General features: G+C 71.9%; 51 protein-coding genes (2 of these 51 only partly in view). 23 read left to right on the forward strand and 28 right to left on the reverse strand.

The window, feature by feature from the left end; translation table 11 throughout:
- The 3 genes in view from ACQEUU_RS09945 to ACQEUU_RS09955 are tightly spaced (at most 5 nt apart) and all read left to right on the forward strand, a layout consistent with a single transcriptional unit that may run on beyond the window.
- A protein-coding gene (locus ACQEUU_RS09945) for a branched-chain amino acid ABC transporter permease (protein WP_433063280.1) crosses the window boundary here: on the forward strand, positions 1 to 305 show its 3' end. The gene continues 577 nt to the left of window position 1, outside the view; the window shows 305 of its 882 coding nt (coding positions 578-882); its start codon lies off the left edge, out of view; the stop codon is at positions 303 to 305.
- Positions 302 to 1330 carry a branched-chain amino acid ABC transporter permease gene (locus ACQEUU_RS09950; protein WP_433063284.1) on the forward strand — a complete coding sequence of 343 codons (1029 nt, stop codon included), beginning with the start codon at positions 302 to 304 and terminating at the stop codon, positions 1328 to 1330. Before ACQEUU_RS09945 ends, ACQEUU_RS09950 begins: the two co-directional genes overlap by 4 nt.
- A 5-nt stretch (positions 1331 to 1335) precedes the next feature.
- The gene (locus ACQEUU_RS09955) at positions 1336 to 2622 is read left to right on the forward strand and encodes an ABC transporter substrate-binding protein (RefSeq protein WP_433063287.1); all 1287 of its coding nucleotides are present in this window, start codon (positions 1336 to 1338) and stop codon (positions 2620 to 2622) included.
- Positions 2623 to 2668: 46 nt separating this feature from the next.
- Here ACQEUU_RS09955 and ACQEUU_RS09960 read toward each other — a convergent pair whose 3' ends face one another.
- Positions 2669 to 3565: an NAD-dependent epimerase/dehydratase family protein gene (locus tag ACQEUU_RS09960; protein ID WP_433063289.1), complete on the reverse strand. Its 897-nt coding sequence runs from the start codon at positions 3563 to 3565 to the stop codon at positions 2669 to 2671.
- Positions 3566 to 3587: 22 nt separating this feature from the next.
- Positions 3588 to 4151, reverse strand: coding sequence for an ArsR/SmtB family transcription factor (locus ACQEUU_RS09965; RefSeq protein ID WP_433063292.1), 564 nt, complete (start codon positions 4149 to 4151; stop codon positions 3588 to 3590).
- Between the two features lie 123 nt (positions 4152 to 4274).
- Here ACQEUU_RS09965 and ACQEUU_RS09970 point away from each other — a divergent pair, with 123 nt between their 5' ends.
- The gene (locus tag ACQEUU_RS09970; RefSeq protein WP_433063294.1) at positions 4275 to 6806 is read left to right on the forward strand and encodes a M28 family peptidase; all 2532 of its coding nucleotides are present in this window, start codon (positions 4275 to 4277) and stop codon (positions 6804 to 6806) included.
- A gap of 51 nt (positions 6807 to 6857) precedes the next feature.
- Here ACQEUU_RS09970 and ACQEUU_RS09975 read toward each other — a convergent pair whose 3' ends face one another.
- Both ACQEUU_RS09975 and ACQEUU_RS09980 read right to left on the reverse strand, forming a co-directional pair.
- Positions 6858 to 8360 (reverse strand): M28 family metallopeptidase, encoded by a 1503-nt coding sequence (locus ACQEUU_RS09975; RefSeq protein WP_433063297.1) that lies wholly within the window; start codon positions 8358 to 8360, stop codon positions 6858 to 6860.
- A gap of 217 nt (positions 8361 to 8577) precedes the next feature.
- Complete coding sequence (locus ACQEUU_RS09980) at positions 8578 to 10056, reverse strand: PhoX family protein (RefSeq protein ID WP_433063299.1); 1479 nt, start codon at positions 10054 to 10056, stop codon at positions 8578 to 8580.
- Between the two features lie 127 nt (positions 10057 to 10183).
- Between ACQEUU_RS09980 and ACQEUU_RS09985 the strand changes: the two genes are divergently transcribed.
- The gene (locus ACQEUU_RS09985; RefSeq protein ID WP_433063301.1) at positions 10184 to 11860 is read left to right on the forward strand and encodes a DUF4434 domain-containing protein; all 1677 of its coding nucleotides are present in this window, start codon (positions 10184 to 10186) and stop codon (positions 11858 to 11860) included.
- A 79-nt stretch (positions 11861 to 11939) separates the two neighbouring features.
- Positions 11940 to 13289 (forward strand): trypsin-like serine peptidase, encoded by a 1350-nt coding sequence (locus ACQEUU_RS09990; protein ID WP_433063303.1) that lies wholly within the window; start codon positions 11940 to 11942, stop codon positions 13287 to 13289.
- Here ACQEUU_RS09990 and ACQEUU_RS09995 read toward each other — a convergent pair.
- From ACQEUU_RS09995 to ACQEUU_RS10010, 4 genes are read right to left on the reverse strand one after another with little or no spacing between them, the layout of a single operon-like run.
- Positions 13281 to 14660 carry a glycoside hydrolase family 5 protein gene (locus tag ACQEUU_RS09995; protein ID WP_433063305.1) on the reverse strand — a complete coding sequence of 460 codons (1380 nt, stop codon included), beginning with the start codon at positions 14658 to 14660 and terminating at the stop codon, positions 13281 to 13283. The genes ACQEUU_RS09990 and ACQEUU_RS09995 overlap by 9 nt on opposite strands.
- A 2-nt stretch (positions 14661 to 14662) precedes the next feature.
- Positions 14663 to 15481, reverse strand: coding sequence for a carbohydrate ABC transporter permease (locus ACQEUU_RS10000; RefSeq protein ID WP_433063308.1), 819 nt, complete (start codon positions 15479 to 15481; stop codon positions 14663 to 14665).
- Positions 15478 to 16446, reverse strand: a complete 969-nt coding sequence (locus ACQEUU_RS10005; protein WP_433063311.1) for a carbohydrate ABC transporter permease — start codon at positions 16444 to 16446, stop codon at positions 15478 to 15480. The genes ACQEUU_RS10000 and ACQEUU_RS10005 overlap by 4 nt, the downstream gene beginning before the upstream one ends.
- A complete protein-coding gene (locus tag ACQEUU_RS10010) occupies positions 16443 to 17726 on the reverse strand; it encodes an extracellular solute-binding protein (RefSeq protein ID WP_433063314.1) in 1284 nt (427 codons plus the stop codon). The genes ACQEUU_RS10005 and ACQEUU_RS10010 overlap by 4 nt, the downstream gene beginning before the upstream one ends.
- Positions 17727 to 17887: 161 nt before the next feature.
- Between ACQEUU_RS10010 and ACQEUU_RS10015 the strand changes: the two genes are divergently transcribed.
- Positions 17888 to 18901 (forward strand): LacI family DNA-binding transcriptional regulator, encoded by a 1014-nt coding sequence (locus tag ACQEUU_RS10015; protein ID WP_433063317.1) that lies wholly within the window; start codon positions 17888 to 17890, stop codon positions 18899 to 18901.
- 56 nt (positions 18902 to 18957) lie between these two features.
- On the forward strand, positions 18958 to 19425 hold the full coding sequence (locus ACQEUU_RS10020) for a DUF6789 family protein (RefSeq protein WP_433063320.1): 468 nt from the start codon (positions 18958 to 18960) through the stop codon (positions 19423 to 19425).
- Here the strand turns inward: ACQEUU_RS10020 and ACQEUU_RS10025 are convergent.
- Entirely contained in the window at positions 19395 to 20147 is a 753-nt protein-coding gene (locus tag ACQEUU_RS10025; protein WP_433063323.1) for an aminotransferase class IV, read from the reverse strand. The two genes, ACQEUU_RS10020 and ACQEUU_RS10025, sit on opposite strands and share 31 nt — an antisense overlap.
- 154 nt (positions 20148 to 20301) lie before the next feature.
- Here ACQEUU_RS10025 and ACQEUU_RS10030 point away from each other — a divergent pair, with 154 nt between their 5' ends.
- Together ACQEUU_RS10030 and ACQEUU_RS10035 are read left to right on the forward strand one after the other, a co-directional pair.
- The gene (locus ACQEUU_RS10030) at positions 20302 to 20679 is read left to right on the forward strand and encodes a nucleotide pyrophosphohydrolase (protein ID WP_433063326.1); all 378 of its coding nucleotides are present in this window, start codon (positions 20302 to 20304) and stop codon (positions 20677 to 20679) included.
- Positions 20680 to 20717: 38 nt separating this feature from the next.
- Complete coding sequence (locus ACQEUU_RS10035) at positions 20718 to 23900, forward strand: BTAD domain-containing putative transcriptional regulator (protein WP_433063329.1); 3183 nt, start codon at positions 20718 to 20720, stop codon at positions 23898 to 23900.
- A 3-nt stretch (positions 23901 to 23903) separates the two neighbouring features.
- Here ACQEUU_RS10035 and ACQEUU_RS10040 read toward each other — a convergent pair whose 3' ends face one another.
- The gene (locus ACQEUU_RS10040; protein ID WP_433063332.1) at positions 23904 to 24332 is read right to left on the reverse strand and encodes an SRPBCC family protein; all 429 of its coding nucleotides are present in this window, start codon (positions 24330 to 24332) and stop codon (positions 23904 to 23906) included.
- 90 nt (positions 24333 to 24422) lie between these two features.
- On the opposite strand from ACQEUU_RS10040, the gene ACQEUU_RS10045 reads away from it, so the two are divergent.
- Together ACQEUU_RS10045 and ACQEUU_RS10050 are read left to right on the forward strand one after the other, a co-directional pair.
- Positions 24423 to 25112: a helix-turn-helix domain-containing protein gene (locus ACQEUU_RS10045; RefSeq protein ID WP_433063335.1), complete on the forward strand. Its 690-nt coding sequence runs from the start codon at positions 24423 to 24425 to the stop codon at positions 25110 to 25112.
- Between the two features lie 90 nt (positions 25113 to 25202).
- Complete coding sequence (locus tag ACQEUU_RS10050) at positions 25203 to 26021, forward strand: alpha/beta hydrolase (RefSeq protein WP_433063338.1); 819 nt, start codon at positions 25203 to 25205, stop codon at positions 26019 to 26021.
- Positions 26022 to 26052: 31 nt separating this feature from the next.
- On the opposite strand, the gene ACQEUU_RS10055 is transcribed toward ACQEUU_RS10050, so the two are convergent.
- Positions 26053 to 26580 carry a hypothetical protein gene (locus tag ACQEUU_RS10055; RefSeq protein WP_433063340.1) on the reverse strand — a complete coding sequence of 176 codons (528 nt, stop codon included), beginning with the start codon at positions 26578 to 26580 and terminating at the stop codon, positions 26053 to 26055.
- A gap of 173 nt (positions 26581 to 26753) precedes the next feature.
- Between ACQEUU_RS10055 and ACQEUU_RS10060 the strand changes: the two genes are divergently transcribed.
- A complete protein-coding gene (locus tag ACQEUU_RS10060; RefSeq protein ID WP_433063343.1) occupies positions 26754 to 27512 on the forward strand; it encodes a DUF899 family protein in 759 nt (252 codons plus the stop codon).
- A 27-nt stretch (positions 27513 to 27539) separates the two neighbouring features.
- Here ACQEUU_RS10060 and recQ read toward each other — a convergent pair whose 3' ends face one another.
- On the reverse strand, positions 27540 to 29345 hold the full coding sequence (gene recQ, locus ACQEUU_RS10065) for a DNA helicase RecQ (protein ID WP_433063346.1): 1806 nt from the start codon (positions 29343 to 29345) through the stop codon (positions 27540 to 27542).
- A 79-nt stretch (positions 29346 to 29424) separates the two neighbouring features.
- Between recQ and ACQEUU_RS10070 the strand changes: the two genes are divergently transcribed.
- Together ACQEUU_RS10070 and ACQEUU_RS10075 are read left to right on the forward strand one after the other, a co-directional pair.
- Complete coding sequence (locus ACQEUU_RS10070) at positions 29425 to 30186, forward strand: SDR family NAD(P)-dependent oxidoreductase (RefSeq protein WP_433063349.1); 762 nt, start codon at positions 29425 to 29427, stop codon at positions 30184 to 30186.
- Between the two features lie 113 nt (positions 30187 to 30299).
- Positions 30300 to 30503, forward strand: coding sequence for a DUF3040 domain-containing protein (locus tag ACQEUU_RS10075; RefSeq protein WP_270157996.1), 204 nt, complete (start codon positions 30300 to 30302; stop codon positions 30501 to 30503).
- On the opposite strand, the gene ACQEUU_RS10080 is transcribed toward ACQEUU_RS10075, so the two are convergent.
- The 3 genes from ACQEUU_RS10080 to ACQEUU_RS10090 form a co-directional block, all read right to left on the reverse strand.
- A complete protein-coding gene (locus ACQEUU_RS10080) occupies positions 30474 to 30731 on the reverse strand; it encodes a DUF6343 family protein (protein ID WP_270157995.1) in 258 nt (85 codons plus the stop codon). The two genes, ACQEUU_RS10075 and ACQEUU_RS10080, sit on opposite strands and share 30 nt — an antisense overlap.
- 26 nt (positions 30732 to 30757) lie before the next feature.
- Positions 30758 to 31462, reverse strand: a complete 705-nt coding sequence (locus ACQEUU_RS10085) for a maleylpyruvate isomerase family mycothiol-dependent enzyme (protein ID WP_433063353.1) — start codon at positions 31460 to 31462, stop codon at positions 30758 to 30760.
- 100 nt (positions 31463 to 31562) lie between these two features.
- Entirely contained in the window at positions 31563 to 32297 is a 735-nt protein-coding gene (locus ACQEUU_RS10090) for a hypothetical protein (protein WP_433063356.1), read from the reverse strand.
- Positions 32298 to 32480: 183 nt separating this feature from the next.
- Between ACQEUU_RS10090 and ACQEUU_RS10095 the strand changes: the two genes are divergently transcribed.
- Positions 32481 to 33380 carry a sugar kinase gene (locus tag ACQEUU_RS10095; RefSeq protein WP_270157992.1) on the forward strand — a complete coding sequence of 300 codons (900 nt, stop codon included), beginning with the start codon at positions 32481 to 32483 and terminating at the stop codon, positions 33378 to 33380.
- A 49-nt stretch (positions 33381 to 33429) separates the two neighbouring features.
- Here the strand turns inward: ACQEUU_RS10095 and ACQEUU_RS10100 are convergent, their stop codons facing one another.
- Positions 33430 to 34995, reverse strand: coding sequence for a VCBS repeat domain-containing M23 family metallopeptidase (locus tag ACQEUU_RS10100; protein WP_433063359.1), 1566 nt, complete (start codon positions 34993 to 34995; stop codon positions 33430 to 33432).
- Positions 34996 to 35261: 266 nt separating this feature from the next.
- Here ACQEUU_RS10100 and ACQEUU_RS10105 point away from each other — a divergent pair, with 266 nt between their 5' ends.
- A complete protein-coding gene (locus ACQEUU_RS10105; protein WP_433071796.1) occupies positions 35262 to 35786 on the forward strand; it encodes a carboxymuconolactone decarboxylase family protein in 525 nt (174 codons plus the stop codon).
- Positions 35787 to 35820: 34 nt separating this feature from the next.
- On the opposite strand, the gene ACQEUU_RS10110 is transcribed toward ACQEUU_RS10105, so the two are convergent.
- Positions 35821 to 37038, reverse strand: coding sequence for a hypothetical protein (locus tag ACQEUU_RS10110; RefSeq protein ID WP_433063362.1), 1218 nt, complete (start codon positions 37036 to 37038; stop codon positions 35821 to 35823).
- Between the two features lie 128 nt (positions 37039 to 37166).
- On the opposite strand from ACQEUU_RS10110, the gene ACQEUU_RS10115 reads away from it, so the two are divergent.
- Positions 37167 to 37655 (forward strand): FBP domain-containing protein, encoded by a 489-nt coding sequence (locus ACQEUU_RS10115; RefSeq protein WP_433063364.1) that lies wholly within the window; start codon positions 37167 to 37169, stop codon positions 37653 to 37655.
- 27 nt (positions 37656 to 37682) lie between these two features.
- Here the strand turns inward: ACQEUU_RS10115 and ACQEUU_RS10120 are convergent, their stop codons facing one another.
- From ACQEUU_RS10120 to ACQEUU_RS10150, 7 genes are all read right to left on the reverse strand, one after another.
- A complete protein-coding gene (locus ACQEUU_RS10120) occupies positions 37683 to 38930 on the reverse strand; it encodes a phospholipase D-like domain-containing protein (RefSeq protein WP_433063367.1) in 1248 nt (415 codons plus the stop codon).
- A gap of 75 nt (positions 38931 to 39005) precedes the next feature.
- The gene (locus ACQEUU_RS10125; protein WP_433063370.1) at positions 39006 to 40001 is read right to left on the reverse strand and encodes a LacI family DNA-binding transcriptional regulator; all 996 of its coding nucleotides are present in this window, start codon (positions 39999 to 40001) and stop codon (positions 39006 to 39008) included.
- A 32-nt stretch (positions 40002 to 40033) separates the two neighbouring features.
- Complete coding sequence (locus tag ACQEUU_RS10130; RefSeq protein ID WP_433063373.1) at positions 40034 to 41404, reverse strand: GH1 family beta-glucosidase; 1371 nt, start codon at positions 41402 to 41404, stop codon at positions 40034 to 40036.
- Positions 41401 to 42204: a carbohydrate ABC transporter permease gene (locus ACQEUU_RS10135; protein ID WP_433063376.1), complete on the reverse strand. Its 804-nt coding sequence runs from the start codon at positions 42202 to 42204 to the stop codon at positions 41401 to 41403. The genes ACQEUU_RS10130 and ACQEUU_RS10135 overlap by 4 nt, the downstream gene beginning before the upstream one ends.
- Complete coding sequence (locus ACQEUU_RS10140) at positions 42201 to 43157, reverse strand: carbohydrate ABC transporter permease (RefSeq protein WP_433063378.1); 957 nt, start codon at positions 43155 to 43157, stop codon at positions 42201 to 42203. Before ACQEUU_RS10140 ends, ACQEUU_RS10135 begins: the two co-directional genes overlap by 4 nt.
- Positions 43154 to 44422 carry an ABC transporter substrate-binding protein gene (locus ACQEUU_RS10145; RefSeq protein WP_433071798.1) on the reverse strand — a complete coding sequence of 423 codons (1269 nt, stop codon included), beginning with the start codon at positions 44420 to 44422 and terminating at the stop codon, positions 43154 to 43156. The genes ACQEUU_RS10140 and ACQEUU_RS10145 overlap by 4 nt, the downstream gene beginning before the upstream one ends.
- A gap of 131 nt (positions 44423 to 44553) precedes the next feature.
- A complete protein-coding gene (locus ACQEUU_RS10150) occupies positions 44554 to 44724 on the reverse strand; it encodes a hypothetical protein (protein WP_433063381.1) in 171 nt (56 codons plus the stop codon).
- Between ACQEUU_RS10150 and ACQEUU_RS10155 the strand changes: the two genes are divergently transcribed.
- Positions 44717 to 45010, forward strand: a complete 294-nt coding sequence (locus tag ACQEUU_RS10155) for a DUF4267 domain-containing protein (protein WP_433063384.1) — start codon at positions 44717 to 44719, stop codon at positions 45008 to 45010. The genes ACQEUU_RS10150 and ACQEUU_RS10155 overlap by 8 nt on opposite strands.
- Positions 45011 to 45014: 4 nt before the next feature.
- Here ACQEUU_RS10155 and ACQEUU_RS10160 read toward each other — a convergent pair whose 3' ends face one another.
- Together ACQEUU_RS10160 and ACQEUU_RS10165 are read right to left on the reverse strand one after the other, a co-directional pair.
- The gene (locus tag ACQEUU_RS10160) at positions 45015 to 45902 is read right to left on the reverse strand and encodes a serine/threonine-protein kinase (protein ID WP_433063387.1); all 888 of its coding nucleotides are present in this window, start codon (positions 45900 to 45902) and stop codon (positions 45015 to 45017) included.
- Positions 45903 to 45942: 40 nt separating this feature from the next.
- Positions 45943 to 47697, reverse strand: a complete 1755-nt coding sequence (locus ACQEUU_RS10165; protein WP_433063390.1) for an N-6 DNA methylase — start codon at positions 47695 to 47697, stop codon at positions 45943 to 45945.
- A gap of 75 nt (positions 47698 to 47772) precedes the next feature.
- Between ACQEUU_RS10165 and ACQEUU_RS10170 the strand changes: the two genes are divergently transcribed.
- Both ACQEUU_RS10170 and ACQEUU_RS10175 read left to right on the forward strand, forming a co-directional pair.
- Positions 47773 to 48543 (forward strand): PP2C family protein-serine/threonine phosphatase, encoded by a 771-nt coding sequence (locus ACQEUU_RS10170; RefSeq protein WP_433063393.1) that lies wholly within the window; start codon positions 47773 to 47775, stop codon positions 48541 to 48543.
- Between the two features lie 160 nt (positions 48544 to 48703).
- Positions 48704 to 49492: a CHAP domain-containing protein gene (locus ACQEUU_RS10175; protein ID WP_433071800.1), complete on the forward strand. Its 789-nt coding sequence runs from the start codon at positions 48704 to 48706 to the stop codon at positions 49490 to 49492.
- Positions 49493 to 49502: 10 nt separating this feature from the next.
- On the opposite strand, the gene ACQEUU_RS10180 is transcribed toward ACQEUU_RS10175, so the two are convergent.
- Positions 49503 to 50546, reverse strand: coding sequence for a glucose 1-dehydrogenase (locus tag ACQEUU_RS10180; RefSeq protein ID WP_433063396.1), 1044 nt, complete (start codon positions 50544 to 50546; stop codon positions 49503 to 49505).
- Between the two features lie 87 nt (positions 50547 to 50633).
- Between ACQEUU_RS10180 and icmF the strand changes: the two genes are divergently transcribed.
- Positions 50634 to 53831 carry a fused isobutyryl-CoA mutase/GTPase IcmF gene (gene icmF, locus ACQEUU_RS10185; protein WP_433063399.1) on the forward strand — a complete coding sequence of 1066 codons (3198 nt, stop codon included), beginning with the start codon at positions 50634 to 50636 and terminating at the stop codon, positions 53829 to 53831.
- A gap of 13 nt (positions 53832 to 53844) precedes the next feature.
- Here icmF and ACQEUU_RS10190 read toward each other — a convergent pair whose 3' ends face one another.
- Entirely contained in the window at positions 53845 to 54630 is a 786-nt protein-coding gene (locus tag ACQEUU_RS10190) for an SAM-dependent methyltransferase (RefSeq protein ID WP_433063402.1), read from the reverse strand.
- A gap of 103 nt (positions 54631 to 54733) precedes the next feature.
- Between ACQEUU_RS10190 and ACQEUU_RS10195 the strand changes: the two genes are divergently transcribed.
- Positions 54734 to 55133, forward strand: the 5' portion of a protein-coding gene (locus tag ACQEUU_RS10195; RefSeq protein ID WP_433063405.1) for a helical backbone metal receptor. It continues 368 nt past the right edge of the window; only the first 400 of its 768 coding nucleotides appear in the window; its start codon is at positions 54734 to 54736; its stop codon lies beyond the right edge, outside the window.

Consider the following 55133-nt stretch of genomic DNA (forward strand, 5'->3'; position numbering starts at 1 on the left):
GGCTGGCCTCCACCGTCGGCGCGGTGTCCGGCGTGCTGGTCGCGCCGCTGCTGTTCCTGGAGCCCAACATGATGGGCGGCGTCCTGATCTACGCCTTCGCCGCCGCCACGCTGGGCGGCTTCGACAGCCCGGCGGGCGCCGTCGCCGGCGGGCTGATCGTGGGCGTGGCCGAGACCCTGGCCGGCGCCTACGTCGGGGTCATCGGGTCCGACCTCAAGGTCGGCGTGCCGCTGGTGATCATCCTGGGCGTGCTGCTGCTGCGGCCCCAGGGCCTGTTCGGGCGAGCGGTGGTGGAGCGGGCATGAGTGAGTCGACACAGGTCACCGGCAGGGCGGCCGAAGCGCCTCCACGGGGGCAGGCACGGCCGCGCGGCCGGGCGCCGCGCAGGCAGTGGATCGTGGCAGGCGCGCTGCTGGCCGCCGCGGTCTACGCGCCGTTCCAGCTCGTGCCGTTCCACGTCTTCCAGCTCACCATGGTGCTGGTCTACGCGGTCGCGCTGCTCGGGCTGAACCTGCTGGTCGGGCACGCGGGCCAGATCTCGCTCGGGCACGGGGCGTTCTTCGCGGTCGGCGCGTACGCGTCCGCGATCATGATGTTCCACGGGGACGTGCCGTACCTGGTGACGCTGCCCGTGGCCGCCGCCGTGGCGTTCGCGCTGGGGCTGGTGCTGGGCGTGCCCGCGATGCGGCTGCGCGGCCTCTACCTGGCGCTCGTCACCCTGGCCATCGCTATCTTCCTGGTGCCGCTGCTCAAGCGGTTCGAGGAGATCACCGGCGGCTCCATGGGGCTGTCGCTGGCCAAGCCCGCGCCGCCCGCGTGGAGCGGCCTGGCCGAGGACCAGTGGCTGTACTTCCTCGCCCTGGCCGTCGCCGTCGCGGCGTTCCTGCTGGCCGCCGGGCTGTTGCGGTCCCGGGTCGGGCGGGCGCTGCACGCCGTGCGGGACAACGAGATCGCGGCCGAGGTCATGGGGGTGCGGCTGTCGTTCTACAAGACGCTCGCCTTCGCCTGGAGCGCGATGTTCGCCGGGGCGGCGGGCTGCGTCTACACGTGGGTGATCGGCTTCGTCTCGCCGGACTCGTTCCCCGTCACGCTGTCGATCACGCTGCTGGCGGGCATCGTCGTCGGCGGGCTCGGCTCGCTGCCGGGACCGGTGCTCGGCGCGCTGTTCGTGATGTTCGTGCCCGGCCTCGCCCAGGACGTCAACGACGCCGCACCCGGCGTGATCTTCGGCCTCCTGATCATCGCGGTGATGTACGTGGCCCCCACCGGCCTGGCCGGCCTGGCGGGGCGCGCGGCCAACTCTCTCAAGAAGACCCTCCGGAAGGGGTAACAGCAATGCGTTTGACTGCGATCGGCCGTACGGCGGTGACGGCCACCCTGGTGATCGCCGCGGCGGCCTGCGGAGGCCGGGGGGAGAGCGGCGGCGGGCAGGCGACGACCGGCGCCGCCCAGGGACAGTGCCAGGGACAGCAGACCACCGGCAGCACGGACACCACGCTCAAGCTCGGCGGCATCTACCCGCTGTCGGGGCCGGCGTCCGCGTACGGTGACATCCCCAAGGGCATCAAGGCGTACTTCGACTACGTGAACGCGGAGAAGGGCGGCGTCGCCGGGCGCAAGGTGGAGTTCGTCGTGCGCGACGACGGCTACCAGCCGCCGAAGGCCGTCGAGGAGGCGCGCAGGCTGGTCGAGCAGGAGCAGGTGTTCGCGCTGTTCCAGACGCTCGGCACCCCGTCCACGACCGCCACCTGGGACTACACCAACCAGCGCAAGGTGCCGCAGGTGTTCGTCGCCACCGGCGCCTCCCAGTGGGGCACCGACACCGAGCACCCGTGGACCATCGGCTGGCAGCCGAACTACGTCTCCGAGGCCCGCGTCTACGCCCAGTACCTCAAGACCGAGAAGCCCGACGCCAAGGTCGCCGTCCTCTACCAGAACGACGACTTCGGCGAGGACCTGTTCGGCGGCTTCAAGCGCGCCATCGAGGGCTCGAAGGTCACCGTCGTGGCGGAGCAGAGCTACGAGGTCACCGACCCGAGCGTGGAACCGCAGATGCGCAACCTCGCCGAGTCCGGCGCCGACGTGTTCCTGAACATCACCACCCCGAGGTTCGGCTCCCAGGCCCTGGCCGCCGACGCCAAGAACACCAAATGGAACCCGCTGCACATCGTCAACAACGTCGCCGCCTCCGTCACCGTGCTGAAGCCCGTCGGCTTCGAGAACGTGCAGGGCGTCGTGTCCTCCTCGTACTACAAGGACCCGAACGACCCGAGGTGGGCCGACGACGCGGAGATGAAGCTCTACAAGGAGAAGATGGCGCAGTACGCGCCCGGCGCGGACCCGAACATCCCGTACCTCACCTTCGGCTGGGCCGTGGCCAGCAGCTTCCACAAGGCGATGGAGGCCGCGCCCTGCAAGACCCGCGAGGGCCTGATGGAGTCGGTGCGCAACCTGCGCGACGTCCAGGTGGACATGCTCCTGCCCGGCGTGACCCTGCAGACCTCGGCCGACGACGCCTTCCCGATCGAGTCGATGCAGCTCATGGAGTTCAAGGGTGAGCGCTGGGAGCTGTTCGGCGAGGTGATCGACACCCGCAAGGAGTTCGGTCCGCTGACCAACTGACGACCGCGGGGGGCCGTCAGCGCGGCGGCCCCCTCGGCGCCGCCGCTCAGGCGCCGGACCTGCCCTTCAGCGCCCGCCCGTCCGCGTCGAGGTGGTCGCGCCAGGACCGCGACGGCCGCCAGCCGAGCAGCCGCACCGCCTTGGCGGAGGAGACGCCGGACGCGTCGGGCCTGGACAGCGGCCTGATCGGGATCGCCTCCCCGTAGACCGTCGTGATCAGGTCGGCCAGCTCGCGGCCGGCCGCGTTGTCCGGCGAGGCGACGCAGAACACCTCGTGACCCGTCAGCCCGGACTCGACGGCCAGCACGACCGCGTCGGCCAGGTCGTCCACGTCGACGTAGCTCCACAGCCCCGGGTCCGGCCGGTAGGGGTCACGCAGCACCGGGCCCAGGTTGCGCTCGTAGGTGCCCTCGTGCTGCACCCAGGTCGGCCGCAGCGAGACGCACCGGATGTCCGACCGGCGCACCGCCGCGTCCATGAGCTGCTCGCCGAAGTGCTTCGAGAGCGCGTACGGGTCCTGCGGCGCGATCGGATGGGCCTCGTCGATCGGCGCGTACGCCGGCAGGCACGGCCGGTCGGCGAAGAAGAACCCCGGCACGGTCGCGCTGGAGATGTTGACGAACCGCGGCACCCCGAGCGCCACCGCCGCCTCGATCAGGTTGAACGTGGCCATCAGGTTGTGCCGGAACACCACGTGCGGCGGGTCGTGGGCGGGGTCGGGGATCGCCGCGGCGTGCACCACGGCCTCCGCCCCGCGCGCCACCGCGAACGCCTGGCCCGCGTCGGTGAGATCGGCCCGCAGGTAGCCGGGCTCCCCGGGGCCGGGCCGCTCCCAGACGGGGCGGGTGAGGTCGACGGCCGTCACCTCGTGTCCCGCGGCCAGCAGGGCGCGCACCGCCGCGCGGCCGACCTTGCCGTGGGCACCCGTCACGACGACCCGCATGGCACCCTCTCCTCATGATCGCTCACCCGTCGGTCTCGGGGTAGCCGAAGAAACGCGTGTGGACGACGCGGGCTTCGGGGCCCGCCTCCTCGGCCGGCTTGTCGTACTTGTTGAGGAGCGCGATGTACTCCTCGAAGAACTCGGCCAGCTCCTCCAGTGTCACCCGGATCGTGCCGCGCGAGTAGGGGAAGGCGTCGCCCCATCCGCCGGGCTGGACGGCGGCCTGGGCGCGGCGGAACTCGTGCATGCCGTCGGAGATCGCGCGGGCGTTCATCTCGTCGAGGATCGCCCGGGTCTCCTCGTCCTGCTCGCTGCGGAGCGGGAAGCGCAGGTCGGCGGGGACGAAGCGCCACCAGCGCTCGCGGCCCCTGGCCTTGCCGGGCAGCTCCTCGACGAAGCCGTGCCTGGCCAGCTCGCGCAGGTGGTAGCTGGTGGCGCCGGTGTTGAGGTCGAGCGCGCGGGCCAGCTCGGCGGAGGTCGCGGGGCCGCGCGTGCTGAGCTGGTTGAGGATGCGCTGGCGCCGGGGATGGGCGAGCGCGCGCAGCGCCTCAAGGTCGTCGAGCTTGCGCGTGCCGTGCTCAGCCATGTCGGCCAACGTAGCCGCGACGTGAGATCTGTGCAACTCCGCCCGCCTCCACCTGGGGTTCAGATGGTGATTGTGCACAGACGAGCTTGCACAATCACCTGTGCACAATCCATTATGCATCCTATGACCTCCTTCGCCCGCAGGCGGCCGGCCGCCGCCGTCGCGCTCGTCGCCGTCACGCTGCTCGCGGCCGCCGCCTGGTTCGCCGAGCTGCCACCCGCTCCCGCCGGGCGCGACGCGCCGCCCGGCTCCTTCAGCGCCGACCGCGCCTGGCCCACGCTCGAACGCATCGCCGACAGGCCCACGCCGATAGGCTCCGCCGCCGGCGACGCCGTCCGCGACCACCTCGTGGCCGAGCTGACCCGGCTCGGGTTACGGCCCGAGGTGCGGACGGAGGCCGGCACGTACGGGTTCGGCGGCGGCGACGTGGTGGCCGGGATCGCCGAGAACGTGATCGCCGTCATCCCCGGCCGGGACCCCACCGGCCGCGTCGTGCTGGCCGCCCACTACGACTCCACGCCCACCACGCCGGGCGCCAGCGACGACAAGGCGTCCGTGGCCGCCGTCCTGGAGATCACCCGCGCCCTGCTCACCGGCCCGCGGCTCCGCAACGACCTCGTCATCCTGCTCAGCGACGGCGAGGAACCGGGGCTCATCGGGGCCGCGGCGTTCGCCCGCCACCCGCTGGCCCGGGACGGCGGCGTCATGATCAACATGGAGGGGCCGGGGAACGCCGCCCCGTCGTCCGTCTACAACGTGACCCCCGGCGGCGGCGCCCTCGTCGGGGCGTTCGCGCGGGCCATGCCGCACCCGGTGGGGGAGTCCGCGCTCGTGGCCGCCTACCGGGAGACCGGCTTCCACTCCGACCTGACCGTGCTGGAGGAGAACGGGTGGATCGGGATCGACCTGGGGCTCTCCGGCGGGCGCGCGTACTACCACCACCCCAGGGACACCCCCGCCGCGCTCGACCGGGGCGCGCTGCAGATGCACGGCGACAACGCGCTCGCCATGGTCCGCGAGGTCGGCGGCGCGGACCTGCGGGAGCTGCGCGGGCCGCGTGACGAGGTGTTCTTCTCGCTCCTCGGGATGGTGGCCCGGTACCCGGCGGGGCTCGCGACGCCGTTGGCGGCCCTGGCGGCCCTCGCCGTCCTGGCGGTCGCCGCGTACGCCAGACTGTCCGCCCGCCCGCTCCCTGTGTCACCACCGTCCCCCGTGGACCGCCGGGGCCGCTCGGGTGGCCAGGGGGAGCCGGGTGGGGTGCCTGTGACGGTGCCCCGGCTGTTCGCAGGAGTGGTCGCCGTGCTGGGAGTGCTGGTCGTCATGGGGGGACTGGGCACGGGGCTGTGGCCGGCGCTCGTGGCTCTGGACCCGGGGTACGGGGACCTGGTCAGCGATGTCTACCAGCCGTGGCCGTACCGGCTGGCGCTGGCCGTGTCGGCCGTGGCCGTGACGTGGGCCGGGCACGTCGCGCTGCGGCGGTGGCTGAACGCGGTGGTGCTGGCCGTGGGGACGCTGTTCTGGCTGGCGGTGCTGGGTGTGGCGGGGGCGCTGCTGATGCCCGGGGCGTCGCACTACGGGTCGCTCACCGCGCTCGCCGGAGCCGCGGGACTGGCCGGCGCGCTGGCGTCGCGGCGGCGTCCGGTGCTCGGGGCGGCCGTCCTGGCGTGCGGCGCGGCGCCGGCGGTCCTGCTGTTCAGCGTCGGGGCGCGGTCGATGAGCAACGCGACCGGGCTGGCCCTGGCCACCCCCGCCGGCCTCTTCTACGCCTTCGCCGCCCTCGCGCTGCTCCCGCTCCTGGCCGCCATCACCCCGACGGCCGCTCATGTGCGCGGCGGGACCACGGGTGGTGCGGTGGCTGCTTCTGAGCGGGGCGAGGCCGCGGACGGTGCGGCTGGTCCCGTGCGGGGCGAAGGGACCGGTCCGGTGCGAGGGCCGGCGCCGGTGGCGGTCGCGCAGGGCCGGCGGAGGGTGGCCGTTTGGGCCGGGCCCGCTGTGGCGGCGGTGCTCGCGCTGGTGTTGGCGGGCGTGGGGCTGGTGGTGAACCGGTTCGGGCCGGAGCAGCCCCGGCTGGCGCATCTGGCCTACGTGCTCGACGCGGACGCCCGGCAGGGCAGCTGGGTGAGCATGACCGAGCCGCCGCACCCGTGGGCGGCCGAGCGGGCGCCGCACGTGCCCGCCTCGTGGGACCTGCCGCTCCCGTACCGGCAGACTCCCGCCCGTGTCGGGCCCGCGCCCGCCGTCGCGCTGCCCGCGCCCGAACTGACCGTCCTGGAGGAGCGGCGGGACGGCGACGGGACCGTCCTGCGGGTACGGATGCGGTCCCAGCGAGCCGCCTACCAGCTGAACCTGCACGTGGGCGGCCTGGTCACCGGCGGGGAGTTCGCGGTGCCGGGCCAGGCGCCGGTGCCGCTGCCCCGGATCGAGAGGGAGGACGGGCCGTGGCCGTTCGAGGTGCAGTTCTTCGCCCCGCCGGCGCGAGGGGTGGAGTTCACGCTCCGGGTCGAGGGCGCGGCGCGGCCCCGGCTGGCGGTCGCCGACATCACGCTCGGCCTCGACGGCGTCCCCGCGCACCGGGCCCGGCCCGCCGGGGTGGACCTGACCCCGTCAGGCGGCGGCCTGCCCACCGACTCGGTCACCGTGGTCCGGGTCCTCTGACCGCGGAACGGCCCGCACCGGTAGGTGCGGGCCGTTCCTCTGTCGGGTGGGTCAGCCGCGGGCGTCGGCGGACGAGACGGCGGCACGGGAGGCCGCCGCGTCCGGGCGGTCCGGGATGGAGCGCAGGTTGAACGCGTACCGGGCGGTGGAGTCGGCGATCGCGTCGGAGTTCAGGTCCAGCGCGAACGCGTTGATGTTGGCGAGGCTGTCGCAGGCCGCGTGGTAGCACGGGTCGTAGGCCTGGCCGGCCGTGCCGCCCCACAGGGCCGCCTCGTCAGCGGTCTTGATGCCCTCGGCGCCGGTGAAGATGCCGCCCGACGGGATGCCGACGGCGATGAACGGCCCGTAGTCGGAGCGGCCGTCGAAGTCGGTGCCGCGGGTGGGCTGGCGGCGGTCCTCGAAGAAGTCCTCCAGCTGCGCCTCGATCTGGGCCGATCCGGGCGGGCCGGCGGGCGCGCCGGCGGCGTCGGAGTCGTCGCCGTCATAGAGGAACAGGCCGTAGTTGGGCGAGGCGACCATGTCGAAGTTCAGGTAGACCTTGATCCGGTCGCGCTCGGCCTGGCTCAGGCTCTCCACGTACTGGTCGGACCCGAGCAGGCCGATCTCCTCGGCGGCCCAGAAGGCGAAGCGGACCTTGTTCTTGACCGGGAAGTGCTGCATCTGCAGGGCGGTCTCCAGGATGGCGGCGCTGCCCGAGGCGTTGTCGTTGATGCCCGCGCCCTCGGGGACGCCGTCCAGGTGGGCGCCGACCATGACGACGTTGCGCGGGTCGCCCCAGCGGCTCTCGGCGATCACGTTGTCGTTGGTGCCGAGCGTGAGCGTCGCGTCGACGGCCAGGCGCACCGGCGTGGTCGTGGTGGACAGCGCCTGGCCGACCGCGAAGTCGGCGTAGATCATCGGGATCCCGGCCCGCCACTCGCCGATGTCCAGCGGGTTGGCCTCGGTCCGGCCGGGCTGGCCCTCGTTGAAGACGATGATCGCGGACGCGCCGGCGAACCCGGCGTTGCGGACCTTGGTGGCGAACGGGCAGGTGCCGCGCTGGATGAGCGCGATGTTGCCCGGGGTGAAGCCGGCGAAGTCCGACATCTCGCAGCCGCTGGTCGAGGTCGGCGTGGGCGTCGGCGGCAGGGTCAGGTCGACGCCCTGCACCGGCGCGGTCACGTCACCGGCGGGTGACGGCTGGAAGGTGAAGAAGTCCTCGTTGGGGGTGAAGTCGCCGAGAACCGGCGGGCTGTTCTCGGTCCAGCTCTGGACGAAGTTGATCGGCTGCAGCGTGACCCGGTAGCCGGCCTTGCGGAGCTTGCCCGCGACGTAGTCACGGGAGGCGTTGTAGCCGGAGGTGCCGGCGGCCCGGTTGCCCCCGTTGGCGTCGGCGATGGCCTGGAAAGCCTTGAGGTGCTTCTGCACGTTGGCGCCCTTGACCTGCTTCACCAGCACTTTGGCGAAGACGTCGTCCAGGCCCCCGGCCGCCTGGGCCGGGGTGGTGAGGGAGAGCGGGAGGGCGAGTGCCGTGACCAGTGTGAGGACACGGATGACGCCTTGACGAAAGGTCATGTCGCACTTCCATGTGACGGCTTGGGCAGTCGTGCGCCCGTAGGCGCGGGACCGTCCCGGAGAACGGCTGGAAAGGAGATCCGCACGGCACGTGATGCCCCCGAAGCGTGCTTAACGGAACGTATGCCGGGAGCCTCCCCCTGAGAAGACCCAGTCAGCCCATGGCATGTGCCAGATTTGGGACAATCTCGCAGTTGACGACTTCACCGGGAAGCGTCTATAGCGGTCCCTTCCGCCACGGCCCTCTGATCGCGTACGTGCGTCCCGGCGGCTCGGTCGAGCTGGTCGAGCCGAGCTGGTTGACGAAGAGCACCGAACCGTCAGGGCTGAAGCACGCCCCGGCGAACTCGCTGTCGTCGGCGATGTTGACGGCGAACTCGAACGGCCGCCCGCGGCGCGGGTCCAGCCCGATCAGCCGGTTGACGTTGGCCAGGCCGGGAGCCAGCGGGTGCGGGTCTGCGTCGGCGCCGGAGGCGTCGTCCTCGCACAGCACGATGCCGCCGCGCGGGGTGAAGGTGAGGTTGTCCGGCGAGTCCAGCTCCTTGCGGCCGGGCGACTCGTACACCAGGACGAGCGTCCCGCCGTCGCGGCGGCCGGGGAGGTACCGCCAGACCTGGCCGTACCCCTCCACGTAGCCGTCGGCGCCGGGGCCGTCGCCGTTCTTGGCGTCGCCGCCGCTGGTGGAGTTGAAGAACACCGAGCCGTCGCCCCACCAGCAGCCCTCCAGCCGGTTGAACTTGGCGGCGCCCTTGGCCAGGCCTTGACGCGCGCAGGTGGGGGCACCGCCCTCCAGGTCCGGGTCGGGGTCGTCGATCCGGACCCATTCCACCGGCAGCCGGGCGCCCATCCGCTGGCCCTCGCGGCAGTCGTAGCCGTCCGCGCCCCGGATCTTGAGCATCTCCAGCACGCCGCCCCGGCTCAGGTCGCGCGGGTCGCGGGGGCGGAACCGGTAGAACCCGTTGGGCCTGCCGGACTCGTCCTCGGTCTCGTACACGTAACCGGTGCGCGGGTCGACGGCGACGGCCTCGTGGGAGAAGCGGCCCATCGCGGTCAGCGGCATGGAGGCGGCCGGTCTGCCGGGGGAGGGGCCGCGCAGCGGCACCTCGAAGATGTAGCCGTGCTTGCGCCGCCACCCGTCGGCGGGCCCGGCGATGGTCTCCTCGCAGGTCAGCCAGCCGCGGTCGCCCAGCATGCGGCCGCCTGCGCAGTTGACGATGGTGCCGTTGAGGCTGACGAAGTGGCTCACCACCTGGCCGCCGCGCAGGTCCACCTCCAGCGTGGTGGTGCCGCCGACGCCCAGCTCGTCGTACCGGGCCGAGCCGGGCACGTGCACGCGGCCCTGCGGGGTGCCGGGGCCGGTGCGCACCTCGTGGTTGCGGATCAGGCGGACGGTGTGCGGGCGGGTGCCGGGGAAGGCGGCCATCCCGTCGTGCGCGATGGGCGTGGGCACGCCGTCGGACATCGGGGTGCCGGTCCTGCCGAGCACCACGTAGGAGAAGCCGGCGGGCAGGGCGAGCAGTTCCTCGCCGGTGTTCCTGGTGCGGGTGCGGCGGAGCGGGCCGTAGCCCTCCGCGCCGGTGGCGGCCTCGCGGCCCGTCCGCGCCCAGGCGGCGTGGGTGGCCAGGGTCTCGACGGCGACACCGGTGGCCAGGGCGCCGCCGGTGGCGAGGAAGGAACGTCGATCGAGCGCGGTCATGGACGGCTCACCTCGCTGACAGCTCGGGTTCACAAAGCGTAGACGGGAGAATCGGGGGCAAGTAGGCCCAACCTGATCGGGCTCCACGACGTAGCGTGTGAGTCGTACCCGGCGCGAAGGGGCGGGCGTGCTGCAACGGGTCCTGCGCGTGGCGGTCGCCGTCACGGTGGTGGTGCTGGCCGTGCTGCCCGACAGCGTGGTCGGCACGCTCACCCGGGCGTCCGGCGTCGCCGCGGAGGAGTGCGCGCCGCGCGACACCCGGGTCATGGCCCGCTACCCGATCACCGGCTACTGGATGATCCCGCGCTCCGACGCCTGCGTGACCCGGCGGATGGTCGAGGCCATCCACGGGGTGGGCGCCGACACGCTGATCACGTTCGGCGCGCGGCTGCTGCCCGCCGCCGTCGACGCGGCCGGCCGGGTGACCGGCGAGGCCGCCGGGGCCTTCGCCGGCTGCGTCGAGGACGGCAGGACCTGCTACCAGGCCGCCCGCGACACCGGCCGGGAGATCAGGCGGGTCTACACGTACACGGCGAGCGAGCACTTCGGGGCCGGCGTGCTGCGCTGCCCCGGCCTGGACCGGCGGGTGGAGAACGGCGGGCGCGTCTACCACCGGCTGATGCTCGGCGACTCGTGCGACGACTCCTCCTACGACCTGCTGCTGGTCGCCGCGGACGGCGACGGCGTGGGTCACATGATGGCCGAGGCCGCCGCGCAGGGCATGCGGGTCTTCCCCGGCCTGCCGGTGCCGCCGAAGGACGAGGCCAAGCCGTGGCTGCCCGGCCTGGACCACCTGCCGGCGCTCAACGCCTTCACCGCGCGGGTGGTCGCCGACTACCGGCAGCGGTACGGGTCCTCGCCCGCGCTCGGCGGCCTCTACCAGTCGTTCGAGCTGGCCATGCGCGACCGGGCCGACGACGACCCGATCATCGACCTGTACGCGGCGCAGCACGAGGTGGTCGCCCGCGCCTGGCCCGGGATGACCATCATGGTGAGCCCGTTCTGGGACGCGCGCCGGGGCCGGGGCTTCCCGCCGGAACGGGCGGAGCGGGGCTTCGACCAGATCGCGGCCACCCGCGCGGGGGCGCCGATGGTCATCGCCGTCCAGGACGGGCGCGGGGTGGGCAAGGTCCCGGTGTACGGGGCCGACGAGGTGGACGCGCCGGTGGACGCGCGCCTCGAACCGGTCACCGGCAAGGTCACCAACAGGCAGGCCTACTACGGCTCCACCCGCGACTACATCGAGGCCGCGGCCCGGCGGGTGGTGCCCGGGGTGGAGCTGTGGGTGAACGTCGAGGTGTTCGAACCCGCCCAGGCGGCGGGCGAGTGCGGCCGGGCCGACCCGTTCCCGCTGCGCGGCCGCACCACCAAGGCCCGGGTGGACGAGCAGGTCGCGGCGGCGGGACCGCACAAGATCATCGCGTACGGCTGGGACCCGTTCCTGACCTGCCGTGACGCCCCGGCCGCGCCGTCGCTGGCGGACGAGCTGGTGGCCGGGTGGCAGGAGCCGATCGTGGTGCGCGCGGCCCCGGCCGTCCGCGACGGGGTGGCGGGAGTCACCGTCGAGGGCCACCACCTGCGGGGCGGCGCGGTCCGCTTCACCTACCACCGGGCCGGGGTGGGGCCGGTGACGGTGGAGGCGCCCCAGGAACTGCCCGGCCCCCGCCGGGGCTCCCTGGAGTCGGTGTGGGCGCCGTTCGCGCCGGAGAACCCGGACCCGGCGCGGCCCTGGGTGACGATCACCGTCGTCAACGCGGCCGGCCACGCCTCCACCTCGGGCTACGCCATGCGCGCCGCTCTGTAGAGCCGGATGGGCGTCGCTCACCGGACGTGCCGCTCTCGTGACTTACTGTGCTTCCTGGGATTCGATCTGAGGGAGACCGATGTCACGCCGAAGCACCCTGCTCGCCCTGGTGACGGTGACCACCGCGCTGGTCGCGCCGCCCGCCGGGGCCGCCGCCGCGCCGCCGCCCGTGCCCGGGGCGGAGGTCTCCCCGGAGATGGACCCGCAGCGGGCGATCGACTACTGGACGGCCAGGAAGCAGTCCAAGGCCGACGCCACCGACCTGCCGGAGAACGTGGTCATCCCGCGCTCGGCCGGAGCGTGGACGAGCGTGCCGAACGGCCGGCGGCTGACGCCCGGCGCCGACGTCAACGGCTACGGCCCGGTGCGCCGGCCCTACCGGCAGGCGCAGAGCAGCCGGGCCACCGGCCGGCTGTTCTTCCTGGACGCCGCCGGGCACCGCAGATCGTGCAGCGGCGCGGTGGTCCGCTCGGCGCGCGGGCTGCTCGTGGTGACGGCCGCGCACTGCGTGTACGGGGTCGCCGCGCGGGGCGCCCAGGCCAGGTGGTCGCAGCACCTGGCGTTCGTGCCCGCGTACGACGGCAGGGCCAAGACCGCGGACGAGCGGGCCCCGTACGGCGTGTGGGGGGCGCGGCGCGTCTGGAAGCCGCGGCCATTCACCGGCGTGACCCCCTACGACTGGGACTCCGTCTACGACCTGGCGCTGGTCGAGGTCGGCAGGCGGGGCGGCGCGACGCTGCAGGAACAGGCCGGCGCGCTGACCCCGGTGCGCAACGAGGGCGGCCGGCACACCGTCTCCAGCATCGGCTACCCCAGCGACGCCCCGTACGACGGCAGCCGCCAGCTCTGGTGCCTGGCCCGCACCCGGTCGTGGCCCGGCCACGCGCTGGGCGGGACGGTCGGCGGGCGGCTGCGGACCGACAACTGCCACCTCTACGGCGGCAACAGCGGCGGCCCGTGGCTCGACGGGGACGGGCTGCTGCTGGGGGTGCTGACCTCGGGGGCGAGTGACGAGGACGGCTTCGGCTACGCGGTGGCGAACCCGCTCGGCCGGGAGAGCTTCGGCGCCGTGATCCGGCGGGCCGACCCGCAGGGCGTGTACGACGCGCTGTCGGTCGAGGGCTCCGGCGCCGGCGGCCGGGTCACCGCCACCGTGACCATGCGCGGGCTGATGGCGGCGGCCCGGGTGCCGGTCACGTTCACGCTCCCGCCCGGCGCGCGGGCGGGCGCCGCGCCCGGCTGCCGGGCCGCAGGACAGCGGGTGACGTGCACGCCGGCGATGGTCCGTCCGGGCCGGCCGGTACGGGTGAGCGTCCCGGTCCGGGCCCGGGCCGGGGCCACGGACACGGTGACCGTGTCCGTGACCTCGACCTTCCTCGACCCGGACCAGCGCGACAACACGGACTCCTTCCGGCTCGCGTCAGACTGACGCGGTCCCGTCCAGGTTCGCGGCCAGCAGCTCCAGCAGGGGTTCGCGGCGGCGGCAGTTCTCCAGCGCGAACGAATCGGCCAGCGCGATGAGCTCGCTGTCGTCGAGGCCCCTGAACAACTCGGCGTACTCGGGCAGCAGCGCCTGGGCGATGAGGATGTGCCGGATCAGGTCGTCCGTCTGGTAGCGGGCGCCCCACGGATACGGGTCCCAGGTGGGGAACTCGGTCTCCATCAGCGTGTGCAGCGGGGCGAGCACCTCGGCGCACTCCTCCATGGTGGAGCCCCACCGGTCCGCGCCCAGGCGCCGCTTCTTGTCGATGAACGGGCCGAACCTCTCCAGGTACGGCCCGCCCGCGCACACCAGCCCCTGCAGGCCGACGTCCTTGTACGTCCACAGGGACCAGCCGGCCTGGTGCTGGTCGTAGATCTCCAGCTGGTCGCGGAGGATCTGGTAGCGCTCCCCGTCCCGCTCCGGGTCGCCGGTGTAGACGGGCCCGAACTCGCCGACCCACAGCGGGGTGCCGGTCTCGCGCTGGAACCGCGACCGCTCCTCGAACGTGCGCTCCAGCTCGTCCCGGTCACACCAGCGGCCCTGGGTGTAGCCGGGGTAGCCGCCGCCGTGGGCGAACCCGGCCAGGGCGTAGTCGTGACAGACGAAGACCGTGTTCTCGTACACCTCCCGGAAGATCGAGAAGTCGGTCGAGTAGGTGTTGCCGTCCAGGAACAGCACGTGCCGGGGGTCGGCGGCGCGCACCGCCTTGACCAGCCGGTCGTAGAACGGGCCGACGACCTTGCCGCTCGGGTCGCCCGGCTCGTTGACCGGGTTGTAGCCGGCCACCCACGGGTGGTCCCGGTAGTGGTCGGCGAGGGCCTCCCACAGGTGCACGACCCGGTCCTGGAAGTGCCGGTGCTGCCAGAAGGCCGCCACGTGCGTCGGGTTGTCGGAGTGCCAGTGCTGGTTCTGCGAACCGGGCAGCGCGTGCAGGTCGATCACGCTGTAGACGCCGTGCCGGCCGAGCAGGTCGATCACTCGGTCCAGGTGGGTGAAGCCGCACTGCGTGATCTCGAACGGCCGCTCGTCGGACTCGAAGTGCCGGTAGCCGACCGGGATGCGGACGCAGTTCACGCCCAGCCCGGCCAGCAGTGCCGCGTCCTGCTCGGTGAAGAAGGAGGAGAGCAGCCGGTCGAAGAAGAGGGCGGCCCGCTCCTCGCCCAGCACCTGGCGAACCGCCGCGCGCATCGACGCCTCGTTGGCCGGATAGCCGGTGATGAAGTTCTCCAGGTTCATCCAGCCGCCCAATCCGACGCCGCGCAGGCGTACGGGCTGGTCGTCGGCCGTGCGGAGCTGCGCTCCGGAGACGTGCAGCATGGTCACCCTTTCGTCGCGCCGGCTGTGAGACCACCGATCAGGTGGCGTTCCGCTATGGCGTAGAACCCCAGCGCGGGCACCATGGCCAGCACGAGGTAGGCGAGCACCCGCGCGGTGTCGGTGCTGTACTGGCCCTGGAACTGCTGGATGCCGAGCGGGAGCGTCCAGCTCAGCTCTTCGCTGAAGACGACCAGCGGGAGCATGAAGTTGTTCCAGCTCCCCACGATCGCGAGCACCGACACGGTGGCGATCGCCGGGCGGGCCATCGGCAGCAGGATCCGCCAGAAGAAGCCGAACGCCGAGCAGCCGTCGATGGTGGCCGCCTCCTCGATCTCGCCCGGGATGCTCCTGAAGAACTGGCGCAGGATGATGATCGTCAGCGGCAGCCCGAACGCGGCCTGCACGAGGATCACGCCCATCGGGTTGTCCAGCAGGTTCAGGGTGCGCAGCATCACGAAGATGGGCAGGATCGCCACCGCGAACGGGAACATCAGGCCCGCCGTGAAGAGCGTGAACAGCGCCTCCCTGCCCCGGAAGGCGAAGCGGGCGAAGACGAACGCGGCCAGCGCCGACAGCGCGACCACCAGGACGGTGGTGGCGACGGCGATGAACGTGCTGTTCCAGACCTGACGCCAGAAGGACCCCTCGGCCAGCACCTCGGTGTAGTTGCCCGGCTCCCACGGGCTGGGCAGGCCGAACGGGTTCACCGAGAGCTGCTGGGTGCTCTTGAAGCCGCCGAGCAGCGCGTACACCACGGGGATGAGGATGAACGCGCCGACGATCCAGGCGATCGCGTGCAGAGGCAGGGTGGTGCGCCTCATCGCTTCCCTCCCATGGCGGTGGTCGCGCCCTCCAGGTCACGTCGCATGACCAGGCGCTGGTATCCCAGGGCGAAGATCAGGCTGAGCCCGAACATCACCACGCTGATGGCGCTGGCGTAGCCCACCTGGGAGCGCTCGAAGCCCAGCGTGAACATGGTCACGGCCAGCGTCTCCGACGCGTGCGCCGGCCCGCCCTCGGTGAGGATCCAGACCAGGTCGAAGAGCTGGATGGTGTAGATGACGGAGAGGAACACGCTGATCCTGATCGTGGGTCCGAGCAGGGGCAGCGTGACGTACCGGAAGACCTTCCAGCCGGCCGCCCCGTCGATCTTCGCGGCCTCGATCAGCTCGTTCGGGATGTTCTGCCGGCCGGCCAGGTAGATCATCATGTGGAAGCCGAAGTACTTCCAGGTCATGACCAGGAAGAGCGACCACAGGGCGCTGTCGGGGTCCGACAGCCACTCCGACTCCAGCCCCAGCGGGCCCAGGATCCGGTTGGCGATGCCGTTCTCCGGCGACAGGATCAGCGAGAACAGCACGCCGGTGATGACCTCGGACAGCACGTACGGCGCGAAGAACACCAGCCTGTAGAACGCCCGCCCCCGGATGCGCTGGTGCAGCAGCATCGCGATGCCCAGCGCGAACGGGAGCTGGATCAGCAGAGTGGCCGTGATCACCAGCAGCAGGTTCGTCAGGTCGGTGTAGAAGATGTCGCTGCTGAAGAGCCTGGTGAAGTTGTCGAAGCCGATGAAGTTCGTGGGCAGGCCGCCGAAGCCGTTCCACCGGAACGCGCTGGCGTACATCGCCACCAGGATCGGGGCCACCACGAGCAGCAGGAAGAGCGCCAGGGCCGGCAGCAGGAACAGGGTGATCGTCAGCAGGTTCCTGGGCCTGCCGCGCCGGCGGTGGCGGCGAGGCCCGGCCGGAAGCGTCTCCGCCTCCGGCCGGCGGGTCACGGTCGTCATTCGCTCTCGCTCTTCGCCACTTCGGTGATGTCCTGCGCCGCCTGCTCGGGAGTCTTGGCGCCGGCGATCAGCTCGGCCACGCTGTCGTTGACCTCGGAGCCGACGGCGGGCGGGTACGCCTGGTCCAGGTAGAGCTGGAAGCCGGTGGCGTTGGCCAGCGAGTCGGCGACGATCTTGAGGTTCTCGTCCTTGACCGCGCTCTCCTCGCCCTTGAGCACCGGCAGGACGCCGCCGGCCTCGACGGTCTTGGTGTGGTTCTCGGTGTTGGTGAGGAACTTGATCAGGTCGAGGGCCTCCTTCGGGGCGTCGGCGCCCACGGCCATGCCCCCGCCGCCGCCGAACGCCTCGGTGATGACGCCCTTGCCGCCCTCGACCTCGGGGAACGGGAAGAAGCCGAGGTCCTTGCCGAGGCCCTTGCCCGAGTCGTTCTGCACCGCCGGAGCCCACTGGCCCATCAGCTCCATCGCGGCCTTGCCGTTGGAGACGCTGGCGGACTGGCCGTCGGGGGTCGAGTAGCCGGCCCCGAGGAAGCCCCGCTGGAACGGCTGCAGGTCGACCAGCGCCTTGAGCTGCCGTCCCGCCTCGATGAACTCGGGCTTGGTGAAGTCGTGGTCGACGCCGGCCTGGTGCATCGCCTGGAGTCCGGCGATGCGCATGGACAGGTAGGCCCAGTAGTAGTGGCCCGGCCACTTCTCCTTGCCGGCCAGCGCGATGGGGATGATGCCGGCGGCCTTGAGCTTCTTGACCGCGTCGAGGAAGCCGCTCCAGGTCTTCGGCGGCTCGGTGACGCCGGCCTGCTCGAAGTGCTTCTTGTTGTACCAGAAGCCGACCATGCCGATGTCCGTCGGCAGCGCGTACGTCTTGCCGTCGAACTGGTACGCGGCCAGCGCCGCCGTGGTGAAGGTGCCGAGCTCCGGCGCGACGTCGGCGCTGATGTCCTTGACCAGGCCCGCGTCGATCTGCTGCTTCAGCACGCCGCCGCCCCAGGTGGCGAAGACGTGGGGGGCCTTGCCCGACTGGGTGAGCGTGGTGAGCTTGGACTTGTACGCCTCGTTCTCCAGGACCGTCATCTTGACGGTCACGTGCGGGTTCGCGGCCTGGAACTCCTTGGCCCGGGTCTCCCAGATGGTCTTCAGGGGGTCGGACGTGGACAGGTGCCACCATTCGAGCGTGACCTTGCCGGGCGAGCCACCGTCGCCGGGCTCAGTCGTGGCGGTCTGTCCGCCTCCGCAACCGGCTACCAGGACGGCCGCCGCGATCAACGCGCAGGTTCGCTTCATAGGGGTTCCCTCCTCGGCTGGCGAAAGTTTCGTGAACCCCCCGATATTTTCGTCCACCGGAGCATAGGTAGCCGTTACGCGGGGCGTCAATAGCTCTGACAGTCGCGATCCGATCACCCCCGCTCATACGGACTCCGAAACTTTCGGATAAACTCCGGATCATGTCTGGGAAGAGGAGGGTGACGATCGCCCTCATAGCCGAGGAAGCCGGGGTGTCGATCCCCACGGTGTCCAAGGTGATCAACGGTCGGCCGGAGGTCGCCCCGGCGACCCGCCATCGCGTCGAGCGCCTGCTGCACAAGCACGGCTACCAGCGGCGCATCAGCCAGGACGAGACCCCGGCCGGGCTGGTCGACCTCGTCTTCACCGAGATGGAGTCGCCCTGGGCGATGGAGATCGTGCGCGGGGCCGAGAGCGCCGCCCACGAGGCCGGGGCCAGCGTCGTCATCACCGTCCTGCACACCCACGCGGGACCCGGCCGCGACTGGCTCGAACGGCTCGCCGGCCGCCGCACCGACGGCGTGGTCATCGTCGCCTCCAAGCTGTCGGTCGGCGTCCAGGACCAGCTGAGCGCCCGCTCGCTGCCGTTCGTCGTGGTGGACCCCGAGGGCGAGCCGGCCCCCGGCGTCGTCTCCGTCGGCGCCACCAACTGGAACGGCGGCCTGGCCGCCACCCGCCACCTGCTGGAGCTCGGCCACCGCCGGATCGGAATGATCAGCGGCCCCGCCGACATGCTGTGCAGCCAGGCCCGCATCGACGGCTACCGCGCCGCCCTGGAGACCGCCGGCGTGCCCATGACCCCCGAGCTGATCCGGCGCGGCACGTTCATGGTCGACTCCGGCCACGACCACGGCCACGCGCTGCTCTCCCTCGACGACCCGCCCACGGCGATCTTCGCGGGCAGCGACATGCAGGCGTTCGGCGTCTTCGAGGCGGCCCGACAGCGCGGCCTGCGGGTCCCCGAGGACCTCAGCGTCGTCGGCTTCGACGACATCCCGCTGGCCAAGTCGGCCTGGCCGCCGCTGACCACCGTGCGCCAGCCGCTGCAGGAGATGGCCGCGCTCGCCACCCGCACCGTGCTGGCCATGCGGCGCGGCGAGCCGCCCGAGGCCCGCCGGGTCGAGCTGGCCACGGACCTGATCGTGCGCGAGAGCACCACCGCGCTGCCCGCCTGACCTCGCGTTTCGGCCCTGCCGGCGGGGGCAGCGGCAGGGCCATGATGCGCAGACTCGTGAACGGGGCCCTCAGCGGCGCGGTCGCCACCGTGACGATGAGCGCCGTCATGCTGGCCGGCCAGAAGGCCGGCCTCATGCCCGCCCAGCCGCCCAAGCACATCGTCCGCGGCCTGCTCCCGGGCGGCAAGCGACGCCCCAAGCCCGGCGAGGGCGTGCTCGGCGCGCTGGCCCACCTCGGCTTCGGCGTCACCTCCGGCACCGCCTTCGCCCTGCTGTCGCGCGAGCCGGACCGCCGCGTGTCGCTCGGCGTCGCCTACGCGCTGCTCATCTGGGTGGTCAGCTATCAGGGCTGGGTGCCGCGCCTGAGCCTGCTCCCGCCGATCGTGCGCGACCTTCCCGGCCGCCCCGCCGTGATGGCCGCCGGCCACGTCGTGTACGGGACCACGCTCGCCGCCCTGCTCAACCGTCTCGAACCCGGCGGCTGGTCACCCGATCAGAAGGAGTCCCAGGGCGCGGCCTCGTAGCAGCCGGTCACCCCGGCCATCAGCGCCTCGTCCACCTTGAGCCGGTGGCCGTCGACCCGGTCCACGGCCACCACGCCCCACGAGTTCGCCAGGAACACGACGGGGAAGCCGGGCAGGTCGGCCACCCGCAGCACCCGCCGCTCGCACGGCACCCCCGCCCGCGCCAGCTCGGACTCCAGCACCCGCATGGTGACGCCGTGCAGCATCGGCGCGTCCGGCCAGACCACCCGGTCGCCGTCGAAGCATCCCAGGTTCGTGATCGCCCCTTCGGAGATCACCCCGTCCTGCGACGTCAGCAGCGCCTCGTCGTACCCCTCCAGCTCGGCGAGTCTGCCCAGATAGCCCTGCGGGAAGCCGCCGGTGTGCTTGATGTGCGGCAGGAACCGCTGGTAGCGGACGGATCTGAGGCCCTTGGGGGTGGTGGGGAGGCGCACCGGCGGGCCGGACACCGCGATCACCCGCACCCCGCCCGCGTCGCACACGTACACCCGCACGCTCGCGTCCACCGCCCCCAGCTCGCGGACCGAGCGCAGCACCAGGTCCAGGTCGAGCTCCAGGCCGAACAGCTCGCGGGTGGCGGCGGTCAGCCGCTCCAGGTGCCACCGCAGCCCGCGCACCTTGCCGCCGCGCAGCTGCATCGCCGTGAAGTGGCCGTACCGCGCCGACACGGCGAGCGCCACGTCGCCGGCCTCCGCCGCCCGTCCGTCGATCACCGCGTCCATCAGGCCCCCGCTCCGCTCGTTCCGTGTCGCTCGGACGATTATCCACAAACCGGTCGCAGGTGCCGCGCTGAAACGTTCAGGCCCCGTGGTCGAAAATTTCGCCGCCGTCAGGAGCCGCGCACGCGGCCCTCCGGGGCTCGTAGGGTCGTGACCCATGACGACGGAGTTGGACGGGCTGGCCGAGCGGATGCGGGTGTTCGCGGAGGTCCGCGAGTGGGAACGGTTCCACACGCCGAAGAACCTGGCGATGGCGCTGGCGGGCGAGGTCGGCGAGCTGGTGGCCGAACTCCAGTGGCTCACCCCCGACGAGTCCCGCAGCCCCGACCCCGAGACCCTGTCCCGGATCACGGCCGAGCTGGGCGACGTCACCGCCTACCTGGTCCGCCTCGCCGACGTCCTCGGCGTCGACCTGGTGGCGGCGGCGCACGCCAAGCTGGACGTCGGCGAACGCCGCTACGACCCCGTCCGCTACCGCGGCTCCCCCAGGAAGGCCCCCCACCTCCCGCCACCCCCCGAGGCCGAAGGGCGCTGACCCCGAAACGGTCGGAGGCGTCGCCTATGGTGGCGGGCATGCGTTTCGGAGTGCTGGGCCCGCTCGCCGTGTGGACCGACGGCGGCGAGCTCGTGACCGTGCCGGGGCTCAAGGTGCGCGCGCTCCTCGCCGACCTGCTCACGGCGGAAGGCCGGCCGGTCTCGGGCGACCGCCTGGTGTTCGACCTGTGGGGCGACGAGCCGCCGGGCAACCCGGTGGGCGCGCTCCAGGTGCGGATCTCCCAGCTGCGCAAGGCGCTGGAGGACGCCGAGCCCGGCGGCAAGAGCCTGGTCGTCTCCAAGGCCCCCGGCTACCAGCTGTCCGCGGCCGACGTGGACGCCGCGCGCTTCGCCCGCCTGCTGTCCCGGGCCGAGGCGGCCGACGACCCGCGCACCCGCGCCGCCCTGCTCGCCGACGCGCTCAGCCTGTGGCGGGGCCCGGCGTACGCGGACTTCGCGGACGAGGAGTTCGCCAGGACCGCCGCCGTACGGCTGGAGGAGCAGCGGCTGAGCGCGCTGGAGCTGCGCGCGGAGACCCGGCTGGAGCTGGGCGAGCACGGGCTGCTGGTGGCCGAGCTGGGCGACCTGGTGGCCCGTCACCCGCTGCGGGAGCGGCTGCGCGCCGCCCACCTGCGAGCCCTCTACCGGGCGGGCCGGCAGAGCGAGGCGCTGGCCGGCTACGCGGAGCTGCGCGAGCGGCTGGCCGAGGAGCTCGGCCTCGACCCGAGCCCCGAGCTGGTGGCCCTGCACCAGGCGATACTCGACCAGGACCCGGCGCTGAGCGGCCCCGCCCGGCGCCCGGCGACCAACCTGCCCGCCTCCCTGAGCAGGCTCATCGGCCGGGGCGAGGCGCTCGCCGAGGTTCGCGCGCTGGTGCGGGAAGAACGGCTGGTCACGCTCACCGGCACCGGCGGGGTCGGCAAGACCCGGCTGGCGCTGGAGGTGGCGGGCGAGCTGACGGAGGAGTTCCCCGACGGGGTGTGGCTGGTGGAGCTGGCCCCGCTCGACCGGCGGACCGCGGCGCTGCCCGAAGCCGTCATGGCGGTCCTCGACATCCGGCAGGACGACGCCGCCGCGCCCGCCGACCGGCTGGCCGACGCGCTGCGGTCCCGCCGGACGCTGCTCGTGCTGGACAACTGCGAGCACGTCGTGGAGCAGGTCGCCGAGCTGGTCGCGCGGCTGCTGCGCGCCGCCCCGGGGCTGCGCGTCCTGGCCACCGGCAGGGAGCCTCTGGCGGTGGACGGCGAGGTGCTGTGGGCGGTGCCGCCGCTCGACCTGCCGGGCGGCACCGACCTGGCGGTCATGGCCAGGTCCGACGCGGTGCGGCTGTTCGTGGCGCGGGCGGCGGCCTCGGCGCGCGGCTTCGCGCTCAACGCGGGCAACGCGCAGGCGGTGGCGCAGCTCTGCCGCCGGCTCGACGGCATCCCGCTGGCGCTGGAGCTGGCCGCCACCCGGGTGCGGGCGCTCGGGGTGCAGGGCGTGGTCGACCGGCTCGACGACCGCTTCCGGCTGCTGGCGTCGGGCCGGCGCGGCGCGCCCGCCCGCCAGCGGACGCTCATGGCGGTGATCGACTGGAGCTGGGAGCTGCTCACCGAGCCCGAGCGGGCGGTGCTGCGGCGGCTGGCCGTGCACGCCGACGGCTGCACACTGCGGGCCGCCGAGGCGATCAGCCCGGAGCACGACGTGCTCGCCGTGCTGGCCCGGCTGGTGGACCGCTCCCTGGTGGTGGTCGTGGACGGCGCAGGGGGCGTGCGCTACCGGCTGCTGGAGTCGGTGGCCGAATACTGCCTGGACCGCCTCGCCGACGCGGGCGAGTCCGACACCGTACGGGCCGCGCACGCGCGCTGCTACCTGGCCCTGGCCGAACAGGCCGAGCCTCACCTGTACGGCCACGAGCAGCGGGCCTGGCTGCGACGGCTGGACGCCGAGGGCGCCAACCTGCGCGCCGCCCTCGACACGGCCGTCGGACAGGGGGCGACGGACGTCGCGCTGCGGCTGGTCAACGCCCTGGCGTGGTACTGGTTCCTGCGCGGCCGCCTGGCCGAGGGCCAGCGCGCCCTGGAGACGGCCCTGGCCGCCGCCGGGCGCGACCCGGGCCCGGGGCCGGGTCCGGGATCGCCACCCGCGTCGGACCTGGAACCGTGCGAGGCGCTTGCCGCGCGGGCCGGCGGATGGCTGGCCGGGTTCACGATGCTGCTCGGCGACCAGGTCGACCACGAGCCGGTGCTCGCCCGGATCCAGGACCCGGCCACCCGGGCCAGGGCCACCCTCTTCGTCGGCATGGTCGTGCTCGACCTGCCGACGAGCGAGAGGCTGATCGCCACGGCGCTGGAGGCGTGCCGCGCCGCCGGCGACCGGTGGGGCGTCGCCGCCGCGCTCAGCAAGCAGGCCAGGTCCGCCTTCGCCCGCAGCGACCTGGAGACGCTCAAGGAGATCGGTGAGGAGAGCGCCCGGCTGTTCCGGGAGCTCGGCGACCGGTGGGGCCTGCTCCAGGCCACCGAGTGGCTCGCCGGGCTGGCCCAGACGCTCGCCGACGGCGAGCGCGCCAAGGGGCTGTTCGCCGAGGGCCTGGGCCTGGCCGCCGAGCTGGGACTCTGGTCCGAGGTGGTCCGCCGCACCTCGTGGCTGGGCTGGGTGGCCATGTACGAGGGCGACCACGCGCGCGGGATGGAGCTGTGCGGCGAGGCCATGCGGCTGGCCGTCTCCCACGGCTACCGCGAGGGCCGGATGATGTCGGAGATGGGCCTGGCCTTCGCCGCCCAGAAGGCCGGCGAGCTCGACCTGGCCGAGAAGCACCTGCTCAACCTGCTCGACGGCGTCCCGCGCGGCCCCGGCGTCGAGCCCGCCCTGCACCTGCCGAGCACGTTGGCCGCGCTCGGCTACGTCACCGAGCAGCGCGGCGACTGGGCCGCCGCGCTGGAGCTGCACCGGGAGGCCTACGACGCGTGCCGCAAACTGGGCGACCCGCGCACCACCGCGTTCACCGTGGAGGGCATGGCCAGCGCGCTGGCCGCCGGCGGCTCCCCCCTGGCGGCGGCCCGCCTGCTCGGCGTCGCCGCGTCGGCCCGCGCCCGGCACCAGACGCCCGCCGCGCCCTCCGAGCACGAGGAGGTCGCCCGGGTCACCGTCGCGTGCCGGGAGGCCCTGGGCGAGCCGGAGTTCGCGGCCGCGTACGAGGAGGGAGCGAAGCTGGAGCTGGACGAGGCGCCCGCGGCGCTCTGACCCTCACCCGGCCAGCAGCTCGCCGAGCCGGTCCAGGAACTCCAGCCAGCCCCGCCTGGACTCCTCCCAGGCGTCGGCCCCGCGCTCGCGGAAGGTCATCGCCGTCCGGCCCGCCTCGTCCGCCAGCTCGACCGTCACCACCGAGGCCGGCCCCGGCCCGTCCGGGTCGCCGGTGGTGAAGACGAGCCGCTCCGGCGGCGTCACCTCCCGGTAGACGCCGTCGAACGTCACCTCGAAACCCTCCTCGGCCGTCAGCGTGACCCGCCACCCGCCGCCCGGCCGGGCGTCCAGGACGATCCGGTCCACCGGCGCGTCGGTGAACCGCGGCCCGAACCACCGGGCGAACCGCGCCGGCGTGGTCCAGGCCGCGAACACCTGCTCGCGCGGGGCGTCGAACACCCGGATGATCTCGTACCAGCCGGTCCGCGCCATCGTGGCCTCCTTCGTCGCGGTCGTTGCGGGCCACGATGACCGCAGGGGCTTACGATCCCCTTCACCGGCCCTTACGGCTAGGCTGCGCGGGTGGACAGCGCAGAACTCAAGGAACGCGTACGCGAGCTGAGGGCCGAGGGCCGCTCGCCCAAGGAGATCGCCCGCGCGCTCAAGGTGCCTCCGTCGGCCGTCGCCCCGCTGGTGCGCGCCATCGCCGCCGAGGACGCCGCGGCGAGCGACGGCGGGCGCGAGCCGGAGCTGGCCGGCTGCTGGATCAGCGTCGGCTGGAGCAACGGCCTCGGCGTCGACCCGGCCCGGGGCTGGGCCGACGAGGCCCCCGGCGCCGACGGCGGCATGGTGTCGGTGCTGGTGGCCAGGCGCCACACGTGGGACAGGATGACGGTCGCCGGCTACCTCGCCGACGTCTACTGCACCGGCGTCAAGAACGTCATCGGCCCCGACGTGCTCGACGAGCGGGAGCTGCTGCGGTTCAGGGAGTACTTCTTCAGCGACTACAAGGGCTTCCAGGAGGCGCCGATCGAGCTGGCCCGCCACCTCGTGTTCGGCGCCGACGACTACGCCCGGTCGCTGGGCATCGGGTCGCACGAGGAGTTCGAGCAGGTCTCGCCGCTGCTGGGCGCGTGGGAGGGGCCGTCGGCGATCACCTTCGGCCGGGGCGGCAGGCCCTACTACGTGCCGGGCCCGCACGACGACCCGCCCAAGGTGATCCGCATCCTGCGCAGGAAGCTCTCGTACGACGAGTTCGACTACGACATCTAGCCTTGCCCGCCGGCGAACCTCTCCCACCTGCCTGGCACCGCGCCGCGCCCGGGACGTACGCTCACCGCAGGTGAGACGGAGGAGCACGACATGGCCGAGTCACGGGAGCACAGGTTCGACGGCACGCGAGGGGAGATCGTCGTGCGCGTGTGGCCGCGCGAGCGGCCCCGCTACGTCGCCGTCCTCGTCCACGGCTACGGCGAGCACATCGGCCGGTACGAGCACGTCGCCGACGCCCTGGTGCGCCACGGCGCCGCCGTCTACGGCCCGGACCACCGGGGACACGGCAGGTCGCAGGGCGAGCGGGTGCTGATCGATGACTTCGAGGACGTGGTGACCGACGTCCACGCGGTGGACGAACGCGCCCGCGCCGACCATCCCGGCGTGCCGGTGGTGCTGATCGGCCACTCCATGGGCGGCCTGATCGCCGCCCGCTACGCCCAGCGGTACGGCGGCGGCCTGGCCGCGCTGGTGCTCTCCGGGCCGGTCATCGGCTCCTGGGAGGTCATCCCGCAGCTGCTCGCGCTCGACCCGATCCCGGAGGTCCCGATCGACCCGGCGACCCTCTCCCGCGACCCCGCCGTGGGCGCCGCCTACGCCGAGGACCCGCTGGTGTGGCACGGCGCGTTCAAGCGGCCCACGCTGGAGGCGCTGGCCACCGGCATCGAGGCAATCACCAAGGGCGGTGCGTTCGGCCCGGTGCCCACGCTGTGGATCCACGGCTCCGACGACCGGCTCGTCCCGTTGTCGGGCACCCGGGCCGGCATCGAGGCCGTCAAGGGCGCCGACTTCACCGAGATCATCTATCCGGAGGCCCGCCACGAGGTGTTCAACGAGACGAACAAGGACGAGGTGCTGGCGGACGTGACGGCGTTCGTCGACCGCGCCCTCACCTCACACCGCGCGTAGCAGCCGCCTCGGGCATCGACGTGCCCCCACCTCAGGCCACGCGCAGCCAGACGTGGCCCGAGCCCCGGGTCCTGGACAGCTCCACCTTCCAGCACCCGGGTGCGGGGAACACCCACCCGGTGCCCCACTCGTAACCGGGCCGCCGCCAGTTGGATCCGCCGTGCTCCTCCAGCCAGACGAGCTTGGCCCGTTTCCCGCCCGGTCCCGTGGCCGAGACCTTGAGCGGGCCGTCACCGGTCATCCGCCACACGATCTTCACCTCGGCCCCCGCCTCGAACGGCGCCTCGGCGAACAGCAACCCCCACAGCTCGGCGTCCCGCGACGTGCCGCGCACCTCCGGGAACCCGTCGTCCGAGGTGAGCAACTCGGTCCCACGGCACGTCTCCCCGGTTTTCACGGCCCGGGGGCTCGCCGACACCGGCCCGTCCGTGCTCGTGGCACTCACCTGGGGCGCCTCGGTCGTGCTCACCGGCCCCGCTGCCCGGCCCGTACCCGGGCTCACCGCGCACCCGCCGGCGAGCCCGACGGCCACCGCGATCACCGCCACCCGCACCCGCACCGGCGCTCCTTCCGTCGTCCGCCACCGTCCACCTCTCTCTACAGACGCGCGGGCGGAAAGGTTCCTGAGGCCGCGCGCCCGCGCCCGCACGGGGAACGTGCCGCCGCGGTGACTTCCGGCCGGGGCGCGGGTCTGTAAGGGTGACCGTCCGTACGACACCCGCGGGAGAGACCATGACCACCACACCCGGCCGCCCGCCCGTCGTCGATCAGGCCACCTGGCAGGCGGCCCGCGACGAACTGCTGCGCCGTGAGAAGGCCCACACCCGCGAGGGCGACGCCATCGCCGCGGCCCGCCGCAGGCTGCCGATGGTGGAGTTCGACGCGACGGTGGAGGTCACCGGACCGGACGGGCCTGTCCCGTTCCTGGACCTGTTCCAGGGCCGCGACGAGCTCGTGGTCTACAAGCACATGTGGTACGACGGCGCGCCCCACCAGGGGCAGTGCGAGGGCTGCACCTCCACCGTGTGGCACCTGAAGGACGCCGTGTACCTCAACGCCCGCGGCGTGTCGTTCGCCATCGTGACCACCGGCCCGTGGGAGGAGGTGGCCCCCTACCTGGCGTTCATGGGCTACACCCAGCCGTGGTACTCGGTCCGCGGGGTGGACGGGCCGGCCGGCGGCGAGATGGGGTACCTCGCCTGCTATCTGCGCGACGGCGACCGCGCCTTCCTCACCTACGCCACGACGGGCCGCGGCAACGAGCGGGTCAACGGGTCCATGGGCCTGCTCGACCTGACCCCGTACGGGCGCGGCGAGGCGTGGGAGGAGCAGCCCGAGGGCCGGCCCGAGGGACGCCCCGCGAGCTCGTCGTGGCGTTCGGACGCCGACGGGAACGCCGGCTGGGGGCAGGACACCCGCCCCGTGCCGCAGTGGACCCGCCCCGGCGCCACTCCGGTGGACACTCTCGGCCGGCGCGGCCACCACCACTGAGCCGACTCCGCCCGCCCCCCGGGGAGGTCACGGGGACTCGGCGAGCGCGGCGAGGACCTGCTCGCCGTACTTGGCCAGCTTGTTCTCGCCCACCCCGCTCACCGTGCCCAGCTCCTCCAGCGTCGACGGCCCGAGCGTCGCGATCTCCCGCAGCGTCGCGTCGTGGAAGATGACGTACGCCGGAACCCCCTGCTCCTTGGCGGTGGCCGCGCGCCAGGCCCGCAGCCGCTCGAACACCGGAGCGGCCTCGGCAGGCAGCTCGGCCGCCTGGCGGGCCTTCGGCGTCGCGGCCGGCTTGGCGGCGCGGCGGGGGTCGCGGCGCAGGCGGACCTCCCGATGGCCGCGCAGCACGTCTCCGCTGGCGTCCGTGAGCACCAGGGCGCCGTAGTTGGGCTCGACCGCGAGCAGCCCCTGCGCCAGGAGCTGGCGGGCCACGCCGTGCCACTCGGCGTTGCCCAGCTCGGTGCCGACGCCGAACACGGTCAGCGAGTCGTGGCCGTGCTGCAGCACCTTGGCCGTCGTCTTGCCGAGCAGGATGTCGACGATCTGCCCCACGCCGAACTTCTGCCCACGCTCGCGGGCCAGCCGCAGCACCGTGGACAGCATCTTCTGGGCCGGGACGGTGCCGTCCCACGACTCGGGCGGGGTCTGGCAGGTGTCGCAGTTGCCGCACGGGCCGCTGCCCGGCTGGCCGAAGTAGTCGAGCAGCATGGCCCGCCGGCACGTCACGGTCTCGCAGAGAGCGAGCATGGCGTCGAGGTGGAGGGCCTGGCGGCGGCGGTGCTGCTCGTCGCCTTCGAGCGCCATCCGCCGGTGCTGGACGACGTCCTGCAGCCCGTACGCCATCCACGCGGTGGCGGGCAGCCCGTCGCGCCCGGCCCGCCCGGTCTCCTGGTAGTAGCCCTCGACGGACTTGGGCAGGTCGAGGTGGGCCACGAAACGCACGTCGGGCTTGTCGATGCCCATGCCGAAGGCGATCGTCGCCACCACGACCAGCCCGTCCTCGCGCAGGAAGCGGGCCTGGTGGTGGGCGCGGGTGCGGGCGTCGAGACCGGCGTGGTAAGGGAGGGCGGGGACGCCGTTCTCGACCAGGAAGGCGGCGATCTTCTCGGCGGACGAGCGCGACAGGCAGTAGACGATGCCGGAGTCGCCGGAATGCTCGGCGCGGAGGAAGTCGAGGAGCTGGCGCTTGGGCTCGCTCTTGGCGGTGATCCGATAGTGGATGTTGGGGCGGTCGAAGCCGGCCACGAAGTGGCGGGCCTCGCGCAGGCCGAGGCGCTCGGCGATCTCGGCGTGGGTGGCCGGGGTGGCGGTGGCGGTCAGCGCGATGCGCGGCACCTCGGGCCAGTGGGCGCGCAGCTCCGACAGGGCCAGGTAGTCGGGCCGGAAGTCGTGGCCCCACTGGGAGACGCAGTGGGCCTCGTCGATGGCGAACAGCGCGATGTCGCCCTTCTTCAGCAGCCGCACCGTCGACTCCAGCCGCAGCCGCTCGGGCGCGAGGTAGAGCAGGTCGAGCTCGCCCGCGAGGAACTCGGCCTCCACCAGCTGCCGCTCGTCGAGGTCCTGCGTCGAGTTGAGGAACCCGGCGCGCACCCCCAGCGCGGTGAGCGCGTCCACCTGGTCCTGCATGAGCGCGATCAGCGGCGAGATCACCACGCCCACGCCCGGCCGGACGAGGGCCGGGATCTGATAGCACAGCGACTTGCCGCCGCCGGTCGGCATGAGCACGAGCGCGTCGCCGCCGCCCGCCACATGCTCGATGATCTCCTGCTGCCCCGGCCGGAACGTGTCGTAGCCGAACACGCGGTGCAGGACCTCGGTGGCTGTATTCATGCGGCTACCTTACGTGTTCGGGGTCGCTCTGGAGCCGGGTTCGCCCACGGCGATCGTAGCCGCTGCATATGGTCCCCTCATGACCCTTTCGTACGTGGTGACCGGTGGAGGCAGAGGCATCGGGCGGGCGATCGTCGAACGCCTGCTGGGAGAGAAGCACACGGTCGTGGCCGTCGAGCGCGACCCGGAGGCGCTGGACTGGGCGGGCGAACGGGTGGTCCCGGTGATCGGCGACGCGGCGGACGAGGCCGTCGCCGGCCGCGCCGCGGACCTGGCCGAGCAGGCCGGCCCGCTGTCTGGATGGGTCAACAACGCCGCAGTCTTCCGCGACGCCTCCGTGCACACCTCGCCCGTCGAGGAGGTGCGCCGCCTCATCGCGGCCAACCTGGACCTGGCGGTCGTGGGCTGCGCGGTCGCCGTGCGCCGCTTCCTGGCCGCCGGCGCCGGCGGAGCGGTGGTCAACATCACCTCTCACCAGGCCCGCCGCGCGGTGCCCGGCAGCCTGCCGTACGCCACGGCCAAGGCGGGCATCGAGGGCCTGACCAGGGCGCTGGCCGTCGAGTACGGCAGGCACGGGATCCGGGTCAACGCCGTGGCGCCGGGCTCGGTGGTGACGGAGCGGTACGAGAGCTTCCTGGCGGGCCAGGAGCCGGAGACGGCGGCCGCGATCGAGCGGGAGATGGCCCGGCTGCACCCGCTCGGCCGGGTGGCCGCGGCCGGCGAGGTGGCCGCCGCCGTCGCGTACCTGCTCTCGCCGGAGGCGTCCTTCGTCAACGGGGTGACGCTGCCCGTCGACGGCGGCCGCTCGGTGCTCGGACTGGATCCCGAAGCACGTGAATGAACTCCGCCCCGGCGGCAGCTGACCGCCGTTCACCGTACTGAAGGCCCCCTCCCCGGGTAGCGGGCTGAGGAGGCTTAGGCGCGTGCGGGCTGCCGGAGCGGTGGTGAGGGCATATGGCTCTGTCGGAGCGGGAGCGTCGCATCCTCGAGGAGATCGAGGACGAGCTGCGACGCGACGACCCGGAGCTGGCCGAGCGGGTCACGCGGCTCGGCGAGCGCGAGGAGGACCGCCGGCCGGTGTTCACCCGGTGGTGGTTCATCGCCCTGGCCGTCCTCGTCACCGTGGCCCTACTGGTCCTGGCGGTCGCGTCCGCGTGAGCGCCGGCTCCTGATGACCAGCAGGTCGACGGCGGCGATGACCGCCACGGCCGCCGCGATCGCCGCCTCCCAGGCCCACACCGCCTCGCCCGTGCTCATCGCCCGGGCCGCGAAGAATACCGTCGCCGCCACGGCCAGCACGATCGCGGCCAGCGACAGGATGCGCCGCAGGCCGTACGGACTGCGCGCGGTCACCGGTTCGGTGCCCGCGCGGTTGCGCAGCCACATGGGGTCACACTCCTTTCGGACGAGGCTCAGGCCAGGCACCGCAGCGCCGACACGAGCCGCGGGCTGACCCCCTGCCCCTCCGGCAGCCGGCCCACCGTGGCCTCGACGAACTGGGGATAGGACAGGGTGGCCTCGGCGTCGCCGAAGTGCACCCAGATCTCGTCGGACGTCTGCTCGATCTGGACCCTCGTGTCCTGCTCGGCCAGCGCGAAGCGGCCGACGGCGACCCGCCAGAACGTCCGGGCGTCCTCCTCGTCCGGGCGGACGGGCGCGCCCACGTCGTCGGCGTGCGTGGCGTACTCGGAGGCGTAGTGGAAGGTCTGCTTGCCCACCGGGTACGGACCGGCCATGGTCTCCAGGAGGGCGTCGCGGCCGAGCGCGCGCATGCGGCGGCGGGTGTCGCCGTTCTTGTCGCGCCACTCCTTCAGCACGTCCTCGACGGGCAGGCCGCGCCGCTGGCGGACGCACCACTCGTTGAACTCGTTGTAGCCGGCGATGCCCTCGGACTCCATCAGCCGCCGCAGGTCGTCCATGGTGCCGTCGAGACAGGCCTGGTTGTAGAGCTCCTCCCCGGCCAGGTGGCCGAGCACGTCGCGCACGGTCCACCCGGCGGCCCTGGACGGGCGCCGCCACCCCTCCTCGTCCAGGCCGGCGAAGAACCAGTCGAGCCTGGACGCCTCGGCGTCGAAGATGTCGAACGGGTCGTACTCGCGGAGCAGATCTTCTGGCATATCGGGACGCTACCCCCAGGATCGGGGATCTCACCGCAGGTCCCGGGCATGGAGAAGGCCCGGCCGGAGCCCCGGCCGGGCCTTCGCTCAGTGGTGGTGCTTACCGGTGCCAGCCGTACACGCGCACGTAGTCGCTACGGCTCGTGGCGTCGTCGAGCTTCCGGTCGCCCTTGAAGACGGCCTTATAGCTGCCGCTCTTGTAGGCGCGCTCCTTGGCGTAGAACTTGCCCCACCGGTCGGTGCGGTCGGAGTCGATCCACTTCCAGGCGCTGGAGCCGCTGGCGCGGAAGTAGATGTGGACCTTCTCGTTACGGGCGTTGCGCCAGTCGTCGCCCCGCTCGTACTGCAGGCGACCGGAGAAGTAGACGGACTTGCCCTTGCGGACCTTCGACGGCGAGGCGTCGAAGCTCAGCCGGGTGTCGGCCTTGCTCCAGCCCTTGCGGACGTCGACGTAGAAGTACGACGTGTCGTGGGCGACCCGCTTGCCGTCCTTGTTGAAGGCGACGGCGATGGCGCGCCACTTGCCCTCGGGGTCGTGCGAGGTGAACGGAACCGAGAAGCGCCAGTTCTCCAGCGGCTTGACTTCCTTGGCCCGCATGGTCCGGAGGTCGCTGCTGGCGGGCTCGACGCTGAGCTCCACCTTCTCGACATCCGAGCTGGCGCCGACCTTGAAGTTGGCGACGGTCTCGGTGTTGCCCCTGACGACGACAGGGTTCGGCGACACGTCGAGGATCTCGACGGTGGGCGCCTTGGTGGCGGCGACGGCGCCGCCGCCGGTCATCAGCATGGTCCCGCCCGCGACGGCCGAGACGAGGCCTACGGCGATCTTACGCATGAGGGTGCTTCTCCCCGTAGTTCTTGCGGCATCGACCCGGATTGGCCGGTGCCTTTTATCAGTTAGATCCACCATAAGGGGAAAAGGTTCGGCAAAGTTACGGAAAATCTTCGATTACGGTGTTCACCAGGACTGATGGAGACAAATCCGTTTTGAGGTGACCTGACCGGCTAGAGTCCTGCCATGATCGACGTCTACACTCTCGGCGAAGCGCTGGGCGTCGTCTCCAGCGGCCGGGTCCGCCACGAGAGCGAGGCCAGGCTGGACCTGAGCGGGCCGGAGTTCACGCTGGCCGTGGCGCTGGCCCGGCTCGGCCACCGGTGCGCCTATCTGGGCAAGGTCGGCTCCGACGAACTGGGCGCCCGGGTGCTGACGACGCTGCGCGGCGAGGGCGTGGACGTGGCCGACACGCGCGTCACCGACGGGGTGCCGACCGGCCTGCTGCTGCGGGAGGCACGGGTGGGCCGCGAACCGCTGATCACCCACTACCGCGCGGGCTCGGCGGGCTCCACGCTGTCCCCGGGCACCGTGCCGATCGACCGGATCGGCGCCGCCCGGATGCTGCACGTCACCGGCGTCACCGCCGCACTCGGCCGGGACCCGCACGACGCCGTGCTGGCGGCCGTGAGCGCGGCCAAGAGCGCCGAGGTGCCGATCTCGTTCGCCGTGGAGTACCGCCCCGAGCTGTGGGCGTCGGTGCGTGACGCGGAGCAGGTGCTCTCCGAGCTGGCCTGCCAGTCGCACCTGCTGTTCGTCCGCCAGGACGAGCTGGACCTCGTCAAGCCCGCCCTCACCCCCGAACGCGAGGTCGTGGTCACCCGGGGCGCCAAGGGCGCGAGCGTGCGGGCCGACCGGATGCGCCACGACGTCCCCGGCCCGCAGGCGCCGGTGGTCGACACCGGCGGGGCCGGGGACGCGTTCGTGGCCGGTTACCTCAGCGCCGCCCTGGACGGGCTGACCCCGCCGGAGCGCCTGGAGCGCGGGACACGGCTGAGCGCCGCCGCGCTCTCGTGCGCCAGCGACTGGCAGGGCCTGCCCACCAGGGACGAACTGCAGCCGCTCAGTTCTCGATGGTCAGGGTGAACGTCGAGGCCGGGCGCGGGCCGCGGCACGTCGCCGGGCCCTCCAGGAGTTACCAGTGGCCGAGGACGAGGCGGCCGTCGACGGGGGCGAGGTTGTAGGGGCCGGAGGTGTACCAGGTGCCGGCGTGGGTGGAGCCGTTCTTCCAGACGTGGTAGCTGAAGGTGCCGTCGGTGTTCTGGTAGGTGGCGACGAGGTCGTCTTTTCCGTCGCCGTTGACGTCTCCTGCGGCGACGCGGTTGCCGGTGTTGGTCATGGTCCAGCCGCCGGAGTTGTAGTCGGTGGCGCGGTTGAACTCTGTTCCGTTGGAGGTCCAGCGGTAGATGGTCATGGTGTTGTCGCCGTCGTCGCGCATCATGGCGGGTTCGGCTTTGCCGTCGCCGTTGAAGTCGGCTACGACGAGGCGGCCGTCGACGGGGGCGAGGTTGTAGGGGCCGGAGGTGTACCAGGTGCCGGCGTGGGTGGAGCCGTTCTTCCACACGTGGTAGCTGAAGGTGCCGTCGGTGTTCTGGTAGGTGGCGACGAGGTCGTCTTTTCCGTCGCCGTTGACGTCTCCTGCGGCGATGCGGTTGCCGGTGTTGGTCATGGTCCAGCCGCCGGAGTTGTAGTCGGTGGCGCGGTTGAACTCTGTTCCGTTGGAGGTCCAGCGGTAGATGGTCATGGTGTTGTCGCCGTCGTCGCGCATCATGGCGGGTTCGGCTTTGCCGTCGCCGTTGAAGTCGGCTACGACGAGGCGGCCGTCGACGGGGGCGAGGTTGTAGGGGCCGGAGGTGTACCAGGTGCCGGCGTAGGAGACGCCGTTCTTCCACACGTGGAAGCTGAAGGTGCCGTCGGTGTTCTGGTAGGTGGCGACGACGTCGTCCTTGCCGTCGCCGTTGACGTCTCCGGCGGCGACGCGGTCTCCGGTGTTGGCCATGGTCCAGCCGCCGGAGTTGTAGTCGCTGGCGCGGTCGAACTCCGATCTGGTGGACTTCCACCGGTAGATCGTCATCGATCCGTCGCCGTCGTCGCGCATCATCGCCGGAGCGTCAGGTTCGGGGGTGGCGGCCGCCCCGCAGTTGCGGCTGGTGACGTTACGCCAGGTCTGACCGTTGGAGCCGCCGTAGGTCACCCCGTTGAAGGTCGGCCTGACCCGCTCCGAGCCCGCGTACCCCCAGGAGGCCGAACCGCTGCCGTCGGCGTCGTGGCCGAGCTCGAAATGCAGGTGCGGATGCCCGTTGGAGGTCGGGCCCGTCGCACCGACCTTGCCGATCGTCGTACCCATCTGCACCTTCGCGCCGACCGAGACGGACCGGGACTTCAGATGCAGGTACGTGGTGTAGTAGCCGCCGCCGTGGTTGATCTGGATCACGTTGCCGGCGTTGCTGTGGTAGAAGGACTGGTTCACCGTCCCGGCGGCGGGCGCGACCAGCGTGGCCCCGTCAGTGCCTTGCTGGTCGGGCTCCTTCACCATGTCGAGCGCGGGCGCGTGCGCCCAGGTGTCCAGCCGCCACTGCTGACCGCACAGGAAGGGCAGCTGCAGATTCGGGGCCGCCAGGGCGGGACTCGCCGTGGCGGCCAGGCTCGCGGCGATGAGTGTGCCGGTGACGGCGGCTCGTAAGACTGCGGATCTGGACATGCGCATTCCTCCGAGGAAGCTGGGGGTGAGCCGATCCTGATCGAAGAGAAGTCCTGAGGGCCGGCAGTCTGGACGCGGGGGACAGGGCGCGGAGTCCTCCTCGCGTCCTCTTCTCAGAGGGATCGACCGGATGGCGACAGGCTTCCAGCCGGTGATCCAAAATCGCTTTAACTTCTCTTTAAGAGAGCGTGTGAACGAGTTTCACGCGCCTTGCGCCGTCCGGCCGAGCGTCGCGGCGCCGCCTGGGGGCTAGCATCGGTGCGGTGATGCGTCTTCGCCCGATGCCGCCCGCCCGGCTCGACCCCGCCGCCCGCGCCCTCTACGACCGGGTCAACGCCGGTCCCCGGGGCGCCTCGATGCTCGACGAGCAGGGCGCGCTGATCGGCCCCTTCAACGCCATGCTTCTCAGCCCTGCCCTGGGAGATCCCCTTCAGGAGCTCGGCGCCGCCATCCGCTACCGTTCGTCGCTCTCGGACCGGTGCCGTGAGCTGGCCATCCTCACCGTCGCCGCCCACTGGTCCAGCGTCTTCGAGCTCCAGGTGCACGAGAAGATCGCGTCCGGCCTGGGCTTCACCGAGTCCCAGCTCGGCGCGGTCCGTACGGGCGAGCCTCTCTCGCTGGACGACCCGGAGGAGGCCGCGGTCCTGCGGGTCACCCGCGCCCTGGTGGCGAAGGGGGACCTGGACGACGAGGAGTACGCACTCCTGCCCGAGCCGGTGATCTTCGAGCTGACCACGCTGACCGGCTACTACGCCACCCTGGCGCTCCAGCTCCGCGTCTTCCGCGTCTGACGGCGCGGCGCGAAGGCGAGGCCGGGAGGGCCGGTCACCTCAGGGGCCGGCGGCGGAGGAACAGGCCGCCGGCCGCGGCCGCCAGGATGAGCACCGTCCCCGCCAGGATGACCATCCGCCCGTCCGGTCCCGCGTCCCCGCCGGCCCCGGTGGCGACCCCCTCCCGGGGGGTGATCGACGTTCTCGGCTCCTCGGTCTCCTCGTCGTCCTCGGCGGGGGTCTCGGTCACGACCGCGGTCCTGGTGGGTGAGGGCGAGGGGGAGGTGGAGCCGGCGCCGATGGTCAGCGGGTACGTCCTGAGCGAGCCGGGGGTGGTCGGCTCACACTCGATCAGAGGCTCGGTGGGGCGTAGCCCGAAGTTGACCGAGGCGGGCTTCACGGTCGCGGTGCCCGCCTGCCGCGAGGTGGTCTTCAGGTCCACGGAGGCGGGCAGCGCGATCGACTGGCCGACCGCGACGCCGCTCAGCTCGCCGACGCCGGTGGCCGAGGTGAGTCCGGGCAGGCCGGAGATCGACGCGTACGCGTACATCTTCAGACCGTTCGTCGGCAGCCCGTTGGGCGCTTCCAGTTCGGCGCCGCTCTCGTACGTGCCCTTCCAGCCGATCGTGAACTGTTCGCCGACCCCGGGGTTCGCGGTCGGCAGTGTGAGCGTGGTCCTGATGCGCACGGACTGGGCGGCGCCGGAGGCGGGGCGGCAGGTGTAGGCGACCACGTCGCCGGTCTCGTCGCCGGTGTCGTCACCGCCGCCCTGGCCGGCCGTGACCGTCACGCTCTGGGTGCCGGTGGTGGTGCACGTCGTCACCTCGGCCGGGTTGACGGCCAGGGCGAGCTTGAGGCTGCCGGTCTCGGTGGACGGCTTGACCGTCACCTGGCCGCCGGTGGCGGCGGTGATCTGCACGGTGCTCGTGACCTGGCTCGCGGGGGTGGTGGCCGAGCCCGCCGTGACGCTCGCGCCGGGCTTCGGCAGGCCGCTGTGGGTGCCGCCGGTGACCGCGAGCTCGCCGTCGACCTGGACCTGCGTGGTGGAGGTGGCGGCGGCGCGCAGGGTCAGCGCGGGGATGCTCCACTTGGCCTCGAAGGAGCCGGTCGCGGTGTCGGGAACGACGATCGGCACGCTCAGCGTGGTGTTGCCGAAAGGGCCGCCCGAGCAGGTGTACGCGATGGTCAGGGTCTGGTCGGCCGCCTGCGCGGGGGTGGCGGCTGACATGAGCACCAGGCCGATGACCGATGCCACCACGGCGAACTTCGGCACGATCCGTCTCCCTATCGATGGGAATGAAAGGGACCGGACCACGATGGCACCCTTTGGTAACGTATGTGGCTCGATCCGCGAATCCGATGGTGAATAACCATTTGCCTAGGACTCCTAGGCTGTAAGCCATGAGACCGCTCACCGAACCGCAGATTCGCACCTCGTTCGTCAACTGCACCAAGGGTGAGGCGTCCCGTCTGCACGTGCCGCGTGACCTGCCCGGGCAGCCGTGGGACGACCTCGACTTCCTCGGCTGGCGCGACCCCAAGGCCCCCGACCGCGCCTACCTCGTGGCCGAGCGCGACGGCCGCACCGTCGGCGTCGCGCTCCGCCTCGTCACCGCCCGCCACGGCCACCAGCGCCGCAGCATGTGCTCGCTCTGCCTCACCACCCACACCGGCAGCGGCGTCGCCCTGGTGTCCGCCCGCCGCCGCCGCGGCGACGCCGACTCGGTCGGCGCCTACATCTGCGCCGACCTCGCCTGCTCGCTGTACGTACGGGGCAAGCGCAAGCCGGAGTTCGGCGAGCGCTTGGAGGAGTCGCTGACCGTCGACGAGCAGATCGACCGGATGACGGCCAATCTCGACGCCTTCCTGGGCCGCGTCTCCACCGCCTGACCCCCGGCGCGGACGGTCCCGTAGCGATCAGGTACGGCTTCGGCAGGTGTCGCGCACCTTGTAGAAGTACGACAGGTACTGGGTGTGCACGTCCCGCCCCGAGATCCTGATCTGGGCGTCGTCCGCGTTCTCCAGATGGGTGAAGTTGGCGCTGCCCGTGTAGACGCGGGGCGTGATGTCGTCGTCGTAGAAGCCGTCGGTCATCATCAGCTTCAGGTGCGGCACGACCGAGCGATCGCCGACGGTGAAGCGGCACGGGGTCACCTGGACGCGCCGGCCGTTGACGGTCCTGGCCAGTTCGGCGCGGATGGCGGCGTCGGCGTTGCCGGTGCCGTCGGAGCTGAGGTAGTAGACCAGGTCCACCCAGCAGTTCTCGCCCCGCAGCCGGACCAGTTCCTGGGCGATGGCCAGGCGGTGCTTGTTGAAGTGGGTCAGCACGAGCCTGATGTCGGTCTGCCGGTAGACGCCGTCGGCGTCCTGGTAGCGGCACTCGACGAGCTTGAGGATGTTGGCGATCGGGTCGCCGCTCGACTGGACGCGCGGGAAGAACGTGGCCCGGTACTTCGAGCCGGTCGGGGTGGTCCAGTAGTAGGCGGGATCGGGCGCCCGCCGTCGGCCCTCGCGCAGGTCGTCGAAGTACGTGGCGTAGCCGTTGTAGACGGCGGCGTCGGTGAGGGTGAACGCGTCGTTGTAGGAGTTGTACAGGTACCAGTCGGACAGGTTCGAGGAGGTCTGGAAGACGACGTTCCCGTGCGTGGTCCCGTTCACCTCGATGCCGGAGAACAGGGCGAACTTGCTGTGCAGGTAGTCGCGGCCGATGCAGCCGCGGTCCACCGCGGCCGGGTCGGGATACTCGCAGCCGATCACGTACGAGCCGGCGCCCTCGTTCGCGCCGAGCACGGCCCGCAGACGGGCGGTGATCTCGTCGTTGGCGCCGTTCTCCATGTCGTCGAGGATGACCTTGACCCGGACGCCGCGCTGGTGCGCCTGGACGAGCGCGTCGGCCACCTCGGTGGAGCGTTGGCCGGGGGAGAACTGGTGGTTGACGAACCGGATCTCACTGCCCGTCCTGGCGGCCCTGATCAGCCGGATGAGCTGGTCCATCACGGCCGACTGCTGGGCGCTCGGCGTGCCGGGCACGCCGGTGTCGGCGACGGGGTCGTTGAAGACGGGGGCGTTGAGCACGGGCGGGCCGGTGACATCGGCCGCCGCGCTTCCCGTGGGGAGAAGGGCGGCGGCCAGGCATAAGGCCGCGATCGTGGCGATTTTCTTCACCAAAGGCGCCTTTCTGCGTGACAGTTTTCAAATCCTGACTGTCATACGCGGAAAACCGGCCTGTCAAGGGCCCTCTCAGGCCGAGTCGCGGATCACCAGCTCCGTCGGCAGGACCACCGGCTCGGCGGGCGCGCCCGCGAACAGGTCGAGCAGCAGCCGGACCATCGCAGCCGTCTGCTCGATCACCGGGTGGCGGACCGTGGTCAGCGGCGGCTCGGTGTACTTGGCCGCCTCGATGTCGTCGAAGCCCACCAGCGCCACGTCGTCGGGCACCCGCCGCCCCGCCTGCCGCAGCGCCTGCAGGGCGCCCACCGCCATCAGGTCGTTGGCCACGAACACCGCGTCGAGCTGCGGGTCGTCGCCGAGCAGCTGCCGCATGGCGACCGCTCCCGACTCGCGGGTGAAGTCGCCCACCGCGACGATCGAGCGGCGGTCGGAGTCGCGCAGCACGTTGCGGTAGCCGGTGAGCCGGTCCTGGCCGCCGATCATGTCCTGCGGCCCGGCGATGGTCGCGATGCGCCGGCGCCCCTGCTGGACGAGGTGACGCACCGCGGTCTCCGCCCCGCCCACGTTGTCGTTGTCCGCGTACGGGATGTCGACGGGGACGGCGGGCCGGCCGTAGGAGACGACCGGGACGCGCAGCCGCGACAGCGCGCTCGGCAGCGGGTCGGCGCCGTGCATGGAGATGAGCATGACCCCGTCGACGTGCCCGCCCGCGATGTAACGCTCCACCCTGGCGTGGCTCTTGGCCGACGAGGCGAGCATGAGCACGACCTGCTTGTTGACCGACTCCAGCTCCAGGCTGGCCGAGCGGATCACCGTCGCGAACAGCGGATCCTCCGAGAACACCCTGGTCGGCGGCTCGGAGACGACCAGGGCGATCGAGTCGGTGCGCTGGGTGACCAGGCTGCGCGCGGCCGAGTTGGGCACATAGCCCAGCTCGTCGATGGCGCGCAGCACGGCGTCGCGGATGTGCGGGGCCACGGTCGTCTGGCCGTTGACGACGCGGGACGCGGTGGCGCGTGAGACGCCCGCGCGGGCGGCGACCGCTTCGAGGGTGGGGCGTCTCATGGCTGCGCCGAAGGGGAGGACACGCAGAGAATCTACAGCCGGTTCGTCGCGATCACGTCCCGGTACCACAGCGCGCTGTCCTTGAGCACCCTGACCTGCGTGGCGTAGTCGACGTGCACGATGCCGAACCTGCGCCGGTAGCCCTCGGCCCACTCGAAGTTGTCGAGCAGCGACCAGACGAGATAGCCCCGCAGATCGGCGCCCGCCTCGATGGCCCGGCCCACCTCGCGCAGGTGACCGTGGAGGTAGGCGACCCGGTCGGCGTCGTGCACCCGGCCGTCCTCCACCACGTCGTCGAAGGCGGCGCCGTTCTCGGTGACCATGAGACCGACGTCCGGGTAGTCCTGCGACAGCCGTACCAGCAGCCGCGACAGGCCGTCGGGCACGATCGGCCAGCCCATCGCGGTGACCGGCGCGTCGGCCGGGGCGAAGCGGATGTCCTCCGAGCCCGGCCAGGCCGCGTCGGCCGGCAGTCCTGGCCCCGCCTCCACCACGCACGGGTTGTAGTAGTTGATCCCGATCAGGTCGATCGGCGCGTTGATCATCTCCAGGTCGCCGTCCAGGATGTGCCCGGTGCCGCCGTTGCGTCCGGCGGCGGCCAGCACCTCCTCCGGGTAGCGGCCGTGGACGGCCGGGTCGAGGAACTGCCGGGTCAGCAGCGCGTGTACGCGGTCCACGGCGGCCGCGTCGGCCTCGGCCGGCACCGCCGCCGGGTCGTTCACCTGGGCCGGGGTGAGCACCGGGGAGGAGTTGACGACCAGCATGATGCTGCCCGCCCCCGCCTCCCGCAGCCGGGCGGCGGCCAGGCCGTGGCCCACGAGCAGGTGGTGGGCCGCGCGCAGGGCGTCGGCCGGGTTCCGGCGGCCGGGCGCGTGCACGCCGTTGCCGTAACCGAGGAACGCCGCCACCCACGGCTCGTTCAGCGTCGCCCAGTCGTGGACGCGGTCGCCCAGCCGGTCGTGCACGACGGCCGCGTAGTCGGCGAACCGGAAGGCGGTGTCGCGGTCGGTCCAGCCGCCCCTGTCCTCCAGCGCCTGGGGAAGGTCCCAGTGGTAGAGGGTCAGGTACGGTGCGATCCCGGCTTCCAGCAGCTCGTCGACGAGCCTGTCGTAGAAGGCCAGCCCGCGGGGGTTCGCCGGCCCGCGCCCATCGGGCTGGACGCGCGGCCAGGCCACCGAGAACCGGTAGGCCGCCAGGCCCAGCTCGCGCATCAGGGCGACGTCGTCGCGGTAACGGTGGTAGTGGTCGCAGGCGACGTCGCCGGTGTCGCCGTCGGCCACGTTGCCGGGGGAGTGGGAGAAGGTGTCCCAGATCGACTGGCCCCGCCCGTCCTCCTTGACCGCCCCCTCGATCTGATAGGCCGCCGTCGCGGCACCCCAGACGAACTTTTCCGGGAAAATCATCCCTTGACCGCTCCTTGCATGATTCCGCCGATGATCTGCTTGCCGAACAGGGCGAAGACGAGCACCAGTGGCAGGGTCCCCACCGCCGTGCCCGCCAGGCCCAGGACGTAGTCGTTGACGTATCCGCTGGCCAGCGACGACAGCGCGACCTGGACCGTGGGGTTGTCCGGGGTGAGCACGACGAGCGGCCAGAAGTAGTCGTTCCAGGCCGACATGAACGTCAGCATGCCCAGCACGGCCGCGGCGGGCCGGGCGGCGGGCAGCACGACGTGCCAGAACAGCCCCCAGGTGGTGCAGCCGTCGACCCGGCCCGCCTCCAGCAACTCGGTCGGCAGCGCCCTGCCCAGGTACTGCGTCATGAAGAACACGCCGAAGGCGTTGACCAGCGCGGGCACGATCAGCGCGTAGTTCGTGCCGGTCCACTCCAGCTTGATCATGAGCATGTAGAGCGGGATGATGCCGAGCTGGGCCGGCACCATCATGGTCGCGACCGTGAGCACCAGCATGGCGTTCCTGCCGCGGAAGCGCAGCTTGGCGAAGGCGAACCCGGCCAGGGTCGAGAAGAACATCACCGCGATCGAGATCGATCCGGCCACGATGACCGAGTTGAGCAGCGCCAGCCCGAACGGCACCGTGTCGAAGACCCGGGCCACGTTGGCGAAGAAGTTGCCCCCGGGCAGCAGCGGCGGCGGCACCTGGGCCAGCGCCGAGTTGTGCCGGGAGGCCACCACGACGCTGTAGTACAGCGGGAACGCGGAGAAGAACGCGACCGCCGTCAGGGTCAGGTAGCGCAGCCTCATATCACACCGCCCTTCACACGCCGGCTCACCAGGAAGTTGACGCCGGCGGCGAGCACCACGAACAGGAACATCACCCACGACGCCGCCGAGGCGTAGCCGAAGTCGAACCTGGTGAACGCGTGCTCGTAGACGTAGAGCGCCAGCGTCTGGAACTGCCGGTCGGGCCCGCCCGTGACCATGGTGCCCCCGCCGGTGGTGCCGGAGCCGAAGAGCAGCGGCTCTGCGATGATCTGCATGGCGCCGATGGTCGAGACGATGACCACGAAGATGATCGTCGGCCGGATCATCGGCACGGTGATCCTGACCAGCTGTTTGAGGTTGCTCGCCCCGTCCAGGGTCGCGGCCTCGTACAGCTCGCGCGGCACGGCCTGCATGGCGGCCAGGAAGATGAGCGCGTTGTAGCCCGTCCACCGCCACATGATCATCACCGAGAGCGCGAGATGTGAGGTCGCGGTGCCGGCGGCCCAGTCGATCCGGCCGGCGCCGAACCATGACAGCACCCAGTTGATCATGCCGAAGTCCCGCCCGAACAGCTGACTGAAGATCACCACCACGGCGACGACGCTGGTGACGTTGGGCACCAGCAGCGAGATCCGGAAGAGGGTCTGGAAGCGCAGTCTCCTGTTGAGCAGGTGCGCCAGCCAGATGGCCAGCACGAGCTGCGGCGCGGTCGACAGGATGCCGATCGACAAGGTGTTGAAGGTGGCGTTCCAGAAGTAGCCGTCGGCCAGCAGCGTCCCGTAGTTCCCCATCCCGACGAAGGTCTGCTCCTCCTCCAGGAGCGTCCACTCGTGCAGGCTGACCCAGGCCGTGTAGGCGAGCGGGAACAGGCCGAAGGCGGCGAACAGCAGGAAGAAGGGCGCCACGTAGGCGTACGGCGACACCCTCGTGTCGAGGGTGTGCCGCACACTGGCCCTACGCCTCCGCCCGATCGCGAGAGGGAGAACGCTCATTTGATCTTCTTGACGTCCTCGAGGACCTGCGCCCACGCCTCGTCCGGAGTCTGCTTGCCCTGCTCGACCCGGCCCAGGCCGTTGCCGATGGCGACCCGCACGTCCGCCTCCTTCGGGCCGAGGTGCTGCGGCTTGAGCGCCTTGGCCGCCTCGGAATAGATCTTGCCGATCGGCGCGTCACCGAAGAACGGCTTGGTGAACGTCTGGATCGACTCGTCCTCGTACAGCGCCGGGATGGACGGGAACGTGCCGGTCTCCTTGAAGACCTTGGCCTGGTTGTCCTTGGAGGTCAGGAAGTCGACCAGTTCGGCGGCCTCCTTCTGGTGCTTGCTCTGCTTGGGCACCATCAGGTGGGAGCCGCCGCTGTTGCCGGAGCCGCCCGGCACGGTGGCGATGTCCCACTTGCCGGAGGCGTCCTGGGCCTGCTCCTGGATGAACCCCGTCATCCAGGCCGGGCAGATGATGGTGGCGAACGAGCCCTTGGCGAAACCGGTGTTCCACGGCGGCGAGAAGGCCGCGAGCTTGGCGGTCAGCCCTTCGGCGGTGAGCTGGTTGGACAGGTCCCAGGCTCTCTTCACGTCCGGGTTCGAGTCCACGATGATGGTGTCCTGGGCGTCGTAGAGCCCGATCGGCGCCTGGTTCACCATGGCGCGGAAGATCTCACCAGGGGAGTCGACGAACTTGGCGCCCGCCACGTCGGCGGCGGCGAACTTCTTGCCGGTCTCGATGTACTGCTCCCACGTCGGCCAGAGCTGCCCGACCTCCTCCCGGTCCTCGGGCAGGCCGGCCTTCTTGAACAGGTCCTTGCGGTAGCACATGGCCAGGCCGCCGACGTCGGTGCCGAGGCCGAGCAGTTGCGAGCGGTCCTTGCTGAGGCCCTGCAACCACTTCCAGTCGAGGTACTCGCCCTGCCGCTTGTCCAGGCCGAACTGCTTGAGGTCGACGAACTTCTGCGGCTGGGCGGTGAAGGTGCTGATGTAGCCCACCTCGACGGCCTCGACGTCGCCCGCTCCGGCGTTCGTGGCCAGGCGCTTGACCAGGTTGTTGTGGTGGTCGTTGAACTGGGTGACGTTCTCGACGATCTCCACGTTGGGGTGGGTCTTCTTGAACTCCTCGTACAGCGGCTTGAAGCCGAAGTCGCCGAAGAGGTTGACGGTCAGCTTGACCTTCTCCGCGGGGGCGGCGGAGGCGCCCGCGGTCTCGCCCGCGCCGCCGTCACCGCAGGCGGTGGCGAGGCCGAGCAGGGACGCGGTGATCAAGGGCACGGCGATACGCCGGAAACGAGGAGCCATGGAGCCCTCCGGGATGGGAGACCTTGGGGAGTGAGAGAGCGCTCTCCGAAAACTTTCGGTCAGATCACCACGGGCTGTCAACGACTGTTGGGTAACGATCGCTGTTATGAAGAGAGCGTTCTCAGGGCGGGAAAGAGCGCTCTCTTGTCCTGGGTGGCGAGTTCGGCGAAGCCGTCGACGGCGACGGCGCTCACGATGGCGTCCTTGCCGTCGAAATGGCTGTAGAGCACCGGCTGGCTGTACTCCACGCGTTCGGCCGGCCGTCGCGTGGTCACCGCCTCCCCGCATGCTCACCACCATCCGGTCGAGAACCCGAGTTTCCAGGCCTGGCTGCAGGTCAAGGCCGTGCGCGACATCGCCTCCGGACTCCTGATCTTCGTCCTGGTGGCCGGGGCGACACCCCACCTGCTGGGCTGGTGCATGCCGGCCGCCACCTGCATCCCTCTCGGCGACGCGCTGGTCGTGCTGCGCAGTGGCGGGCCCAGGGCCGTCGCCTACGGCGCCCACGGGGCCACCGCCCTGGTGATGCCGGCGATCGGCGTGCTCCTGCTCGTCGCCTGAGCCGTTAGCTGAGCACCCGCCCCACCATCCGCGCGTACATGCGGCCCGGGCTGGGGGAGGCCGCCAGGAACCCGGGCAGCATGGGCAGCGTCACCGCGAACGGCTCCAGCAGCCGGTAGAGCTCGTCGGCGTCCGCGGGCCGGTCGTCGGGCGACTTCTCCAGCAGCCGCCCCAGCAGGACGCCCAGCCCTTCGGGCAGACCGGGGATGGCCGGCGGCCGCTCCTTCACCTGCTTCTCGAACACCACGTAGTCGGTCGGGCCGGTGAACAGCTGCCGGCCCGTCAGCATCTCGTGCAGCACGCAGCCCAGGGAGTAGAGGTCGCTGCGGGGCTCGGCGACGCCGTGCTGGATCTGCTCCGGCGCCATGTAGGCGGGCGTGCCCAGGATCTGCCCGATCCGGGTGAAGGTCGTCACGTCGGCGTCGCGGAGCATCGCCAGGCCGAAGTCGAGCACCTTGACACTGCCGTCGGGGCAGAGCATGAGGTTGGTCGGCTTGAGGTCGCGGTGGCAGATCGACAGCGCGTGCGCGGCCGACAGGACGGCGCAGGACTGCGCGGCGATGGCGGCGGCCCACGCCACCGGCAGCGGCCCGTGCTCGCTCACCACGTCGGCCACCGTGACGCCCTCGATGAACTGCATGACCTGGTAGAGCCGCTGCTCGTGGGTGCCGAAGTCGTACAGGACGGGGGCGCCGGGGTGTTCGAGCCGGGCCAGGATGCGCGCCTCGCGGATGAAGCGGTGCTCCAGCTCCTGGTCGGGGCCGCCCGGCAGGCGCAGCAGCTTGACCGCGACCTTGCGGTCGAGGTGGCGGTCGTGGCCCGCGTAGACGGCGCCCATGCCGCCCTGGCCGAGAGGAAGATCGTCGAGCACATAGCGGTCGCCGATGACCATATGCCCCCCTCCCGCGCCCTTCCGGGGAAAAACTACACTGTCAGGACTGCGGGTGCAGATGACCGTCGGTGAGCCCGTCGAGACCCAGCCGGATCAGCGTCTGACCCAGCTCCGACGTCTCCCGCAGCGCGTCCTCCAGCGTCGCGAGCTGCCGGAACGCCTCGCCGTACGCGCGCTGCTCCTTGAGCGGGATGCGCGGCAGGCGGGTGCGCCGCACGTCGAACCGGCTGGAGCCGGTGGTCGCGCGGCTGCCGGCGGCGCGCAGGAACCCCGCCAGGAAGTCGGGGTCGAGCCTGCGGGCGTCGACGCGGTAGAGCGTGAGCTGCGGGCCCAGCACGCCGCCCCCGTCGGAGATCACCCGTACGGAGGAGTAGGAGGCCACCACGTCGCCCGGCTGGACCGCGACCAGGCCCCGCTGGCTGGTGGCGCGGCCGGACGGGGGCGACCCGGTGGCCACGTCGTCGGCGGTCAGCACCGGGAGCTCGCCGTCGCCGACGGCCATCCGGGGCGGGGCCTGCGAGACCGACACCAGGCCCTCCTTGATCAGGTCGCCGACGGTGGTGGCGGGCTGGTCGAGCGGCTGCTCCAGCACCTTCAGGTCGGGCGGCGTGGCCGCGGCGGCCAGGAACCGGTCGCGGGTCTCGGCGAAGGCCCGGCCCAGGTCCTCACGCCGCTGGTGGCGCGCCGGGGTCATGTCGACCTCGTCGGCCAGCAGGTCGATGATCCGCACGGCCTGGCCCGCGCCGTCGCGCAGGTAGGCGCGCCAGGCCGGCTCCACCACGGACGGGTCGGCGGTGGCGTCGAGGATCAGCACGTCGGACGGCGGCCGCCGGCCCGCCGCGGGCCGGCGCAGCAGCCACAGGTCGGAGCCGGGCAGCGCCACGACGGCCCGCAGCGCGCCGGCGCGCAGCAGGTTGGCGCGGATGCGCCGGCCGGCCTTGCGGCTCGCGGCGGCAGGCGGCATGAGGATCGCGACCAGGCCGCCGGGCCGCACGTGGGTCAGGCAGTGCTGCACCCAGGCCAGCTCCGGCTCGCCGCGCGGCGGCAGGCCGTAAGCCCACCGGGGGTCGCCGACGAGCTCCTCGTAGCCCCAGGCGCGCTCGTTGAACGGCGGGTCGCACACGACCGCGTCGGCCGGCTCGCCGGCGAAGGCGTCGTGCCGCATGGCGTCGCCGGACGTGATCGTGGCGTCGGCGCCGCGCAGTCGCAGCCGCGTGGCCGCGATCGAGGCGGAGCTCTCGCTCAGCTCCTGCCCGAGCAGCCGGCGCCCGTCCCCGGTCGCGGCGTGCAGCAGCAGGGTGCCGACCCCGCAGGCGGGGTCGAGGACGGTGCGGGCGTCGCCGACGAGGGTGACCATCAGCTCGGCGACGTCGTCGCGGGTGACCGAGAGCTGCCGGGAGTGGGCCTCCAGGTAGCGCTCGACGAGGAACTCGTAGGCCGTCAGCGCACCGTGACGCTCGGCCAGCTCCGACACCAGCTCTGCCTGCTCGGGCTCCAGATCGCTCTCTTCCGAGGTCAGCAGGGCGCCGGCCTGGGCCACGGCCTGGCCGAGGCGCAAATCGCCCGCGGTTTTCAGGCGCTGCCACGCCCGATCTCCCAGGGACACCTGGTAGGACTTCCCATAGCGGCGTAGCCACTCCTCGACTTGCGGCAGCGAGAAGAGCGGCTGATTGGCCGTGCCGCCGATGGGCACGGGGAAGTCCTCGTGGCGTCGGCGCCAGTTGCTGACGGCGGCACGCCCGACACCGGCGAGCCGGGCGATGTCGCCGGCGTTCAGGGTCGGGTCGTGGCTCATGAGGCCACCCTAGTTCAACCGAGTCTTCAGCGCATCTGCTTGTGAAGTCTTTCAACCAGTGATTTACTGCGGTGTATGAAGCACAACATCCGCTATGCCGCCGGATCAGATGTGGGCCGCCGCCGGGAGCAGAATGAGGATTCCGGATACGCGAGTGGCCGGTTGCTCGTGGTGGCTGACGGAATGGGCGGGCATGCGGCCGGAGAGCTGGCGAGCGCGGCGGCGATCGCCGTCATGCGCGAGGTCGACGCCACGCTTCCCGATACGGGGAGCGACCTGGAGGCGGCGCTCGACGGCGCGGTCCGCGAGGCGGGGCGCAGGCTGGTGGAGCTGGCCGAGATCGACCCGGCGCGCCGGGGCATGGGCACGACGGTGACCGCGATGCTCTTCGACGGCTACCGGTTCGCGCTGGCCCACCTGGGCGACTCCCGCGGCTACCTGCTTCGCGACGGCGCGCTCTACCAGATGACCAAGGACCACACGCTCGTGCAGTCGATGGTGGACGAAGGGCGCATCACCGAGGACCAGGCCGCGGTCCATCCGCGCCGCTCGATGGTGCTGCGGGTGCTGGGCAGCGAGGGCCGGGCCGAGCCCGACCTGGCGCTGCGCGAGGCCGACCCTGATGACCGCTACCTCCTCTGTTCGGACGGGCTCACGACGGTGCTCGGTCCCGAGGTCCTGCACGAGGTGCTGACCACGGTGGCAGACCCGGCGGCGGCCGTCCAGCGGTTGATCGATCTGGCGAACGAGGGAGGTTCGCCGGACAACGTGACCGTCATCGTGGCCGACGTCGTCGCCCCCGGAGCGGGGGACGACCAGATCTACCGGGTCGGGGCGGGAGCGTAGCACCGTCGGATCCCTCCTGCCTCACTGTCCCCTTCAGTCCCAGTACTGAAATATCGCCTCATAGCTTGACATTTTCCGGGTGTCACGCGCACGTGCGCGATGCCGCGATTACAGTCCATCGTGATCTGTAACGCCTCTGGGGGGAGTCGAGCTGGACCCGATTGCGGATAAGTTACTCAAAACGGTCCAAAAGGAACTTGGCTACCGGGAGAAGAACGGCCAGCACACCAAGTTCGGCCACTGGTACGCCGAGCGTGTCGACGATCCCCAGTACAAGAACGCGCCGTGGTGTGACATGTTCCTCGCCTGGGCGGCCGACAAGGCGGGCCTCACCGAGTACGTCGGGCAGTTCGCCTGGACCCCGTCCCACGCCGTCTGGTTCATCGAGCAGGACGCCTGGACGCGGAAGCCGGAGCCGGGTGCTCTGGTGTTCTTCGACTGGAAGGGCGGCGAGAGCTACAAGGGCATCGACCACGTCGGCGTCGTCGAGCGGGTCGTGGGCGAGAAGATCCACACCATCGAGGCGAACGTCGACCGCGTGTGGCTCAAGCGCAAGGTCCGCGACACCGACAAGGTGGTGGGCTACGGGCTGCCGCGCCTGGTCAAGGCCAACGCCGAGCGGATCGAGATCCGCGAGACCGAGCAGCCGTTCCCGCTGCGCGAGCGGGCCGACAAGGCCGGGAGCAACCCGCTCGACGTGATCGGCACGCCGGTGGCGCTGCTGCTCATCATGGTGGTCACCACCGTGGTGGTCGCCTTCCGCCTCGCGGGCCGCCGCCGCGTCCGTCCCCGCCCATGGAACGCGCCATCGGCCCAGCCCGAGATCGAGCGGAGCGGGCCCCAGTACGTCATGCGCGACCAGGTGCCGCCCCAGCCGGGGCCGCCCTCGCGTGAGTCGGTCCCCGTCGGCGCGCCCCGCCGCCGCCGGCCCTACGACCGAGAGTCCTGAGCCTCGGCCGTCAGGACTCCAGGGTGATGACGACCTTGATGTGCTCGCCCTCGTCGAAGGCCGCCTCGAACTCCTCCATCGGCAGCCGCCGGGTGATCAGGGCGTCCAGCCAGGAACGGTCCGCCTCGCCCAGGGACTTCGCGGCGGCCCTGTAGTGGCGCAGGTTGGCGTTGACGGTGCCGAAGACGACGTCGTTCTCCAGCACGATGTCGCGGTTGATCCGCCCCGCGTCCGCAGGCAGCTGACGGCCGGCGCTGGAGACGCCCGTCAGGCAGACGATGCCGGCCGAGGCCGTGCTCAGCATGGCCTGGAAGATGAGCGGCCCGGAGCCGGTCGCCTCGATGATGAGGTCGGGCAGGTAGCCGCCGACCGCGTCCAGGTCGCTGCCCTGGTGGTAGGTGGCGCCCAGGCCGGCGACCAGTTCGGGCTTGAGCCCGCTCGCCGCCCGGTCCATGACGTGCACCTCCAGCCCGCGCTGGCGGCCCATCAGCGCCGCCAGCAGGCCGATCGGCCCGGCCCCGGTCACGAGCAGCCTCTCCGGCTGGAACCAGGCCCGCGAGCCGATCCGCTCGATGTGCTCCCACGCCTTGGCGAGCACGGAGGCGGGCTCGACCAGGACGGCGAGCATGCCCAGCGCCGGGTCGACGCGGACCGCGTACCCGGCCTCGACCGTCCAGCGCTCGCTGCCGTACCCGTCGCGCCCTTTGATGCCGCGCTCGGTGTACTCGCCGTTGCGGCACATGTCGAACTCGCCCCTGGCGCAGGCTCCGCAGGGCACCGGGTCGGGCCGGCGCACGACGCCCACGACCAGGTCGCCGGGCGAGAACGCGGACCCGTCCGGCGCCTGGAGGACCCGGCCCAGCGACTCGTGCCCGAGGACCATCGGCCCCTCCCCGGGGAAGCCGTACTCGCCGGAGACCAGTTCCCTGTCGGTCCCGCAGATGCCCAGGGCCAGCCCCTGGACGAGCAGCTCGCCGGGGCCCGGCCGCGGATCGGGCACCTCGGTCAGGCCGAGAGTGCCTTGCTTGCCCGGTACCAGTGTGATGGCACGCATGAGCCACCCCTACCCAGGGAAGTCTGGGAAATAGTAGGACGTCCTAGTATCTTCGAGGCAGGCCCACCGGTTAAGGAGTGAGCAAGCGTGCATGTTCCGGTCCATCCCGTACGTTTCGTGACGGCGGCGGCCCTGTTCGACGGTCACGACGCGGCGATCAACATCATGCGGCGGATCCTCCAGACGCAGGGAGCCGAGGTCATCCACCTGGGTCACAACCGGTCGGTGGACGAGATCGTCACCGCGGCCATCCAGGAGGACGTCCAGGGCGTGGCGATCAGCTCCTACCAGGGCGGCCACGTGGAGTTCTTCAGCTACCTCGTCGACCTGCTGCGCGAGCGCGGCGCGGGCCACATCAGGGTGTACGGGGGCGGGGGCGGCGTGATCGTGCCCGAGGAGATCGAGCTGCTCCACTCCCGGGGCGTCGCGCGGGTCTTCTCGCCCGAGGACGGCCAGCGCCTCGGCCTGCCCGGCATGATCAACAAGCTGATCGAGGAGTGCGACGCCGAGCTGGAAGGCGCTCCGTCGGTGGAGGCCGTGGTCTCCGGCGACCAGGCGGCGCTGGCCCGCGCGATCACCCTCATCGAGTCCGGCCGCGCCCCCGCGGAGCTGGTCCAGGGACTGCGCGCGGCCGGCAGGACGGCCCCGGTGCTGGGCATCACCGGCACCGGCGGGTCGGGCAAGTCCTCGCTCACCGACGAGCTGGTCCGCCGGTTCCGGGTGGACAACGACGACAAGCTGCGGATCGCGGTCATCGCCATCGACCCGACGCGCCGGCGCGGAGGCGGCGCGCTGCTCGGCGACCGGATCAGGATGAACAGCCTGGGCCCGCAGACCTACTTCCGCTCGCTCGCCACCAGGGGAGCCCCCAGCGAGGTGCCCGCCTGCCTCGACGACGTGATCACCGCCTGCCGGGCCGCCGGCTACGACCTGGTCGTGGTCGAGACGCCCGGCATCGGCCAGGGCGACGCCGGCATCGTGCCGCACGTGGACGTGCCGATCTACGTGATGACGCCGGAGTTCGGCGCGGCCTCCCAGCTGGAGAAGATCGACATGCTCGATTTCGCCGAGGCCGTGGTGATCAACAAGTTCGAGCGCCGGGGGGCCGAGGACGCGCTGCGCGACGTGCGCCGGCAGATGGTGCGCAACCGGGCGGCGTTCGGGGTCAGCCCGGACGACATGCCGGTGTTCGGCACGATCGCGGCCCGCTACAACGACGCCGGCGTGACCGCGCTCTACCACCACCTCAAGGGCCTGCTCACGGAGAAGGGGCTGCAGGCGGGCCCCGGCCTGCTGGCCCCCGTCGAGGGCCGTACCTCGCGGGCGTCCGCGGCCATCGTGCCGCCGTCCCGGGTCCGCTACCTGGCCGAGATCGCCGAGACCGTGCGCGCGTACCACGAGGAGACCCGCGCCCAGGCGGAGGTGGCGCGGCGGCGGCAGCAGCTGGAGGCCGTGCGGGCGCTGCTCGGCGAGGAGGACGAGCGGCTGGCGCGGCTGAGCGCCGAGGCCGAGGGCGAGCTGACCGAGGAGAGCCGGGCGCTGCTGGCCGACTGGCCGGGGACCAGGGCCCGCTACAGCGCGGACGAGCTGGTCGTGCGGGTGCGCGACCGCGAGATCCACACCCCGCTCTGGCGCGAGACGCTGTCCGGCAACCGGGTCCCCCGGGTCGCGCTGCCCCGCTTCGAGGACCACGGTGAGCTGCTGCGCTGGCTGCGGGCCGAGAACCTGCCCGGCCGGTTCCCGTTCACCGCGGGCGTGTTCCCGTTCAAGCGCGAGGACGAGGACCCGACGCGGATGTTCGCCGGCGAGGGCGACCCGTTCCGCACCAACCGGCGCTTCAAGCTGCTGTCGGAGGGCCAGCCGGCGACCCGGCTGTCGACCGCGTTCGACTCGGTGACGCTGTACGGGAACGACCCCGACCTCCGGCCCGATATTTACGGAAAAGTCGGCACTTCGGGGGTGTCGATCGCGACGCTCGACGACATGAAGGCGCTGTACGACGGCTTCGACCTCTCCGCGCCCAACACGTCCGTGTCGATGACCATCAACGGCCCCGCCCCGACGATCCTGGCCTTCTTCCTCAACACCGCCGTCGACCGGGCCCTCGACCGCTTCCGCGAGGAGCACGGCCGCGAGCCCTCGCCGGAGGAGGCCGCCGCGCTCCGCGCCGGCACGCTGTCCACCGTGCGCGGCACCGTGCAGGCCGACATCCTCAAGGAGGACCAGGGCCAGAACACCTGCATCTTCTCCACCGAGTTCTCGCTGCGGATGATGGCCGACATCCAGGAATGGTTCATCCGCAACCGGGTCCGCAACTTCTACTCGGTGTCGATCTCCGGCTACCACATCGCCGAGGCCGGGGCCAACCCGATCAGCCAGCTCGCCTTCACCCTGGCCAACGGCTTCACCTACGTGGAGGCGTACCTGGCGCGCGGCATGGACGTGGACGACTTCGCGCCCAACCTGTCGTTCTTCTTCTCCAACGGCATGGACCCCGAATACAGCGTGCTCGGCCGGGTGGCCCGGCGCATCTGGGCGGTGGCCATGCGGGAGAGGTACGGCGCGGGGGAGCGGTCGCAGAAGCTCAAGTACCACATCCAGACCTCGGGCCGGTCGCTGCACGCACAGGAGATGAACTTCAACGACATCCGCACCACCCTGCAGGCCCTGATCGCGGTCTACGACCACTGCAACAGCCTGCACACCAACGCCTTCGACGAGGCCGTCACCACCCCGTCGGCCGACTCGGTGCGCCGCGCGATGGCGATCCAGCTCATCATCAACCGCGAGTGGGGCCTGGCGCGCAACGAGAACCCGCTGCAGGGCTCGTTCATCATCGACGAGCTGACCGACCTGGTGGAGGAGGCGGTGCTGAGCGAGTTCGAGCGGCTGTCCGACCGGGGCGGCGTGCTGGGCGCGATGGAGACGGGCTACCAGCGCGGCAAGATCCAGGACGAGTCCATGCTGTACGAGACGCGCAAGCACGACGGGTCACTGCCGATCATCGGGGTGAACACGTTCCGCAACGGCGACGAGCACGTGCCGCACAAGCTGGAGCTGGCCCGGGGCACCGAGGACGAGAAGCGCTCGCAACTGGAGCGGCTCCACGCCTTCCAGGAGCGGCACCGCGACGAGGCCCCGGCCGCGCTGGCCCGGCTGCGCGAGGTGGCGATGTCCGACGGCAACGCCTTCGAGGTGCTGATGGACGCGGCCCGCGTGTGCTCGCTCGGCCAGATCACCGAGGCGCTCTTCGAGGCGGGCGGGCAGTACCGCCGCAACGTCTAGTTTCTCCGGGCGGCTAGTTTCTCCTGGCGACGCCGCACAGGCCCAGCGACGCGGACGGGTCGTCGATGAAGTCGATCGTGTCACCGTCGCCGGGCCGCCACTCCGGCAGCCACACCAGGCCGGGCTCCAGCAGCTCGAACCCCTCGAACAGGGCGGCGATCCCGGCGCGGTCGCGCACCACGAGCGGCGAGGTGGCCCTGCTGTAGATCTCGGTGCCCTCGTCCACGGCGTCCGGCCGGGATTCGCTGGCGCCGTGGGTGAGGACCAGGTAGCTGCCGGGGGCCATCGCCTCGCGCAGGGTGCGGATGATCTCGCGCGGGTTCTCCGACTCCTGCACGAAGTGCATGACCGCGACCAGCAGGACGGCGACGGGCCGGCGGAAGTCGAGGACCTTGCGGACGTCCGGGTGGTCGAGGATCTCCTGCGGCTTGCGCAGGTCGCCCTGGACGGCCGCCTTGTCCTCGCCGTCGAGCATCGCCCTGGCGTGCACCAGCACCACCGGGTCCAGGTCGACGTAGACCACCCGGCTGCCGCCGGTGACGCTGTCGGCCACTTCGTGCACGGCGCCCTGGCTGGGCAGGCCGGTGCCGATGTCGAGGAACTGCCGGATGCCCAGGCCGGCCAGATGGCGTACGGCCCTGCCGAGGAACGCCCGGTTCGCCCGGGCGGCCAGTCTCGCCTCCGGCACGATGCGCAGGATCTGCTCGGCCGCCTCCCGGTCAGCGGGGAAGTGGTCCTTGCCGCCCAGGTAGTAGTCGTACATCCGGGCGACGTTGGGCGTGTTCGGATCGAAACCCACGGACTCCGGCTCCAATCGTCGGCCCCCCACATCCGAAGATGAGAAACTCTTTCCAAGATTCTAGACACCGGTAACGTCGACTGTGGGGACAATGCCCGGCTTCATGCGTGACCCTGCTGCGGTGTGTGACGACACCGGCACTCCCGTACCGGTCCCGGCCACGGTTTCCCGGATCGTCTCACTGGTCCCGTCGCTGACCGAGTCGGTCGCCGCCACCCTGCCGGACGCCCTGGTCGGCGCCACCGACTGGTGCACGCACCCGCCCGGCCTGGACGTGACCCGGGTCAGGGGCACCAAGAACCCCGACCTGGACGTCATCAGGCGGCTGGACCCGGACGTCGTGCTGGCCAACGCCGAGGAGAACCGCGCCGCCGACCTGGATGCGCTGCGCGCGGCCGGCCTGCCCGTCTGGGTGACCAGGATCGAGACCCTCGACCAGGCCCTCGCCTCGCTGGCCCGGATGTTCACCGACGCCTGCCGCGTCGAGGTCCCGCCGTGGCTGG

This window comes from Nonomuraea sp. CA-218870 (assembly GCF_050936535.1).
Taxonomy (GTDB): domain Bacteria; phylum Actinomycetota; class Actinomycetes; order Streptosporangiales; family Streptosporangiaceae; genus Nonomuraea; species Nonomuraea corallina.

What these genes read in the sequence shown, in the direction of transcription:
- ACQEUU_RS09950 (WP_433063284.1), top strand. Translation starts at nt 302, where the DNA reads ATGAGTGAGTCGACACAGGTCACCGGCAGGGCGGCCGAAGCGCCTCCA.
- ACQEUU_RS09955 (WP_433063287.1), top strand. Translation starts at nt 1,336, where the DNA reads ATGCGTTTGACTGCGATCGGCCGTACGGCGGTGACGGCCACCCTGGTG.
- ACQEUU_RS09960 (WP_433063289.1), bottom strand. Translation starts at nt 3,565, where the DNA reads ATGCGGGTCGTCGTGACGGGTGCCCACGGCAAGGTCGGCCGCGCGGCG.
- ACQEUU_RS09965 (WP_433063292.1), bottom strand. Translation starts at nt 4,151, where the DNA reads ATGGCTGAGCACGGCACGCGCAAGCTCGACGACCTTGAGGCGCTGCGC.
- ACQEUU_RS09970 (WP_433063294.1), top strand. Translation starts at nt 4,275, where the DNA reads ATGACCTCCTTCGCCCGCAGGCGGCCGGCCGCCGCCGTCGCGCTCGTC.
- ACQEUU_RS09975 (WP_433063297.1), bottom strand. Translation starts at nt 8,360, where the DNA reads ATGACCTTTCGTCAAGGCGTCATCCGTGTCCTCACACTGGTCACGGCA.
- ACQEUU_RS09980 (WP_433063299.1), bottom strand. Translation starts at nt 10,056, where the DNA reads ATGACCGCGCTCGATCGACGTTCCTTCCTCGCCACCGGCGGCGCCCTG.
- ACQEUU_RS09990 (WP_433063303.1), top strand. Translation starts at nt 11,940, where the DNA reads ATGTCACGCCGAAGCACCCTGCTCGCCCTGGTGACGGTGACCACCGCG.
- ACQEUU_RS09995 (WP_433063305.1), bottom strand. Translation starts at nt 14,660, where the DNA reads ATGCTGCACGTCTCCGGAGCGCAGCTCCGCACGGCCGACGACCAGCCC.
- ACQEUU_RS10000 (WP_433063308.1), bottom strand. Translation starts at nt 15,481, where the DNA reads ATGAGGCGCACCACCCTGCCTCTGCACGCGATCGCCTGGATCGTCGGC.
- ACQEUU_RS10005 (WP_433063311.1), bottom strand. Translation starts at nt 16,446, where the DNA reads ATGACGACCGTGACCCGCCGGCCGGAGGCGGAGACGCTTCCGGCCGGG.
- ACQEUU_RS10010 (WP_433063314.1), bottom strand. Translation starts at nt 17,726, where the DNA reads ATGAAGCGAACCTGCGCGTTGATCGCGGCGGCCGTCCTGGTAGCCGGT.
- ACQEUU_RS10015 (WP_433063317.1), top strand. Translation starts at nt 17,888, where the DNA reads ATGTCTGGGAAGAGGAGGGTGACGATCGCCCTCATAGCCGAGGAAGCC.
- ACQEUU_RS10025 (WP_433063323.1), bottom strand. Translation starts at nt 20,147, where the DNA reads ATGGACGCGGTGATCGACGGACGGGCGGCGGAGGCCGGCGACGTGGCG.
- ACQEUU_RS10030 (WP_433063326.1), top strand. Translation starts at nt 20,302, where the DNA reads ATGACGACGGAGTTGGACGGGCTGGCCGAGCGGATGCGGGTGTTCGCG.
- ACQEUU_RS10035 (WP_433063329.1), top strand. Translation starts at nt 20,718, where the DNA reads ATGCGTTTCGGAGTGCTGGGCCCGCTCGCCGTGTGGACCGACGGCGGC.
- ACQEUU_RS10040 (WP_433063332.1), bottom strand. Translation starts at nt 24,332, where the DNA reads ATGGCGCGGACCGGCTGGTACGAGATCATCCGGGTGTTCGACGCCCCG.
- ACQEUU_RS10050 (WP_433063338.1), top strand. Translation starts at nt 25,203, where the DNA reads ATGGCCGAGTCACGGGAGCACAGGTTCGACGGCACGCGAGGGGAGATC.
- ACQEUU_RS10060 (WP_433063343.1), top strand. Translation starts at nt 26,754, where the DNA reads ATGACCACCACACCCGGCCGCCCGCCCGTCGTCGATCAGGCCACCTGG.
- recQ (WP_433063346.1), bottom strand. Translation starts at nt 29,345, where the DNA reads ATGAATACAGCCACCGAGGTCCTGCACCGCGTGTTCGGCTACGACACG.
- ACQEUU_RS10070 (WP_433063349.1), top strand. Translation starts at nt 29,425, where the DNA reads ATGACCCTTTCGTACGTGGTGACCGGTGGAGGCAGAGGCATCGGGCGG.
- ACQEUU_RS10075 (WP_270157996.1), top strand. Translation starts at nt 30,300, where the DNA reads ATGGCTCTGTCGGAGCGGGAGCGTCGCATCCTCGAGGAGATCGAGGAC.
- ACQEUU_RS10080 (WP_270157995.1), bottom strand. Translation starts at nt 30,731, where the DNA reads ATGTGGCTGCGCAACCGCGCGGGCACCGAACCGGTGACCGCGCGCAGT.
- ACQEUU_RS10085 (WP_433063353.1), bottom strand. Translation starts at nt 31,462, where the DNA reads ATGCCAGAAGATCTGCTCCGCGAGTACGACCCGTTCGACATCTTCGAC.
- ACQEUU_RS10090 (WP_433063356.1), bottom strand. Translation starts at nt 32,297, where the DNA reads ATGCGTAAGATCGCCGTAGGCCTCGTCTCGGCCGTCGCGGGCGGGACC.
- ACQEUU_RS10095 (WP_270157992.1), top strand. Translation starts at nt 32,481, where the DNA reads ATGATCGACGTCTACACTCTCGGCGAAGCGCTGGGCGTCGTCTCCAGC.
- ACQEUU_RS10100 (WP_433063359.1), bottom strand. Translation starts at nt 34,995, where the DNA reads ATGTCCAGATCCGCAGTCTTACGAGCCGCCGTCACCGGCACACTCATC.
- ACQEUU_RS10105 (WP_433071796.1), top strand. Translation starts at nt 35,262, where the DNA reads ATGCGTCTTCGCCCGATGCCGCCCGCCCGGCTCGACCCCGCCGCCCGC.
- ACQEUU_RS10115 (WP_433063364.1), top strand. Translation starts at nt 37,167, where the DNA reads ATGAGACCGCTCACCGAACCGCAGATTCGCACCTCGTTCGTCAACTGC.
- ACQEUU_RS10125 (WP_433063370.1), bottom strand. Translation starts at nt 40,001, where the DNA reads ATGAGACGCCCCACCCTCGAAGCGGTCGCCGCCCGCGCGGGCGTCTCA.
- ACQEUU_RS10130 (WP_433063373.1), bottom strand. Translation starts at nt 41,404, where the DNA reads ATGATTTTCCCGGAAAAGTTCGTCTGGGGTGCCGCGACGGCGGCCTAT.
- ACQEUU_RS10135 (WP_433063376.1), bottom strand. Translation starts at nt 42,204, where the DNA reads ATGAGGCTGCGCTACCTGACCCTGACGGCGGTCGCGTTCTTCTCCGCG.
- ACQEUU_RS10140 (WP_433063378.1), bottom strand. Translation starts at nt 43,157, where the DNA reads ATGAGCGTTCTCCCTCTCGCGATCGGGCGGAGGCGTAGGGCCAGTGTG.
- ACQEUU_RS10160 (WP_433063387.1), bottom strand. Translation starts at nt 45,902, where the DNA reads ATGGTCATCGGCGACCGCTATGTGCTCGACGATCTTCCTCTCGGCCAG.
- ACQEUU_RS10165 (WP_433063390.1), bottom strand. Translation starts at nt 47,697, where the DNA reads ATGAGCCACGACCCGACCCTGAACGCCGGCGACATCGCCCGGCTCGCC.
- ACQEUU_RS10170 (WP_433063393.1), top strand. Translation starts at nt 47,773, where the DNA reads ATGAAGCACAACATCCGCTATGCCGCCGGATCAGATGTGGGCCGCCGC.
- ACQEUU_RS10180 (WP_433063396.1), bottom strand. Translation starts at nt 50,546, where the DNA reads ATGCGTGCCATCACACTGGTACCGGGCAAGCAAGGCACTCTCGGCCTG.